This window comes from Streptomyces sp. SudanB5_2050 (genome assembly GCF_964272335.1).
Taxonomy (GTDB): Bacteria; Actinomycetota; Actinomycetes; order Streptomycetales; family Streptomycetaceae; genus Streptomyces; species Streptomyces rochei.
Genome location: NZ_OZ186760.1, coordinates 626,941 through 682,608, shown reverse-complemented (window position 1 = coordinate 682,608; position 55,668 = coordinate 626,941). Strand labels below are relative to the sequence as shown.

Here is a 55,668-nt window from a genome sequence, read left to right as displayed (position 1 = left end):
AGACGAACCCGGCCGTCAAGGAAGCGTGGAACCTCGCCGCGGACGCCGGTGAGGACGGACTGACCGCCAAGCTGCGTCAGTTCCAGCCGGGTTGGGACCCCGGCCTGGCCAACGGCACGTTCGCCAGGGCCGTGTGCCCGGCCTGGATGCTCAGCCACATCAGTGAGAAGGCCGGCCCCGCGAACAAGGGCAAGTGGGACGTCGCCCGCGCCCCCAAGGGCGCCAACTGGGGCGGATCCTTCCTCGGCGTGGTGGAACAGAGCCCGGTCAAGGAGGAGGCGAAGAAGCTCGTCGCGTGGCTGACCGCGCCCGAGCAGCAGGCCCACATCTTCAAGGAGATCGGCAACATCCCCTCCTCCGAGCAGGCGTTGCAGTCCGCCGACGTCAAGAACGCCCAGTCGGAGTACTTCGACAACGCCCCGATCGGCCAGATCTTCGGAGCCGCCGCCCAGGAGATCCCGGACAAGCAGGTGCTCGGGCGCAAGGACGGCACGATCAAGGACACCTTCTCCCAGGGCCTGACGCTGATCGAGCAGCAGGGCACCCCGCGCGAGGAGGCGTGGAACACCACCGCGGAGCGCATCGAGAAGGCGGTCGGCTGACCGTCGCCCCTCCCTGGGCCGGCCGGGCCCGCCCGCGCTCCGCGGGCGGGCCCCGGGCCCGGCCCACCCGTCCGCTCTCAGGAAGGAAGTCCGGTGGCCACCTCCACCACCAAGGTCCCGGCCGGCGGGACGCCGCCCGCCCCGCCCGGTGAGCCGAGTGCCCGGGGCACCGCGCGGCGGCGCGGCGCGCTGCTGCACCGGCTCGACATCAAGGGCGCCCCGTACGCCTTCGTCGCGCCGTTCTTCGTCGTCTTCGCCGCCTTCAGCTTCTACCCCCTCGTCTACACCTCGTGGATCTCCCTGCACGACGTGGAACTGGCCACCCTCGACGTGATGGAGTGGGTGGCCCTCGACAACTACGTCGACCTCTGGGGCGACTCACGGTTCTGGAACGCACTGCGGAACACCGTCACCATCGGCGTCATCTCCACCGTGCCGCAGCTGCTGATGGCCCTGGGCCTCGCGCACCTGCTCAACTACCGCATGCGCGCCTCGCTGTTCTTCCGGGTCGCCTCGCTCGTTCCGTACGCCACCTCGGTCGCCGCCGCCGCGCTGGTCTTCACCATGATCTTCGAACGCGACTTCGGCATGATCAACTGGGCGCTCGGCACCGTCGGCATCGACCCGGTGGACTGGGAGGCCGACAAATGGCCCGCCCAGGTCGCCATCTCCACGATCGTCATCTGGCGCTGGACCGGCTACAACGCCCTGCTGTACCTAGCCGCCATGCAGGCCATCCCCGCCGACCGGTACGAGGCGGCCTCCCTCGACGGGGCCTCCCGGTGGCAGCAGTTCACCCACGTCACCGTCCCCGGCATCCGCTCCACCATCGTGTTCACCATCGTGCTGTCCACGATCGGCGCCACCCAGCTGTTCGGCGAGCCTCTGATCTTCGGCCAGGGACCCAACGGCGTCACCGGCGGCGCCGACAACCAGTACCAGACGCTGGGCCTGCTGCTGTACGAGGAGGGCTGGAAGAACTACCAGATGGGCCGCTCGGCGACCGTCGCCTGGGCGATGTTCCTGCTGCTGATCCTCGTCTTCGTCGTGCAGCGCCTGATCAAGCGCCTGCGCTCCCGTACGTCCTGACCTGGAGCCGTCATGACCACTCAAAGCCTCCCGGCCCGGACGGACGTCCGGGGCGGGACCGCCGCCGAGAAGCCGCCCGGGCGCGGGGGCCGCCGGCTGCTGCGCCAGCGCGCCGGCCGCCAGCACCACGCGGGTCCGCTCGCCTACGTCCTGCTCGGCATCATGGCCCTGCTGTCCATCTTCCCGCTCTACTGGACGATGGTGGCCGCCTCGACCGACAACACCCGGGTCAGTCAGACCCCGCCGCCGTTCCTGCCCGGTCCGAACCTGTTCAGCAATCTCGCCCGGGCCTGGGACGAGGCCGCCATGGGCAAGGCCATGGTCAACAGTCTGATCGTGGCCGGCGTGATCGCCCTGTCCACGGTGATGTTCGCGACGCTCGCCGGCTTCGCTTTCGCCAAGCTGCGGTTCAAGGGCCGCAACGCCCTGCTGATGCTGGTGATCGGCACCATGATGGTGCCGCCGCAGCTCGGCGTGGTGCCGCTCTTCATGATGATGTCCGAGCTGGGCTGGTCCCAGCAGCTGCCCGCGGTCATCTTCCCGACCCTGGTCAGCGCGGTCGGCGTCTTCTTCATGCGCCAGTACCTGTCGGAGGCGCTGCCGGACGAACTCGTCGAGGCCGGCCGCGTGGACGGGGCGCACTCGCTGCGCATCTTCTGGAGCATCGTGCTGCCCGTCGCACGGCCGGCGATGGCGGTGCTGTTCATGATCACGTTCGTGCACGCGTGGAACGACTTCTTCTGGCCGTTCGTGGTGCTCGACATGACCAACCCGACCGTTCCCGTCGCCCTCACCCAGCTCAGCGCGGGCTATGTCCGCGACCAGTCGCTGATCATGGCGGGCGCGCTGCTCGGCACGCTGCCCCTGCTGGTGATGTTCGTCGTCTTCGGCCGGCAGATCGTCAGCGGCATCATGGCGGGCGCCGTCAAGGGCTGACCGGCCGTCCTCCCGCTCCTCCACCGTCCCCGCACGGCACGACGAGCCTGCGAACCCTCCCTTCCGAAAGGACTTACGTGGTCACCGCAGCACAGCAGACCGCGTCCGCCCCGGACGCCCCCCGGACCTTCCCCAAGGGTTTCCTCTGGGGCTCCGCGACCGCCTCCTACCAGATCGAGGGGGCCGCGACCGAGGACGGACGCACACCGTCCATCTGGGACACCTACGCCCGCACCCCCGGCCGGGTCCGCAACGGCGACACCGGGGACACCGCCACCGACCACTACCACCGCTGGCGCGAGGACGTCGCCCTGATGGCCGAACTCGGCCTCGGCGCCTACCGCTTCTCCCTCGCCTGGACCCGTATCCAGCCCACCGGCCGGGGGCCCGCCGTGCAGAAGGGCCTGGACTTCTACCGGCGCCTGGTGGACGAGCTGCTGGAGAAGGGCATCCAGCCCGTCGCCACCCTGTACCACTGGGACCTCCCGCAGGAACTGGAGGACGCCGGAGGCTGGCCCGAGCGCGCCACGGCCGAGCGGTTCGCCGAGTACACGGCCCTCGCGGCGGACGCCCTCGGTGACCGGGTGAAGACCTGGACCACCCTCAACGAGCCCTGGTGCAGCGCCTTCCTCGGCTACGGCTCGGGCGTGCACGCCCCGGGGCGCACCGACCCGGTCGCCGCCCTGCGCGCCGCCCACCACCTGAACCTGGCGCACGGCCTGGCCGTCCAGGCGCTGCGGGACCGGGTCCGGGCCGACGCCCAGTGCTCGGTCACCCTCAACATCCACCATGTGCGCCCGCTGACCGGCGGTGACGCCGACGCGGACGCGGCCCGCCGGATCGACGCGCTCGCCAACCGGGTGTTCACCGGCCCGATGCTGCGGGGCGCCTACCCGGAGGACCTGCTCAAGGACACCGCGCACCTCACCGACTGGTCCTTCGTGCGGGACGGCGACCTGGAGCAGGCCCGGCAGCCCCTGGACTTCCTCGGCGTCAACTACTACACGCCCACCGTCGTCTCGCAGGCCGACGGCAGCGGCGTCCACACCTCGGACGGACACGGCAACAGCCCGTACAGCCCCTGGCCGGGAGCCGACCGGGTCGCCTTCCACCAGCCGCCGGGCGAGACCACGGCGATGGGCTGGGCGGTCGACCCCACCGGCCTGTACGACCTGCTGCGCCGGCTGTCCTCCGACTTCCCCCGGCTCCCACTGGTCATCACGGAGAACGGCGCGGCCTTCGACGACTACGCCGACCCGGAGGGCCGGGTCAACGACCCCGCCCGGATCGCCTATGTGCGCGATCACCTGGCCGCCGTCCACCGGGCCATCGTGGACGGCGCGGACGTGCGGGGCTACTTCCTGTGGTCGCTGCTGGACAACTTCGAGTGGGCCCACGGCTACGGCAAGCGCTTCGGCGCCGTCTACGTGGACTACCCCACCGGCACCCGCATCCCCAAGGCGAGCGCCCGCTGGTACTCCGAGGTCGCCCGTACCGGCGTCCTGCCCGGCGCCTGACCGGACCCGGTGCGGCACCGCCGTCCACCGCCCCGCGCGGTGCCGCACCAAGAGCCCGGCCCCCGGTCCCGCGCCGATGCGCGGGACCGGGGGCCGGGCACCCCCTGGACCGGGTCAGTCGAGAGGGTCGAGCGTCAGCCGCGCCTCGACCGGATCGCCGTCGTGCACCAGTGACTCGTGGTGGCCGACGTCGTCGAAGGCGAAGGCGTACGCCTTCCCGTCGGCCATGTTGCCGTGGATGATCCGCGCGTAGTGGTTGGTCACGGAGTCCTGGTAGAAGCCGGCCGCCGAGGGGTCGGGCTGGTTCGGGTTGCTGAGCAGCGTCGAGCGGTTGAGACCGGCGCACAGGGTGCGGGAGATCGGCCCGCGCACCTGGTCGTTCGGGGCGTCCAGAAGCCTGTGGCAACCGAAGACACTGGAGGCGTCGGGCTTCTGGAAGCTCGTCACGACCGCACCGGAACCGTCGGTGAAGTGCATGACGCCGCCCGAGACGCGTCCGTAGTACTTCGTCCCGGGCCGGTCCGCGAACGGGGTGACGGTGAGGGTGCTCGTCGTGTACTTCTGCCACACCCGGTTGATGTAGTCGTCCATGACCGACGCGGGCAGGGCCCCGGTCTCCACGCCGTACAGCGGCGCCAGCGCCCGCAGCACGGTGCCGTCGGACCGGGTCTGGACCAGCCCGCCCCAGCCGGGCTGCGCCCGCAGCGCGTCGAACACGCCCCGGTAGCCGCCGGCCTTCAGCCGGCCCGCGCTGCTCACACCGCCGTCGGCACGCTGCACGCCGACGGTGTAGGGCGCGGAGAACATGTCGACCTGGGTGCTGTTCAGCCACAGCCCGGAGTCGTTGAGGGTGTACTCGGACCAGTTGAACAGGATGTCGCGGTTGGGGTCGTTCGGGTTCTGCACGGCCGGCTGCACCAGTCCGCCCGTGGTGAGCCGGAAGTCGAGCTTTCGGCCGTACGAGAAGTAGATGCGCCCCGACAGCTTGGGGATGCGGATCGTCTTGGTCTGTCCGGCGGCGGGGCCGGGGATGGACGCGTCCGGTGCGGGGGTGGGGGGATTGCCGCCGGCGGGCCAGGCGTGGAAGGTGCCGTCCGCGTCGGCCCAGCCCTGCTGTCCGGTCGTCAGCGAGGTGCCGAGGTTGTAGATGTGGACGGGCTCGCCACGGCTGGAGTTGTTGGTGATCTTCAAGGGGATGGTGGCGGGAACCGCCGCGTCCGCAGGTGGCGAGGCCCCGAGGGTGAGCAGGGCGCCGGCCAGGCCCGCGGCCGAGACCACGGCGAGCAGACGGTGTTTGAGGCTGGAGAGCACTCTCGACCTCCGTGCGGGGTGGGGGGAGTTGGTCCGTACCGATTTCTGAGAGCGCTCTCAGCGTCGCGCCGAGGCGCGTTCATGTCAATGTACGGGGCGTCGATTGCTCGGTGGTGCGGGCGAGTGGAGGGAGTGCCGCGGTGACGGACGGCGGAACGGACACCGGATGCCTGGCGTGCGACCTGAGCGCCGGGAGGGCTCCGCTGCCGGGCGGAACGGTGCTGCGCACCGGGGGATGGGTGGTGGAGCACTGCGTCGGGCCGTTCGGTGCGGGCACCCTCGTGGTCAAGCCCGTCCGGCACGTGGTGCACGTCGCCGGCCTGACGGCGGGCGAGTCGGGCGCACTGGGGCCGCTGCTGCAGAGGGTCAGCGCCGCCGTCACCGAGGTGACGAGCCCGGAGCAGGTCTATGTGTGCCTGTGGTCGCACGCCGGGGGAGTGCCCGGGCACATCCACTTCGTCGTGCAGCCCGTCGGCGCCGCGGACATGACCCGCTTCGACGCCTTCGGCCCGGCGTTGCAGGTGGCGATGGGGCGGGCCGGGTGCTTCCCGGACGCGGTGGAGGTGGAGCGGGTGTGCGACCGGCTGAGGGAAGCGCTCGGCCCGACCGGCCCGGCGGACCCGACGCGCTGAGCGGTTCGGTTCAGCCGGTCTGCGGGGCCGCGCCGCCGAGCGCGGTTCGGTTCAGCCGGTCCGGGGGGCCGCGCCGCCGAGCACCCCGTAGTGCCGGACTCCGGCGGGTCCTCGTGGCGTCGCCTCGGGCCACAGGCAGTCCAGTACGCAGGCGGAGGGCGGGAAGAGCGCGGAGGGCACCGCCGGGCGGGCGAACCACTCCCAGCGCACGATCTTGTCCGGCTCGGTGACCCGGGGCGTCCCCGCCGCCCCCTCGGTGACCGCCGCCGCCGTGACCCGGGTCAGCCCGGCCAGTCCGTCGAGGAGGACCGCCAGCAGCCGTATGTCCGCCGGGGCCACCACCAGCCCGGTCTCCTCCGCCAGTTCACGGGCGGCCGCCCCCTCGAAGTCCTCACCGGTGTCGACCTTGCCGCCCGGCAGTTCCCACCGCCCGTCGTGACCGAGGCCGAGCAGGACCCGGCCCGCGGGATCGAGGACGGCGAGGCCGACACCGGTGAGGCTGTGGGAGGCGGGGCGGGCACGTTCGGGGCGCTCGGCGCCGGGGATACGAGAGTTCACCCGGCCATTCCACACCGTCGCGGCCGCCCCGGACCACCGTCCCTACAGCAGGTCGCGCGGCACCGTCTCGTTCCAGGTGCGGGAGAACACCCGCCGGCCGCCCTCGTAGCCGTCCAGCGTGGCGTCGACGAAGAACCGCTCCTCGTCGCAGGTGAGACGGGTGTGCGTGACCACCCGCACGTCCCATGCGTCGCGCCGGAAGTTCATCGTCCACGTGGACTCACCGCTCACGGAGGTGAAGTCGTCGGCGACGGACGCGTAGCGTTCGTACGCGCGGCGGCCGACATCGAGGCCGATCTGGTCGAAGCGGACCGTGCCCCGGTCCTTCACCGTCTCCAGTTCGGCGTGGTAACCGACCAGGTCCCGCTTCACGTCCCACCGCTCCTCCGGCGGTGTGAGCGTCGTGGTGGCGAGGGGCGGGGTTCCCTCGGGCTCGCCGAACGGCACCGCCGGGCTGTCGTCGGCCGTCTCCGGGGGGCGGACCGGGAGGGTGAGCGTGCTGGAGCCCTCGCGGAGGCTGAGCATCGCCGGTTTCGGCGGAGGCCAGGCGAGCGGCCAGTAGGAGGTGGACAGGGAGAGCCTTATGCGGTGGCCGGGCGGGAAGCTCTGCGCCACGCCGTTGAGGTGGACCCTGGCCCGGTAGCGGTGGCCGGGCACCAGCGGCTCGGGGTGTTCGGCGCTGTCCAGCCGGGTGAGGTTGAGCAGGCCGTAGGTGACCCGGGTGGCGGCTCCGTCCGGGTGGACGTCCGACAGGCGCGCGGCCACCATGGCGACCGGCTGGTCGACCGTCAGGTCGAGGTCGACGGCCGGCGAACCGAGGATCTCCACCCGTTCGGTCAGCGGCTCGGTCTCGAAGACGAGGGAACCGCCGTCCTCCTCCCGCTGGTCGTACGGCAGGTCGGGCGGCGCGTTGTAGGAGGCCCACTTGCCCGCGAACTGTCCGACGGACAACGGGGACCGCACGGTCAGGACCTCCCCGTCGTCCCCGTCCTCCGCGTCGTCCCCGGGGGCCGTCTCGGCGCCCGCTTCGAGGGCGGGCCCGATCCGCCGCCCGGTGAGCGGGTGCGTGACCGCACGGACGTGCGGGGACGGCCAGGAGGGTTCCGCCACCCAGCGTCCCGGCCGCTCCTCGTAGGAGGTGGACGGCGGGACGCTGTCCTGCATCCAGGTCTGCAGCATCGGTCCGTCCATGACGCCGTTGTCGACGCCCTTGAGCCAGTGGTCCCACCAGCGCACCACCTCCTGGAGGTAGCCGATGGCGGGCCCCGGTTCGCCGAGGTGGGGGAACTTGTGCGACCAGGGGCCGATGAGCCCCTTGCGCGGTACGTCCAGGTGGGCGAGGAGCCGGGTCACGGCGTTGGAGTAGCCGTCCGCCCAGCCGCTGGAGGCGAGTACCGGGCAGCGTACGTCCGCGTAGTTCTCGGCGACCGAGGCGTGCCGCCAGTAGTCGTCGAGGCGCTGGTGGCGCAGCCACTCCAGGACCCAGGGGCGGGCGTGCTCGAGCCGTTCGTGCCACATGTCGCGCCAGCTGTCGCCGACCACGGCCGGGTCGGGGGGACAGGTGGCGTAGGCGAACATGGTGCCCGCCTCGGCCAGGTTGTCCGACAGCATGGCGCCGCCCATGTAGTGCATGTCGTCGGCGTGCCGGTCGTCGGTGAAGGAGGCGATGACGATGGCCTTGAGGCTCGGGGGCCGCCGGGCCGCGACCTGGAGGGCCGCGAACGCCCCCCACGACAGGCCCATCATCCCGGTCGTGCCGTCGCACCAGGGCTGGTCGGCGAGCCAGGCCAGCACCTCCTCGGCGTCCCGCTGCTCGATCTCCAGGTACTCGTCGCGCAGCACCCCCTCCGACTCACCGGTGCCCCGCAGGTCGACGCGGACACAGGCGTAGCCGTGCCCGGCGATGTAGGGGTGGTGGACGGAGTCGCGTTCGGCGGTGAGGTCCCGCTTGCGGTACGGGATGTACTCCAGCACCGCGGGCACGGGTTCGTGGTCCGACGACGTGGGCCGCCAGATCCGTGCCGACAGGCGGACGCCGTCCGACATGGGGATGACGACGTGTTCCTCTTCCTTCGTCGTGTACGGCAGGTGGGTCACATGTCGCATGGTCGGCGCTCCTTAACCCCGCGCTCCTTCCGGCGGCTCGTCGAAGGTGAGGCCCAGGGCGGCGACGCACTGGTCGTACTTCCTGCGCAGGTCCGCCTCGTCGTCGCCGCCGGTGAAGATGTGCGCGAGTTCGTAGCTGTAACTGTCCTGCTGGGAAAGGTCCGAGAGCCGTTGGCCCGGCTCGGGCAGGACCTCGATCCGCACGCCCGGGATGTCCCGCTCGATGCGGGCGATGTCCTCGGGGGACGGGACGTGCCGCACCACTCCGTCCGTGAACCAGCGGTGGTACCACTTCGCCGCCATGGCGTACGGCCCCTGCCGGTGCGGCATGCTCGGGTCCTCGCCGAGGGCGAGGGCGATCATGGCGTGGTGGTTGGGGACGCCGTCCACGTACTGGAACAGTTCGGCGTGGGACTGCGAGTGGCGCGGGTTGATCTCCAGCAGGCTGATGTCCTGGCTGCCCGGGTCGTAGAAGTACTCCACGCTGAACGTCGCGTTGTCGAAGCCGATCCGGCGCATCACCCGCTCGGTGACCTCGTGCAGCCGGGCGACGACCTGCGGGGGCAGCATCGAGGGGTACTGGTGCCGCAGGAAGCACGGCGTGTCCGGGTAGTCGATGGAGTCCAGCGTGCCGTAGACGGTCACCTCCCCCTGGTGCACATAACCCTCCACCGCGACCTGCACCCCCGACAGCGCCTCCTCGGCGAGACACACCCGGCCGCCGACGCCGTCCATCTCCGGCGGCAGGTCGACTCGGCCGAGGATGTGCTCGAAGGGGCGGCCGATGCGGGAGATGCCCTCGCGTATCTCCGCGACGGCCTTGCGGAACTCCTCCTCGTCCTCGACCCCGAAGGCGAGTTCGGAGGAGTAGGACAGAGCCGGCTTGAGCCACATCGGGAACCGCAGCCCGTCCGGGGGACGCGGCGGGTCCGCCGTCAGGTCGACGCGGCCGAAGCGCGGGTGCCGGTCCGTCACCTCCCGCTGTTCCAGCCGGCTCCAGTACTTGTGCTCGCACTTGACCACGGACTCCAGGCTCGCGGTCCGGGTGCCGTACCTCTCGCCGAGGATCGGGACCAGCGTGCTGACCGGGAAGTCCCAGTAGCCGACGATCGCGTCGATGCTTCCGTCGAAGGCGTCCAGCTCCGACTGCGCCTTCTCCAGCACCTCCGGCAGCCGCACCTCGCCGCCCTGCAGCTCGTCGACGGTCAACAGGCCGTGGAACCGCAGCGATTCCGCCCCCGGCACGGCCTGGAGCGTCGGCAGGTTGGCCTCGTCGAGACCGACCACGAAGACGTTCTTGACGTTGTCCTCAGACACGACTCTCCTCTCTCGCTCAAGATCGCCTGGGTACCCGAGCACGCCGGGGGCAACCACACGCGACGCCGGTCACGACAGGGACGTACCGGAAAGGCGTCCGACTCGGGTGGCGCCGGGGTCAGATGACGCGGAAGAGGTCGGCGGCGGCGTGCACGTCGGTCAGGTCCTCCACGGCGCGGAGGTTGTCGCACAGGGCGTCCAGGACCGAGTCCGCCTCGGCGACCCGGGGCGTGCCGACGGCGATGCCGAAGACGCGGAACCCGAGGCGGTGCTTGGCGGCGTTCCAGCCGCGCATCCACTCCTCGGTGACACCGCAGTCGTCGTCGGTCAGCATCACGATGTCGCCCCGGGCCCGTGCGGTGTCGTCGAACTCCTCCTCCAGCAGCTCGGCGGCGGCCGACAGCGGCCGCTGGTAGCTGGTGCCGCCGCCGAGGAAGGACTCCGCGAAGTCGAGCACCTCGGTGATGCCGGCGGGCCGGCCGGCCGGGAAGCGGAAGACCTGGAGCTTGTCGGCGGCGGCGAAGAGGATGCCCACGAAGTCCCGGCCGGCCTCGCGGGCCTGGTCCAGCAGCGCCAGGGCGCACGCCTTGGCCCACGCCTCCCGGGTGATGCCACCGGGCCCGGCCTCGTACATGGAGTGCGAGGTGTCCACGCAGGCGATGACCGCCCCCTGACCGGTGGACTGCTCACCCTGGCTGTCGTACAGCATCAGCTCACCGGCGGCGTAGCGGGCGGCGAACACCGCGCGCAGTTCGGGCAGTCCGAGGGCCGCCAGTTCGGAGGGGATCACCCGGGACAGGTCGTCGCCGAGCGTCACGCCGATCAGCTCCCCGGTGGCGTTCTCCACCTTGCGGGCTCGCTCACCGTCCGCCATCTGCCGGAAGCGGCCGATCAGCTCGGCCCACTCGGCGAGCCGGCCGGTGCGCAGCCGCTCGGCGAGCCGGGCCCGCTGCTCGAAGGGCATCCGCTCCAGCTCTCCGGGGCCGACGCCCCACGCCCGCATCAGCGCGGCCTCCGTCCGCGCGGCCTCGGCGGCCCGCACCACCGCGCCCCGCGCGGCGGCACGGACACCGGGCAACGCCGCGCCCAGCGCCCGCGCGGCACTCCGTGCGTCCTCCCGCGCCGCGCCCTCGGCCGCCGTTCGTACGGCGTCGGTGACCGGGGCGGGTGTGGCGCGGTCCTCGGGGGCTTCGTGGGCGGCCTGCCGGAGCGCGTCGGCCACGGCGGCAGCGGCGTCCCGGGCGTCCCGCCCGCTCCGCTGCGCCCGCTCGGCCCGCTCCTGGGCGTCCGCGCAGTCCCGCAGCATCCTGCGCAGCGCGGCGCCCTGCGCCAGTACGGCCATGGCGGCGGCGTAAGGGTCGCCCGCCGTCTCCCGGTGCAGCGCGGCGAACTCCGGGGACTCCGTCAGGGACGTGACGATCTGGTGGTTGACCAGCCGGCACGGCTCCATCTCGGTCGGCCGCCGCAGCCGCGGGTGGGCCTTGTAGGCGGCCAGGAAGGTGTCGGCCAGGAGGTCGGTGGCGCCTTCGTGGCGCTCGCCGAGTTCGTGGGCGAGGTCGCGCAGTCCGGCCGACCGCTCGTACACCTCGCGCCAGGTCATGAGGTCGAACCGGTCCGCGACCACGGCGGCGGTGTGCCGCGCGGCGGTGGCGGTCGACAGACTCAGCCACTTGCCGGCGACGCCCGCCGCCCCGCCGTACTCCTCCGGCGTCCCGTCCGCGTCCCCGACCGTCCCGGTGCTCAGAGCTGGGCCTCCACCATGCTCGCGTCCACGCCGAGGGCCTCGGTCAGGACCCGGGCGCGCACCGCCCGTTGGCGGCGGGCGACCCGGTCGATGGCGGCGGTGGAGCGTCCCGCGCCCGCCGCCTCCTCGCGCAGCCTCTCCAGCCGCTTCCCCGCCGTGGCGAGCTGATGGTGCGCCTTCTTGATGACCCACTCGCTCAGCGCCTCGCGGGACTGCCCGGCCATGGCGTCGAGCTGGGCCTCCAGTTCCGCGACGGTGTCGGCCAGGTCGAGGGCCTCCTTGGCGTCGGGGTTGACCAGGTGCAGCACCTCCCGCTCGACGACCGGCCGCTGGGCGGGGGAGTCCCACAGCACGTGCGTCAGCACCGACAGGTCGGTGTCGGCGACCGCCGGACGGCCGTCGAGGTACGCGGAGGCCTGGAGCAGGCGGACGGCCTGGCGCCAGCGGCGGTCCGAGGCGACGAGTTCCTTGCGGCGCAGCGCTGCCCGCAGCGTGCACACCGCGTCGACCACGGCGTCGGGGACCTCGACGGTCGGGACCGCCTCGGACACCGCGTGCTGCAGCGCGGCCAGGTCGACCGTGGTGCGGGGCGGTGCCTCGGTGCGGCCGACGGCGGAGCGGACGAGCGCGGCGAAGTTGGAGGGGTCCGTCAGGTAGCCGACCTCGACGCGGACCAGCAGACGGTCGTAGATCGCGGCCGAGTCCTCCCCGGTGGGCAGTTCGTTGCTCGCCGTGATCGCTCCGATCAGCGGGCAGCGGATCGGCTCACCACCGTTCTCCGGGTGGTAGATCCGCTCGTTGAGGAAGCCGAGCGTCTCGTTGAGCGCCGCCGTCGAGCACTTGAAGATCTCGTCGATGAAGGCGACGTGCGCGGTCGTGGCACGACCGTCGTAGACCTGGCGGTACTCGCCCCGGGCCAGCGCGGCGACGTCGATGGGACCGAACATCCTCGTCGGCGCGGTGAACTTGGACAGCAGGATCTCCCAGTAGGAGGCGCCGTCGATCCGGCCCGTCAGCTCGCGGGCCATCTCCGACTTGGCCGTTCCGGGAGGCCCGAGCACCAAGGAGTGCTGCCCGGCGAGCAGTGTCACCACCAGTGTCCGCACGACGTCGGCCCGCTCGTAGAAACGGTCGGACAGCTCGTCACCGATGGCCCGCAACCGCCGGGCCGTGTCCCGCGCGTCCTGTGCGCCCATAGCCAACTCCTCGCCTCGGCGCTCCGATGCGCCGGGACACGCAGCCTATCCCGCACGCGAACGTCCCCCGGCGGGTGCTCCGGCCGGGGGACGAGACGTCGCACGGTGTCACGGCGGCACGGATTCCTCGGCACCGCGCGTGACGGACGCGGTCGCGGTCAGCCCCCGACGTTGACGTCGATGCAGGCGTAGAAGGCGTTGTCGGTGTCGGCCACGTTCCAGACGGCGAGCACCTTCTGGGGGCCGGACAGACCCCCGAAGTCGACCTGGTGGTTCACCACCGCGTCGGGCTTGGCGCCGCCGTCGTCGAACACGGCGATCCGCTGCCCGCCCACGTAGTACTCCCAGGTACTGGTGGCGTGCTGCGCGGTGAGCCGCCACGAGAACGTGGCGTTCCTCGGCACCGGGGTGACGGCCCAGCCCTTGCCGTCGTCGTCCAGCTCGGCGAAGCGGCTGTTGCCGCCGCTGCAGCTGGTCAGGCCCTTGGGGCCCTCGACGCTCTGGGGTTCGTACGTGATGTCCCCGCAGGACACCGTGCCGGCCGCGCACTGGGCCTGGCGGCTGGGCGGGTCGGAGATGTAGCCGTGCGCGCTGGCCGGCGAGGCGGGCAGGGCGACGGCGACGACGGGGGCGAGGGCCGCGCCGATCAGGGCGGCGGTCTTCCTGCTGGCGTGCATGGGCAACTCCTTCACCTCGGGCCGTCCCGAGGCGCGCGCGGTCGGGTGTGGGGGTGACCGCACGTCGGGGACGGCCTCTCGTGAGTGGGGGTCGAGAGACGGGAAGGTGACGCGCACCCGCCGTCCGGCCGGGGAGTCACGGGCCCGTGCGGGGCTCAACTCCATGAACGGAACGGCGAGTTCTGTTGGACTAGACCATACAAGTGGGCGACATGAGCGTGTCAAGGGTGGGGCGGCGCGCGCGGGTCGACTTGATAGGCAAGTGTTCACTTGCCTATGGTGGGGGCGTGGCCGACGACCTCTTCAAAGCGCTGGCCGACCCCACGCGCCGCATCATCCTCGACGAGCTGGTGGAGAAGTCCGGGCAGACCCTGTTCGAGATCTGCTCGCGACTGAGCATGAGGCATCGCCTCGGCATCTCCCGCCAGGCGGTCTCCCAGCACCTCGCCGTGCTGGAGGGTGCCGGTCTGGTCGAGACCAGGCGGGAGGGGCGGTACAAGTTCCACGACCTGAACACGGCCCCGCTCAGGCACATAGCCGAGCGCTGGCCCACGGACGACCCCGACCCGTCCCCACCGAAAGAGAGCACCCCGTGAAAATCCATCTGACCAGCATCTTCGTCGACGACCAGGCAGCCGCGCTGCGCTTCTACACCGAGGTCCTCGGATTCGTGAAGAAGCACGACGTCCCCGTGGGGGAGACGGACCGGTGGCTGACCGTCGTCTCGCCCGAGGACCCCGACGGTCCGGAGCTGCTCCTGGAGCCCCTCGGGCACCCGGCCGCCCGGACCTACCGGGACGCCCTCGTCGCGGACGGCATCCCGCTCGCCCAGTTCGCCGTCGGCGACGTCAAGGCGGAGTACGAGCGCCTGCGGGGCCACGGCGTCCGCTTCACCCAGGAGCCTCTGGAAATGGGCCCCGTCACCACCGCGGTCCTCGACGACACCTGCGGCAACCTGATCCAGATCGCGACCCAGGCGTAGGGGTCGGCGGCCGGGAGGGCGGGAACCGTCATTGACGCGGAAAGCTAATCGGGATAGCTTTTAGCTAAGTCGATTAGCCAACCGCTCTCCCGGAGGCGTCCATGACCGAGTACCTGCCCGTAGACGGCGGGACCATCGCGTACGAGGTGGCGGGCTCCGGCCCTCTGGTGGTGCTCGCCCACGGCATGGGCGACAGCCGTGCCGCCTTCCGTCACGTCGCGCCCCGGCTGGTGGCGGCGGGGTACCGGGTGGCCTCGGTCGACCTGCGCGGCTGCGGTGAGTCCAGCGTGGACTGGCCGTCCTGGAGCCGCACCGACATCGCCGGTGACCTGCTCGCCGTCATCCGCCACCTGGGCGGCCCGGCCGTGCTCGTCGGCCACTCGGTCTCCGGTGGCGCCGCCACCGTCGCCGCCGCGGCGGAACCCTCGCTGATCACCGCGGTCGTGGAGCTGGCGCCGTTCACCCGCAAGCAGTCGCTCCGCCTCGGTGATCTGCGGGTGACGCGCTTCCGGCGCGGCATGCTGCGGCTGCTCGGCACCGGGGTCCTCGGCAGTCTGCCGCTGTGGCGCTCGTACCTCGACGTCGCCTACCCGGGCGTGAAGCCGGACGACTGGACCGAGCGGCTCGGCCGCATCGATTCCCTGCTGCGCGAGCCGGGCCGGATGAAGGCCATGCAGAGCATGGGGCGCAGTGCCCCGACGGACGCCGGCGCCCGGCTCGGCAACGTCCGCTGCCCGGTCCTGGTGGTGATGGGCACGGAAGATCCCGACTGGGCCGACCCGCGCGCCGAGGGCTCGGCGGTCGTCGAGGCCCTGCCGTCCGGCCTCGGCCGTCTCGAGATGATCGAGGGGGCCGGCCACTATCCGCACGACCAGTATCCCGACCGGGTCGTCGCCCTCGTGCTCGACTTCCTCCGTACGGAGGCCGCCCGTGCCTAGGGCCGGCCTGGACCCGGCGGCCGTGGTCGCGGCCGGTGCCGCCCTGGCCGACGAGGTGGGCCTGGCCAACCTGACGATGGGGGCGCTGGCGGAGCGGCTCGGCGTGCGGACCCCGTCCCTCTACAAGCACGTGGGCGGTCAGGACGACCTCAACCGGCGGATCGCCGTTCTGGCGATGAGTCAGGCCGCGGACGCCGTCGGCGGCGCGGTCCAGGGCTACGCGGGCCGGGACGCCCTGGCGGCGGCCGCCCGCGCCTTCCGCGCCTTCGTCCTGGAGCACCCCGGACGGTACGCGGCCACCATCGGACTGGAGCCGTCGGGCCCCGACGACCCGTTGGCCGCCGCCGGGCGGCGCCTGCTCGACGCGTTCACGGCGGTCCTGCGCGGTTACGAGGTGGATCCGGCCGAGGTGGACCACGCCCTGCGGATGCTCCGCAGCCTGTGCCACGGCTTCGCCACGCTGCAGGCCGCGAACGGCTTCCAGTGGAGCGCCGACATCGACGAGAGCTTCGAGTGGCTGATCGCCTTCGCCGACCGGGGCTTGCGCTCCCGGTGATGCCGATCCCGGCCGATCCCGGATCGCATTGCAACGAGTCCGGTGTCGGCCTGTTGCGTTAACGGGTATCCATTGCAACGATATGAAGCCTCTGAACTGCTGAGATGATCGATAAGTGCAATAAATTGGTTGCTCAGACAGTGAAGGCAACGTAGCGTTTCCCTTGTTGGAAAGCGACGAGGGGGGATCATGGACGCAGTGCGGAGCCGGAGCGGGACCACGCCCGGCGCCTTGAACGCCTTTGCCCGCTTCGTGCTCTGCGGCGGCGGCGTGGGCCTCGCGTCGAGCTTCGCCGTGACGGCACTCGCCTCGTGGGTGCCCTGGGTCCTGGCCAACGCCGTGATCACCGCGCTGTCCACCCTGCTCGCCACCGAACTGCACGCACGCTTCACCTTCGGTGCCGGCGGGCGCGCCACCCGGCGCCAGCACGCGCAGTCGGCCGGATCCGCCGCTGCCGCCTACGCGGTGACCAGTGTCGCGGTGCTCGCCCTGCACCAGCTGGTGGTCACCCCCGGCCCGGTGCTCGAACAGGTCGTGTACCTGGCCGCCTCGGCGCTCGCCGGTGTGGCGCGGTTCGCGGTGCTGCGCCTGGTCGTCTTCGCGCGGACCCGGCCGCAGCGGGGCGGTGCCGGCCGCGCCGCGCTTCCCCTCGCCCGCGCCTCGGCTCCGGCCGCTCCCGCGGGGCTCTGCCGCGCGGCCTGACAGCCGCCTTATGGTGGTTCGATGCGTTTCGTCCCCAAGTGGGTGCTGCTCTCCTCGGGAGGTGCGCCCGCCCTGCTGGTCGGAGGCTGGTCGGGCGCGGCCCTGTTCGAGGGGTCCGCCTACGACCCCGCCACCCAGACGATCAGCGTCCTCGGGGCCTACGGCGCGGCGGGGTACTGGGTGATGACGACGGCCTTCCTCGCCCTGGGCGTCTGTCACCTGCTGACCGCCTGGGGGTTGCGGGCGGCCGCGACCGCCGGGCGCGTGGCGCTGGGCGGCGGTGGTGTGGCGGCGTTCGCGGTGGCGCTGCTCCCCGCCCCGAGCAGCGGAGGGTCCCTGCGGCACGGCGCGGTGGCCGTGGTCGGCTTCACGCTCCTCGCGGTGTGGCCGCTGCTGGCCGTCGACGGCGGGGCGGCGGCTCCCTGGGCTCTGCGGCCCGCGCCGGCGGTCGCGGTGTGCGTGCTGATGGCCGCCGGTGGAGCGTGGTTCCTGTTCGAGATGCAGCGACACGGCAACGCGGGCGTGGCGGAACGCGTCGTGACGTTCTTCCAGTCGGCGTGGCCCTTCGTGGTCGCCGTCTCCTGCCTCCGGCACGTACGCCGCCCGGCCCCGCCACCCCTGCCGGACTAGCGCGCCGGCCGTCCAGGACCGGTCCGCCCGGCCCGCGGCCCGTTCAGCCGGCGGCGGAGCCGTGCCGGTCCACGATGGCCTCGACGATCCGCATCAACCGGTCGCCCGCCCGGTCGATGCTGCCGTTCTGCGTGCTGACCTGCGCGCCCTCCAGTACGAAGGTGATCTCGGCCGCGGCCTGCTCGGGGTCGGGCAGCCCGGCGGCGGCGCACAGGGCGACCATCCGGCGGGTCTGATCGGCCTTGTGCCGCTCGATGACCTCCCGCGCCGGGTGGGTGCGGTCGGGCAGCTCGGCGAGGGAGTTGATGAAGGGGCAGCCCCGGTGCGAGATCGCGGGCAGCCCCTCGGCGATGAAGCGGGCCACGCCCAGGATCTGCTCCCTGGGGCGGCCGGGATGCTCGGCCTCCACCCGGTCGAAGGCGGCCCGGTACTCGGCGGCGACGATGCGCAGCCACTCCGCGACGAGTGCGTCCTTCGTGTCGAAGTGCCGGTAGATCGCCATCTTGGTGGTCTCCGCCTTCTCGGCGATCGCCTGGACGCCCACCCGCCGGATCCCCTCGCTCTGGAAGAGCTCCTCCGCCGCATCGAGGATGCGCTCGCGCGGCGGCAGCTTCGCCACCCTGTCCGGCCTTGCGGCGGTCGATGCCATGACTGCTCCGTGACGTCGGGACCCGTGGCGGGGCGTAGGGCCCCGCGGCGCCTGCTACGGTACCAGTCCGTTCCATTCGATACCGCTGGGTATCGTCCGAGACTCATCGGTATCCGAGTTCGGGTGATGCCCGTTCTTCCTGGAGTGACAGTGAGAATTGCCGAGTACGTGAGCTTCGACGCGGTCGGCCTCGCCGAACTGGTGGCGAAGGGGGACGTCGCCCCCGCCGAGGTGGAGGCCGTCGCACGCCGGGCGGCGCGGGCGGTCGATCCGGAGATCAACGCCGTCGTCGAGACGTGGCCGACGGACGAGGTGCCGCGGCCGGGCAGCGCGCCACTGGCCGGGGTCCCCTTCCTGATCAAGGACATAGGAGTCGCCATGGCAGGGCGGCGCATGGAGATGGGCAGCCGCCTCGCGGCCGGCCACGTGTCCCGCTCCGACTCCACCCTGATGCGACGGTTCCGCAGCGCCGGCCTCATGACCTTCGGCCGCACCGCGACACCGGAGATGGCCTACAGCAACACCACGGAACCGGCGCTGTACGGCGCGACCCGCAACCCCTGGGACCCGACGCGGAGCGCGGGCGGATCCAGCGGCGGCGCCGGCGCCGCCGTGGCCGCCGGGGTGGTCCCGATGGCCCACGCGACCGACGCCGCCGGCTCGCTCCGCATCCCCGCCTCCTGCAACGGCCTCTTCGGACTGAAGCCGACCCGGGGCCGCGTCCCCGTGGGGCCTCAGGTCGACGAGATCTTCAGCGGCCTGGCCGTGCACGGCAGCGTCAGCCGGACGGTACGCGACAGCGCGGTCCTGCTCGATCAGGTCCGCGGCCCCGAACCGGGCGATCCCTACGTCGCCCCGGAGCCGTCCAGGCCGTACACCGAGGAGATCACCCGCGACCCGGGGCCCCTGCGGATCGGTGTCCTGACCCACGCCTGGGGCGGGCACCCCACCACCGCGCCGGTGGCCGACGCGCTCTCCCGCACCACACGTCTGCTCACCTCCCTCGGCCACGAGGTCGAGGAGGTCACGGTCGACCTGGGCGTCGAGTGGGAGGACTTCCTGCTGGCCAACGCCCGGCAGTGGACGGCGCATCTGACGGCGTCGATCGACGAGCTGGCCGCCGCCACGGGCCGGCCCGTCGGTCCGACCACCCTGGAGGAGCCCGTCCTCGCGAGCTACCGCTACGGACAGGAGGTCACCGCCGCCGACTTCGTCACCGCCCTCGGGATGCGCAACCGGGTCAGCCGGTCCCTGGCGCGCTACTTCGCCGGGCACGACATGCTGCTCACCCCGACGCTGCCGGACCTGCCCGTGCCCCTCGGCACCCATGCCGCGGGCGCCGAGGGACTGGACGGCCTCGGGTGGCTGCGGCGCCTCTTCGACCTCTCGCCGTTCACGGCCGTCTTCAACGTCGCGGGCACGCCCGCCATGTCCGTACCGGTGACGGCCGACGCCGCGTCCGGGCTGCCGGTCGGCATGCAGTTCGCCGCCGGTCACGGCCGGGAGGACGCGCTCTTCCGTCTCGCCGGACAACTCGAACAGGCAAGCCCCTGGTCGGACCGGACGCCCACGGTGTGGGCCGGCGACCGCGAGGAAGGCTGAGAACCGTCGGGACCGTCAGGAGCCGTCGGCCGCGCGGCGCACGGCGTCTTCGACCTCCCGGCGCGTGGCACCCGTCTCCTCGGCGTGGGCGGTGACGGCCTCGACCAGAGCGGCGGTCGCGTCGGACCAGACCGCGAGCGCGATCGTGGCGTTGTCACCGCGGTTGCCGCGGTACCGCTCCTCCGCCGCGTCGACGGCCCGCCGGAGCGCGATGAGACGTCTCGGGATGTCCATACCGGGTCAGCCTAGGCCACTGTTCCAGGGCGCCGGATGGCCCGCCGGGCGGAGTCTCGCCCGGCGGGGGCAGTGATCCGTGCCCTTCCCGCTGCCTCCGCCGGACGGCCGACGGCCGGTGTGCGGTCGCCGGTTGACCTCGACCAAGGTTGAGGAAACACACTGCTCCCATGAATGCTTCGGACAACGGGACCCTGCTCTTCCGGAACACCATGCGCATCACCGACGGCCACCTGGACGAATTCCGGGACGCCGTCGTCCGCGCCGTGACCTTCGTCGAGCGGCACGGACCGCAGATCATGGTGCAGACGTTCGTCGACGCGGAGCACCTGCGTGCGCACAGCTTCCAGCTGTACCGGGACTCCGACGCGGTCCGCGCGCACTGGAAGCTGGCCGACCCGTACATCCAGGAGGTGATGAAGCACTGCGAGGTGGAGCACTTCGAGGTGTTCGGCGAACCGGACGACGAGGTCGCGGCCGGGCTGCGCTCGGCGTTGGGGGAGCAGGTCGAGCTGACGTTCTCGCCGCGCGTCGCCGGGTTCGTCCGCCCCTGACCGGACCCCGGGCGGGTAAGGTGCGCAGCCGTACCGGACACCGCGGGGGAGGAGAGACGGTGGGCGTTCACCGAGCGGAGGCGACGGCCCGGGAGATGCGCGAGGCGGTGCGCGCGCTGCTCTCCGTACTGGACCCGGCGCAAGTGCGCGAGCTGCGCGCGGCACCCGACCGGCTCGACGCCCCCGAGCTGCGGGAGTGGACCTACCTGCCCGGCCCCCGCCCCGGTCTGTCGACCGAGGGCCTGGACGGCCGGCAGCGCGAGGCGGTCGACGCGCTGCTGGCCGCGGCGCACAGCGTGCCCGGAGCGGAACTGGCGCGCGGGGCCGTCGAGGTGGAGCGCCACCGCAGGGCCACGGTCGGTGCGACCGGCCCCGACCGCTACTGGATGCGGCTGCTGGGAGACCCGGACGGCGACGGCCCCTGGGGCTGGCGGCTCAACGGCCACCACCTCGCCGTGCACGTACTGGTCACCGCGGCCGGGATCCGGGTGACCCCCCACTTCGTCGGGGCGGAACCCGCCCTGATCACGGACGGTCCGCAGGCCGGTCGCCGCCTGCTGGGCCCGGAGGAGGACCTGGCCCGGGAACTGGTCACCGGCCTGGACGCCGGCCGGCGTGCGAGAGCGGTCTTCGCCGCCGCTCCACCCGACGACATCCTGACCCGCGCGGACCCGTTCGCCGACCCCGGCCTGCTGCCGGCCGGCCTGCCGCACGGCGACATGACCCCCGGCCAACAGCGGCTGCTCGTCCGTCTGGTGCGCCGCTACCTCGACCGGGCGCCCGCGGCGTACGCCGAGCAGTGCTGGGCCGAGACGGTGGCGCGCGGACTGGACACGCTGGCGTTCGCCTGGGCCGGCGGACGCGCACCCGGAGACCGGCACTACTACTGCGTCCGCGGCCCGGACCTGCTCATCGAGTACGACAACACCCAGGACGACGGCAACCACGCCCACTCCGTCTGGCGCCACGTCCGCCACGACTGGGGCGCCGACCTGCTCCGCGCGCACTACACGGAACGGCACGGGCCGCGGCACTGACCGCCACGGGCCCGAGCCGGCGTCAGATCCCCTCCACCTTGGCGTTCGCCGAGATCTCGTAGACCAGTTCCAGCGTGCGCCGGCCCCCGGGAGGCAGCGTGACGTCCCAGCGGACGATGCCGTCCTCGTCGACGTCGTCGGGCGGGGGAGCACAGGCCTCCCGGCGCAGGCTCACCGTCACCGCCGACGTCTCGGAGACGGGGACGCGTTCCCGGACGACGACCGTGTGCTCATGCCCCTCGGCGGGTCCCGAGAACCGCGAGAGGTGCAGCCGGACGGTCCGGGTGAGGACGGTCCGCTGGGCGAGCCCGGAGGTGTCGCGGGTCTCCTCGGTCCGCCGCACGACCCGGTGGTCGTCACGACTGCCGAAGGCGAGGGCCGCCCGGGCGCCCGGCGCGGTGAACTCCAGCGTCCCCCGGCCGAGAAAGCCCCCGCCGCCGATCAGGTCGACCGGTCCGGCCAGCAGCGCGTGTCCGGAGCGGTTGTCGAACCGGACCACTCGCCCGACCAGCGGGGACAGCTCGGGCGCGCAGGTGTGCTCCGTACGCGCGGGCGTGTCGAAGGAGGACAGCGGCACCCGGTGGGCCCGCCCGTCGGACGGTACCGAGACCGGGTTCGCGCAGCGCAGGACCCGCACCTCGCCGCCGTCGTCGACTCCCGGCAGGCCCTCGACGGGTGCCGGACCGAGGTCCGTGATCTCCTCCTCGCGCAACTCGACCTGGACGGTCCGGCGTTCGGCCGCGGAACGGTCGCGGAGCGTCAGCCGGTCCTCGGTGAGGCGCGGAGGCTCGGCGGCGAGCGTGCTGCGGGCCGTCGACAGCGTCAGCCGTACGCCGGACCAGTCCTCCCCGGTGCGCTGCCAGACCACCGCGTCGGTGTCCAGCGTGAGCGAGTCCCCGTCCAGCACGGCCCGGTACGCGGGCCGCCACAGCGCGCACGGGACGAGGTGAGCCACGCGCAGACCGGCCGGCCCGGCGCCGGCCGACCGGACGGTCAGCTCGATGTGAGCGACCAGTTCGGCGGGCTGTGTCTCGGTGTCCGACAGAACCTGCCGGGCCTCGGACAGCTCCGTGCCGAGCGCCGCCAGCCGGGCGTCCGCCTCGCGCAACTGCTCGCCGCGGGTGTCCTGTTCCCCGTCGATCCGGTCCAGTTCGCGGCCCCAGCGGGCGGTGTCGGCCTCCCCGAGGCCCGTGCCCTCTCCGATCTCCCGCAGCAGATCGGTGGCGAGCCGGCCGAGGAGGTCGACGCGGGCGAGCAGCCGCTCGCGACGCTGCCCCCACGCGTGCTGCTCCGCTTCCAGTTCCCTCACCCGCCGGCGCGGTTCCGAGTCGTCGTCGGCGGGGCCCGGCCCCCTCGGCACCCACGCGCGCACCACCCGGGCGTCGAGCACGGTGACCGGCCGCTCGGCGGTCAGTTCGGCGTGCAGGCTGTGATCGGCGACCAGGGCGCTGACCGGGCCCAGACGCAGGAGACGGGTGCCGTCGGCGAGGTCGAGCACGGCCGTCCGCTCGACGTAGGCCCGGTCCTCCAGGCAGGTGACGGCGGTGACGGGGAGGGCGATCGGGTCGGGGCTCACGGGCATGAGGGGGTCAGCTCCTGCGGTTTCCGCCGGTCAGGGCCTTGCCGGCCGGGATGCGGATGACATAGCCGCCGTCGAGGGCGGAGGTGGAGCGGGCCGGGATCTCGACCCGCCACAGACGGGTGCCGGGCGCGTGCCGCTCGGGGTCGGTGCCGGCCTCGGGGGCCCGCCAGTCCGCCCTCTCCTCGATCCTGACGTCCGCGTCGGAGGTCACCGGCACCCGTTCGCGCACCTCCACGGTGACGGGCACCGGCAGGCGGTTGGCCAGCTCCACGTGGACCCGGTGGTCGAGGACGGTCACGTTGTTGCGCAGCCCCGCGGTCGACTCGTGCAGGTTCGTCCGGCGGGTGACCCCGATGGCCTCCTCGGTGCCCAGCCCCACGCGGCACACGCCACCGGGGGCGAGGTTGGGCAGTGCCGTGGTCAGCAGGAACTCCCCGTCGGCCGTGACCTCCAGCGGGCCTGCCAACAGGGCCTGGTCGGTGGCGTTGGAGAGGACCAGCGTCGTGTAGACCGACTGCTCCACCGACGGGACGCACAGGTACTCGGTCCGCAGGCCGACCGCCACCTCGCCGACGGTGATCGTGTGCCACGTACCGTCCGAGGGGACGTCGGCGCGCGCGGCGGCGTCGTAGCGGTGGTCGAAGGAACCGGCCGACTCGCGGGGACGTACCGCGTGGCCCGGCAGCGGCAGCGCGGCCACCGCCTCGGCGCGCCGGCGGTGCTCGGCGGCCACCGGGTCGGCGGCCGACTCGGGGAACAGCCGTCCGCGGCGCTCCGGCGGTCCGTCGGGGCCGTGCAGGACCAGTGCGGCGTAGTCGAGTTCCGCACCGCTCGGCCGCGGGGGCCCGGTCGCCGGGGCCGGTGGTGGGGCGGGTGCGGCCCGTGGGGCGGACGCGGGTGCCGGTGCGGCCCGGCCGGGGGCCGCCGGAGCGGCCGGCCGGGGCCCACCGGCCTTTCGGAGGGCGGGGGGAGGGGTCCGGTCGGGCGCCGTACCGCCGGGCACGGCGGACTCGCCGCCCTCGGGCATGCCGCCCGGTGCGGGCAGCGCCCCCGCGGGCGCGCCGTACCCGTAGGCAGCCGCCGTCGGAGAAGGGGGCGGGGGAGGCGGCGGCGGGGGAAGCGGGGACGGCGGCACGGGGGCGCCTGCTCGGGCGGGCGTCGCGGTGCCGGACTTCGGCCGCGGACCCGCCGCGTCGTAGCCGCCGAACAGGTCGTCGAGCCCGCGCGGGGGCTGACGCCATCCCGACGAGGCCGGAGCGGGCTGCTCCCGTCCGATGCGGATCGAGCGGAGCCGGGGCACATCGGCACGCCTGCGCAGGTCGGCCGTGGCCAGGGAGACCCGGACGCCGGTCCAGTCCTCACCGGTGCGCTGCGCGACGGACGCCCGCAGCAACAGCCGTCCGTCGCTCCCGCCCCGCCGGTGGGCGAGCCGGTACGCCGGCACCCAGACGGCACCGGGCACCCCGTACTCCACCTCCACCTCGACCTCGACGTCCGCGTCCCCGTGCCCCGCGAGGGTCACGGCCGCGCACAGCGTGGTCCCCGAACGCGCGTCGGGCGTGTCGGTTGAGGCGCGGGAGAGCCGGTCCACGGCGACGTCCAGCTCGTGCCGGACGTGCGTCAACTCCTCCTCGATCTCGCGCAGACGGGCGTGCGAGGCCGTCAGCCGCGCGTCCACGAACTCGGCCAGGGCCAGCCAGGCGTCGACGGGTGTGCGGCGGTGCGGGGAGTCCTCCGCGCGGGGCGGCGGCACCGGGCGCAGCGCCGCCACCTCGTCGATCAGCCCACGCTGCCGGTCCCGGCGGGCGCGGAGGGCGTCGACGGCGTCGCGGAGCCGCTCCACCTCACGCCGCAGCTCCCCGGTGGGGCGGCTGTCGGGTGATTCCGCCTCCGCCACCGCTCTGGCCTCGGTGACACGCACCCCGCCGGCGCCGACGACCCGCACCCGCAGCGAACCGGGGTCCGCCGAACGGGGCAGGCCGGTCACCCGGACCCGTCCGTCCCGGGGCACCGTGCCGCGGGCGAGCCGGCGGCAGAGGGCGCCCTGTGCGTACACCACCACCGAGTCGAGCGTCGATGCCCACCTCGGGACCGCCTCAGCCTTCATGTGCTCCCCCACACGCGGTGTCACTCCCGGGGGAACTCTATGCCGGATGCCGCCCGAGCGGGCCCTCCCCTCCGACGCCGGACTCCGGCACTCACAGGGACTGGGCGGTGGAGCGGATGGCGGAGATGTCGAACTGGAGCCTGACCTTCTCGCTGACCATGCTGCCGCCCGCCTCGAGCCGCTGGTTGTAGACGAGCCCCCAGTCGCGGCGGTCGATGGTGGTGGTGCCGTCGAAGCCCGCACGCTCGTACCCGAAGGGGTCCATGACCGAGCCGAGGTAGTCCAGTTGGAGGTCGACGGACCGGGTGGTGCCACGGATCGTGAGGTCCCCCGTCATCCGGAAGCTCTCCCCGCCCTCGTGCACGGTCGAGGTGCTGCGGAACGTCATCTCCGGGTACCGGCGCGCGTCGAAGAAGTCCTTGCCGACGAGGTGCGCGTCGCGCTGTTCCACACCGGTGTCGACGCCGGCCACCCGGATGACGAGTTCGGCCCGCGACTCGGAGGGCCGCGCCCCGTCGAAGTAGAGCGCGCTGTCGTAGTCGGTGAAGGCCCCGCGGACGGTCGTCACCATGGCGTGGCGCACGGAGAAACCGATCCGGCTGTGCGGGCGGTCGATGGTCCAGTGCCCGGTCAGCGCGCGCAGCGCCGGGTCGAGCGAGGCGTCGGCCGCCGAGGCGCCCCCACCGGGCCGACCGGCGGCCACGGCCGACGGCGGTTCGATTACGGCGGTCTGGCGACGGCTGAAGATACCCATGAGACGTGGCCCTTTCGAGTCGGAACACTCGGTGTTACCACGTCGTCGGCCGATCGGACGGGGGGAGATGTGCCCTCTCGTCCGGGTTCCATGACGCCGACCGGAAAGCTGCACAAGATCAACGAATCGAGTGCGCGGACGCGTGTGGACCCGGCACCCCGTCCGTCCGGCGGACAGCGACCAGCGCGCCGGGGCAGCGGTACGCCCCGCGACCACGTCCCCGCCCGGGCTACTCGGCGGGGTCCTCCTCCGCCTGCCGGACGGCGCGTTTGACCGCCGTCTCGATCACTTCCGCCGGGCGGCCGCTGACCTTGGCGTGATCGGCGATCGCCGCTTGCGCGGCCCGGGCGGCCTCCTGCCAGGCCCGCTGCTGCGCTTCGAACTCTTCGCCGTCGAGCCCGGCGAGCCGGGCACGCTGCTCTTCCGCCGCCCGCTCGAGGCTGATCAGATCCTGGGGAACGTCCACGCCGCCGATCCTAGGCGCGGACCCGGCCGAGCACCGGCCCCGACCCGCGGACCGTGCGGGCGGCGCCGACGGTGTGCCCGCGGACTCGTGCCTCGGCGCGGAAAGCGGGCAGAGGAAGGGGGACACCGGCTACGTGCGGAGGAACGATGAGCGAGTACCCCCGGCTGCTGCAGACCGTGCTGGACACCACCGACCCGAGGCGACTGGCCGAGTTCTACAGGCGGTTGCTCGGGTTGGCGTACCGCCCGGGGGACGAGCCGCCGGCGGACGGCGCGCCCGAGGAGCCCGACTGGCTCGTGCTGCGTTCGCCCGACGGGACGAACCGCCTCGCCTTCCAGCTGGTGGACCGCCTGCCCCGGACGACATGGCCGTCGCACGACGTTCCCATGCAGGCGCACCTCGATCTCACCGTGCCCGACACCGGGGCACTCGCCCGCCAGCGCCGCAGGGCCGAGGAGCTGGGCGCGGAACTCCTGCTCGACCGTTCCGACGACCCGGAGGAGCCGCTCTTCGTCTTCGCGGACCCCTCCGGTCATCCGTTCTGCGTCTTCGTCTCCGCTGCGCCGTGAGCCACGGGGGTGACGGCGTGCGCCGGGGCGCGCCGGCGGCCCGGGAGGACGACGCGTCGGGTCAGTCCCCGACCGTCGCGGACCGTACGGCCGGGACCGACGCCCCGACGGAAGCCGAGAAGTTCTCCTCGACCTCGGCCTTCTCGGCCGCGTTCGGGTAGGGGTTGGTGCACGATACGCCCGCGCTGGAGCCCGACATCAAGCTGGAGCAGGGGCCGGGCTTGCGGTCGGGCAGGCCCAGGATGTGACCCAGCTCGTGGGAGGAGATGCGCACCGTGTCGTAGCCCTGGTTCACGGCCTGGCGGCCGATGTAGACGGTGCCGCTGCCCAGGGGACCGGGCAGGGCGCGGGGCCAGCCGTTGTCGGCGAGCACGCGGATGTCGGCGCGCCGGCCGGACGCGGCCGGGCGCAGTTCCACACCGTCGACGCTCTCGTTCCAGATGGCCGCGCCCCGGTCCACCGCGGACCTGAACTCCGCGGCGCCGCTCGCGTCGTAGGTGACGACCCGGGCCGCTGCCGGGGCGAGGGCGGTGGCACCGGTCGGGGTGGCGGCGACGGCCTGGCCGCCGAGCGTCGGCAGAGCCGCCAGCAGCACGGCGGCGGCGCCGGCGCTCAGGATGCGGACGTGCATGGTCGACCTCCTTGTGGGGGGAAGGTAGTCGTGGTCATGACACCACCTGGCTCCCTGCCCACCGCACCGGGACGCCAATCCGTCATTCCGGAGCCGGGAGGTCCATCGGTACCGGCCGGCCCGTCACTTCCCGAACCGGTCGCGCGCCTCCTCGATGTGGCCCAGGTACCGGTGGGTCCAGCCGCACATGGCGTCGACCGTGGTGCGCAGGGCCCGGCCCGGCTCGGTGAGCGTGTACTCCACCCGCGGCGGCACCGTGGGGTACACCGTCCGCTCCAGCAGACCGTTGCGCTCCAGCATGCGCAGGTTCTGGGTGAGCATCTTGTGGCTGACGCCCTCCACCTCGTCGCGCAGCTCGCTGAACCTCAGGGTGCCCTCGCCGAGCGCCTCGATGATCAGGAGCGCCCATTTGTTGGCGACGTCGGAGAAGATCTCCCGCGCCAGGGAGTCCGCCCGCCTCAGATCCGCGTCCTCGGGCAGGCCCTTGAGCAATTGTTTGGTCACCATCAGGTTCCTCAGTCACCGAAAAGTGCGTTCTTCCAGGTCGGCGCCCACTCTCCTACAGTCTCCCAGTAACCACAAGAGAGTGAAGCGAAGGGTGAACACCGTGAGCGTCATCGACGCCTTCCACCACCGGGTCCCGGCCGAGGACGAGTTCGGCTACTCGCAGGCGATCAGGTCCGGCGACCTGATCCACGTCTCCGGACAGCTCGCGCTCGACCCGGCGGGCGAGTTCGTCCACGCGGACGACTTCGCCGCCCAGCTCGAGCGGACGTACGCCAACGCCGACAAGGTCCTGGACCACTACGGCGCCACCCGGAACCAGGTCGTCTCACAGACCCTGTACGTGGTGGACCTGCGCCACAACGCCGAGGCGGCGGCCGCGGGCAATCGGGCCTACTTCGGTGAGCACCGCCCGGTCAGCACGGTCGTCGGCGTCACCGAACTGACCTTCCCCGGCCAGGTCGTCGAGATCGCCTTCGTCGTCGACCGGAGGCTGCCCGCCTGACCTCCGGCACCACCGGGCTCAGGACGACAGCACGCGGTCGAGCGCCGCCCGGCCGGCGGGGCCCCAGGCCGGTTTGCCGCCGGGCAGGCCCCGGTCGCCGTCGCGGCCCGTCCGCAGGAGGAAGAGTCCCTTCAGGGCGGCCAGGCCACGGGCGCGCCGGACGGTCCCCTCGTCGGCGCGCCCGTATGCCTCGAAGAAGCGCGGGGCGGCGCCACGGGGCAGCAGCACCCACGCGGCCGCGAGGTCCCACGCCGGGTCGCCGGCGAACATGTCGCCGAAGTCGAGCACACCGCTGAGGGCCCCGTCCGAGACGACCACGTTCGCGGGATGGAGGTCACCGTGCACCCACACCGGCGGTCTCTCCCAGCCGGGTGCCGCGACGGCGTCGTCCCAGACGGCCCGGAGACCGTCGGCGATGTCGCCGGGGGCGACGGCGTCGAAGAAGTGGTCGAAGCCGTCCGTGCAGTCCTTCGGGTGGGCGCCGCGGTCCGAGGCGGTCGGAGCGTCGGCGGGTGCCTCCACGTGCAGGGCCTTGAGGAAGTCCGCCAGGCGGTCGGCCGAGTCGTCACCGCGACCGATCGGGCTCCGGTCCAGCGGCTCGCCGGGGACCCAGGTCATGACGGTCCAGGGCCTCGGGAAGCGCGCGGACGGCTCGCCGATCCGGACGGGGCTGGGAACGGGCAGCGGCAGACGCGGGGCCAGGACGGGCAGCCACCGGCGCTCCTTGTACTGGAGACCCGGGGCACGCTCCGTGCGGGGCATGCGCACGGCCAGCCCGTCCCCCAGACGCCACTGCTGGTTGTCCCATCCACCGGCCACCTCACGCAGGGCCAGTCCCGCCAGATCGGGGTGCTGCTCCCGCAGCAGATCGCGTACGAGGGCCGCGGTGATCCCGGGTGTGGAGTCGGTCATGCCGGTCCACGGTACGGGGCGGGCAGCGGCCGGTCCCGCCGGGAGAGCCAAAAAAGTGTCGGCGGTGATGTCGAGAACCCGTGACCGGCTCCGTCCCTGCTATGAACGCGACCACAATGGGCCGCACGCACCGAGGAGACGACGATGGCCAAGTACCTGTTGCTGAAGCACTACCGGGGCGCACCGGCGGCGGTCAACGACGTGCCGATGGACCAGTGGACACCCGAGGAGATCTCGGCCCACATGCAGTACATGCGGGACTTCGCGGACCGGCTCGAGAAGACCGGCGAGTTCGTCGACGGTCAGGCACTCGCCCCCGAGGGGACATGGGTCCGGTACGACGGTGAGGGGCGCCCGCCGGTCACCGACGGTCCGTTCGCCGAGACCAAGGACCTCATCGCCGGCTGGATGGTGATCGACGTCGACAGCTACGAGCGGGCCGTGGAGCTGGCCGGGGAGCTGTCGGCGGCCCCCGGGGCGGGCGGCAGGCCGATCCACGAGTGGCTCGAACTGCGCCCGTTCTACGGAGTCTCGCCCACCGTCACGGAATGACCTCGGTCATGGACGAGGCCCTGCTCAGGAGCCTCACGCCGAGCGTCCTCACCGTCCTCGTCCGCCGCGGAGCCGACTTCGCGGCGGCCGAGGACGCCGTGCAGGAGGCGCTGGTCGAGGCGGTCCGCGTCTGGCCGGACGACCCGCCGCGCGATCCCAGGGGCTGGCTGATCACCGTCGCCTGGCGCCGGTTCCTCGACGCGACGAGGGCGGACACCGCCCGCCGCCGGCGGGAGGACCTGGCCGACCGGGAACCGGCCGCCGGACCCGCGCCCTCGACGGACGACACGCTCCAGCTCTACTTCCTGTGCGCCCATCCGTCACTGACACCGTCGTCCGCGGTCGCGCTCACCCTGCGCGCGGTAGGGGGCCTGACGACCCGGCAGATCGCGCGGGCGTACCTGGTGCCCGAGGCGACCATGGCGCAGCGCATCAGCCGGGCCAAGCGCACCGTCTCCGGCGTCCGCTTCGACCGGCCGGGCGACGTCGCCACCGTGCTGCGCGTCCTCTACCTGGTCTTCAACGAGGGCTACTCCGGCGACGTGGACCTGGCCGCCGAGGCCATCCGGCTCACCCGGCGGCTCGCGGCCGCCGTCGACCACCCCGAGGTCGCCGGGCTGCTCGCCCTCATGCTGCTCCACCACGCCCGGCGCGCCTCCCGGACCGCACCCGACGGCAGCCTGGTCCCGCTCGCCGAGCAGGACCGCGGCCGGTGGGACACCGCGTCGATCGCCGAGGGGATCGACATCCTCCAGGCCGCGCTCGCCCGCGACCGGCTCGGGGAGTTCCAGGCCCAGGCGGCCATCGCGGCGCTCCACGCCGACGCGCCCACCGCCGCCGAGACCGACTGGGTGCAGATCGTCGAGTGGTACGACGAACTGGTGCGCCTCACCGACAGCCCGGTCGTGCGGCTCAACCGGGCGGTCGCCGTCGGTGAGGCCGACGGACCGCGCGCCGGCCTGGCCGCGTTGGCCGAGCTGGACGACACCCTGCCCCGCCACGCCGCGGCGGCGGCCTACCTCCACGAGCGGGCCGGAGACCCCAGGACGGCGGCGCGGCTGTACGCCGAGGCGGCGCACCAGGCGTCCAGCCTCGCCGAACGCGATCACCTGACCCGGCAGGCCGCGAGACTCAACGCCCGCCGGCGTACGGGAGCGGGACCATGAGCCGGCCTTCCGCGGCTGCCGGGGCGGCGAGGGGAAACCGCTCGTACCGCGACGGTCAGGGGTCGTTCCACGGGCGGTGCGGGCACCCCTGCCGGGCGTTCGCCCCCCCGCGGGGTTGCCGGACGCGTTACGAACTGTTCCGATCATGGCCCCGGCGGGATGCCCGGGCCCACGGCCACGGGCACCCGTGGAAGTGACAGGGAAGGAGTCCCGGCATGACACCGAAGCACCCCAGGACGGAGCTCGACGCCCGCTACAGCGCCGCGCTCAACCCGCGCCCGGGCACCGAGGACGTCACCGCCACCGACTGGGCCGAGGCCGAGCGGCGACTGCGTGCCGCCGAGGTCTTCTGGATCACCACGGTCCGGCCGGACGGCCGCCTGCACGTCACGCCCCTCATCGCGGCCTGGCACGACGGGGCGCTGCACTTCAGCACCGGACCGGGGGAGCAGAAGGCCAAGAATCTGGCCGGCAACGCCCACTGCGTCCTCACCACCGGGAACGCCTCCCTCTCCGAGGGCCTCGACCTGGTGGTCGAGGGCACGGCGGAGCGGGTGACGGACCCGGCGCGTCAGGAGGAGGTGATCGCCGCGTTCGAGGAGCAGTACGGGGACCACGTCGTCTCGCCGGAGGGCACCTTCCACGGTCTCGGCGACAGCATCCGTCAGGGCGACGACCTGCTGTTCGCCGTGGCACCGGGCGCCGCGTACGCCTTCGGGCACGACGGCCGGGTGTTCAGCCACACCCGCTACACCTTCTCCTGAGACGCCGGTTCTCCCGAGACGCCGGGCGGTCCGTGCCGGTCCGCGCCGGTCTGCGCAGGCCCTTTCCGAGTCGACCGCCCCGGCCTCCACCGCCCCTCCGCACGGGCCGACGGGCGATTGTCAGTGGCGGGTGTCACGCTGGAATCACACAGGATCTGCGAAAGGGAATCGTTGTGATCACCACCGATTTCGCCTCCGGCTCGCCCTGTTGGCTCGACCTCGGGGTCCCGGACGTCCCGGCCGCCGCGGCGTTCTACCGCGCGGTCCTGGGCTGGGAGTACGAGCCCATGACCGGGGAGGAGGGTCCGGAAGGCGGGATGTTCCGCAAGGACGGCAAGATCGTCGCCGGGCTCGGCCAGCTCACCGAGGAGGGCGCCCGCCCGGCCTGGATGATCTACCACTCCGTGGCCGACGCGGACGCCACGACCCAGGCCGTCCAGCGCGCGGGCGGCACGGTGCGCGTGGCGCCGATGGCCCTCGACGACTGGGGCCGGATGGCCCAGTACAGCGATCCGCTGGGCGGCCAGTTCGCCGTGTGGCAGCCGGGGACGACCAAGGGCGTCGAGCTGGTGGACCAGCCGGGCTCCCTGTGCTGGACGGAGCTGTACACCAGTGACGCCGCGGCGGCCAAGGAGTTCTACGGCGGTGTGTTCGGCTGGCAGTTCGGTGACATGGAGATGCCGGGCGGAGGGGGCACGTACACGCTCATCACCCCCGCCGGACTCCCCGAGGACCGCATGCACGGCGGGCTCATGCAGCTCAGGGAGCAGGACCTGGCCCTGGCGGGCGGGCGCCCCTACTGGCACCCCGTCTTCGCCGTCACCGACTGCGACGCCGCGGTCGCCGCGGTCACCGGCAACGGCGGCAGCGTGCAGATGGGCCCCGAGGACGCGGAGGGCGTCGGCCGGCTGGCCGTCTGCCTCGACCCGGCCGGCGCGGACTTCGTGGTGCTCCAGCCGAGCGAGGGCTGACCGGCGTCCGCACGGGACGGTCGGCCGCCGCCCGCCGAACGCCGCCTCCACGGGCCGGCACGGAACCTGCCCGCACGTCCTAGTCGAACGGCAGGTCGAGCAGCGGACCGTCGCCCACGGGCGGCGCCGTCAGGGACTGCTCGGTCCACACCACCTTGCCGGTCGTGGTGTAACGCGTGCCCCAGCGCTGCGCGAGCTGGGCCACCAGGAACAGGCCGCGTCCGCCCTCGTCGGTCGTGGCCGCCCGGCGCAGATGCGGGGAGGTGCTGCTGCCGTCGGAGACTTCGCAGATCAGCGCCCGCTCGCGGAGCAATCGCACATGGATCGGGTCGGACCCGTGCCGGATGGCGTTCGTGAGCAGTTCGCTGAGCATCAGCTCCGTGGTGAACGCGATGTCGTCCAGGCCCCAGGCGGACAGTTGGCGGCTGCACGCGTTGCGGACCGTGCCGACGGCCGCCGGATCGCGCGGGACGTCCCAGTCGGCGACGTCGGAGCGGTCCAGCAGCCTGGTGCGGGCCACGAGCAGCGCGACGTCGTCGCTGCGGTGCTCGGGAAGCATGGCTTCGAAGACGGCCTCGCAGATCTCCTCCGGAGTGCGCCGCCACGTCCCGGCGAGCGTGTCGCGCAGCAGCTCCACCCCCGTGTCGATGTCGCGTTCGCGCCGCTCCACCAGCCCGTCGGTGTAGAGGACGAGGGTGCTGCCCGCGGGCAGCCGCAGTTCGGCGGACTCGAAGGGGAGGCCGCCCAGGCCCAGTGGCGGCGCGACCGGAACCGCCGGGGTCTCCACGGTGCCGTCGGGGTGGATCAGCATGGGGGCGAGATGCCCCGCGCTGGAGACGCCGCAGTGGCCGGAGACCGGGTCGTACACCGCGTAGAGGCAGGTGGCGCCGGTGACCGCCTCTCCGCTCAGGTCCTCGGGATCCTCCTGGTCGAGGCGGCTGACCAACTCGTCCAGGTGGGCCAGCAACTCGTCCGGGGGCACGTCGAGGGTCGAGAAGTTCTGCACGGCGGTGCGCAGCCGGCCCATGGTGGCCGCCGCGTGCAGCCCGTGCCCGACGACGTCGCCGACCACGAGCGCGACCCTGGCACCCGGCAGCGGGATGACGTCGAACCAGTCGCCGCCGACCCGGGCCTGCGCCGGCAGGTAGCGGTAGGCGATGTCGAGCGCGCTCTGGCCGGGCAGGGCGTGCGGCAGGAGGCTGCGCTGAAGGGTCTCCGCCATCGTGTGCTCACGGGTGAAGCGGCGGGCGTTGTCGATGGCGACGGCGGCCCGGGCGGTCAGCTCCTCGGCGAAGGTCAGGTCCTCCCCGTCGAAGGGATCAGAGCCCTCGGTGCGCCAGAAGTGGGCCACCCCCAGGGGGACGCCGCGTGCCCGCAACGGCACCGCGACCAGGGAGCGGACGCCGTACGCGCGCACCGCGCCGGCACTCTCCGGGTCCTGCGCCGGCCCTCGGTCGACGGTCGTCAGATCGGCTTCCAGCACCGCCCGGCCGCCGGCCAGCGCGGTGGCCGCGGGTGTCCCCGGGGCGTCGAGCGGGACGCGGCTGCCGACCGGCCGGAAGGGGTGGTCCGGCCGAATGCCGCGCAGGGCCGCGCGCCGCATCTCCGCCGGACTGCCGGGCGGCTCCTCGCCGCGCGCCACGGCGCCCAGCAGGTCCACGGTGACGAAGTCGGCGAACCGCGGCACGGCCACGTCCGCCAGCTCCTCGGCCGTGCGCACCACGTCCAGGGAGGTGCCGACGCGCACCCCCGCCTCGTGGAGGATGTGCAGCCGCTCACGCGCGGCCTCCGCCGTGCCGGCCAGCACGCGCAGCTCCGTGGTGTCCCGCAGGGTCGCCACGTTCCCGCGGGGGCCGCCGTACGGGGCGGTGTGCCTGGTGTTGACGGACACCAGCCGGTCCCCGGCCAGGTGCACCTGGTCCGTGACGGGCCGGTCGGAGCAGAGAAGCTCGACCGTGGCCGGGTTCAGGCCCAGGTCCGTGATCCGCCGCCCGTCGCAGTCCGCCGGCAGTTCCAGCAGCCGTCGCGCCTCGTCGTTGGCCAGTACCAGACGTCCGTCGCCGCCGGTGATGAGCACGCCCTCGCGTACGGCGTGCAGCACCGCGTCGTGGTGTTCGTACATCCGGGTCATCTCGCTCGGCCCGATGCCCCGGGTCTGGCGGCGCAGCCGCCTGCTGACCAGCGCGGCGCTGCCCACGGCGAGGAGCAGCGCGACACCCGCCGAGGCCATGATCACCGGAAGCTGGCCCCGCAGGGACTCCCCGACCGTCTCCAGGCGCACGCCGGCCGCGACCAGCCCCAGGACGGAGCCGCCGTCGCCGGTGACCGGGACGACCGCGCGCGCCGCGTCCGACGGATCACCCTCGTAGATGTCGGTGAACGCCTCGCCCCGGGCCGCCCGCTCGACGTCGTCCGCCCGCTCGCCGATCAGCCGCGGGACGGTGTCGGCGTAACGGGTGCCGTCCCTCGCCATGACGACGATGAAGTCCACCCCCGTGCCCTGGTGGGCAGCCGCCACGTGCGGCTGCAACCTGGCGGTGGGGTCGTCGGACCGCAGCGCCGCGGCGATGCCCGGTGAGTGCGCGAGGGTCTCCGCTACGGCACGTGAGCGTGCCTGCGCGTCCTGTTCGGCGTCGTTGCGCGCCTGGAGGGTGAGCCCCACGACGGCCGCGACGATGAGGATCACCGCGACGACGACCTGGAGGAGGAACACCTGTCCGGCGACACTGCGCCCACGCAGACCCCACGGTCGGCCCGGGCTCCTCTCCTCGCCGGGCAGGCCCGCCGAAGGCCTGCCTGCGCGGTTCCGTCGAGCGGGACGCCCCTGCATATACCCTTTCTAGCACTTTCCGCCTGAATGCCCCCTGCGTACGGTGCGGCGGCAGGTGGCCGGTGCGGCCGGTGCGTCGGGCCGTGCGGGGGTCAGGAGCGGCTGATGCCGGCGGTGGGCGGGCGGAAGCAGGCGATGACCGTCTTGCCGTCCGGGCACGGGCGGGTCTCCCACTCGTCGGCGAGCGCGTCGACGAGGAACATGCCGCGCCCTCCCGGCCGTTGGGCGCTGGGGGGACGCGTGGTCGGCAGTTCGCCGGACGCGTCGTGCACCGCGACGTGCAGGCAGCGACCGTCCCAGGTCATGACCAACTGGGCGGAGGTGCGGGCGTGGACGTGGGCGTTGGTGACCAGTTCGGAGACGGTGAGCAGTACCGCGTCCACGGTCGAGGGCGCGCCGTCGGTCCAGTCGAGCGTCCGCAGATGCTCGAGTGCCCAGTCGCGTGCCGTCTTCGGGGTGCTCCCCATGGGCAGCGACCGGGCCCAGCCCACTGCCCTCAGCGACGATTCATCCACTGCCGTTCCCCCAGCCGGGTGAGACTCCGTGGCCGTCGAGTACCCCCGACCGGGGGAATGAAGCGGGGGAGTCACGCGGAGTCGGCCCCCGGGGCCCGGTGGGTCTCGGCGAAGTCCAGGAGCAGTGCGGCGGTCCGCCGGGGCTCCTCCAGGATGGGCGTGTGCCCGGCGCCGGGCAGCAACTCCACCCTCGCTCCCGGGACCACGCGGTAGTCGGCCGCGGAAGTGGGGCGCCATCTGCGGTCCTGGTCGCCGAAGACGACCAGGAGCGGCTTGCCCAGCACCGCCAACCGGTCCGGCAGCGCCCGCTTCTTGAGGTAGTCGGTGGTCGCCCGCATCGAGGCCGTGACCGCGTGATGCGTCATGCCGCGCAGTTCGTCCACGAGTTCCTGGGGGACCGGGTGTCCCGCACGGAACCCGGTGCTCGCGAACCGGCGGATCTGATCGTCCGTCGGCGGCCACCGCGCGGGGTCCAGCGGCATGGGCTCAGCGGCGATGAAGGCGTCCAGGGCGGGGCCGGTGTTGACGAGCACCAGCGCGGTCACCAGGTCGGGGCGTTGCTCGGCGAGGGCGGTGACGGCGCAGCCGCCGCTGGAGTGGCCGACGGCCAGGACGTGCGCGACGCCGAGCCGGTCCAGGGCCGTGCCGAGGGTGCGCGCCTGTTCGGAGGTGTCGTACGCACGGCCGGCCGGTTCCGCCGAGCGGCCGTGTCCAGGCAGGTCGACACGGATGACGTGATGGGACGGGGTGAGGAACGGGACCAGCGCGTCCCACGACCGGCCGGAGGTGGCGGATCCGTGGACGAGCAGGAGCGCGGGAGCGTCGCGCGGGCCGTCCCGGCGGACCAGGAGGTCACCGGAATCCAGGCGGAGGACGGATTCCTCGGTGGTGCGGTCGTCGCCGGTCGCGGACGGGGTGACTTCGGAAGGGGTCATGGGCTCACGGTCCCCGACGGTGCGCTCCCGCGGCTTGGACGAATGTTCCCCGTGTCCGCGTAGCATGCGGGGATGGTTCCCCCCATGGGCGCGTGCGACGGCTCGGCCGGTTGGGGCGTGGCACGTCCACGGCGTCCCAGCCGAATCCCCGGTGTCGACATGGCCGGGTTCCGGGTGCCGGGTCCGCTCGTCGGCGACCTGCGCGTGGTGCCCCATCCGGCCGTGATGCTGATCCTCGAGTTCGGATCGGAGACCCCCACCGTGGGCGACGGTGCCGGGCGGTGCCTGCGGGGAAGTCTCGTGGCCGGCCCCGGATTCGGCTCCGGAGGCGGGGTGCGCGCCTGGGGGAAAGGGGTCGAGTGCGTGCAGGTGCGCCTGTCGCCGGTGGTCGCGGGCGCGGTCCTGGGCGTCTGCCCGGCCGAACTGGCCCATGGCGCGGCCACCCTCGACGACCTGTGGGGCGGCGAGGCGACATGGATCCGCGAGCGGCTGGGCGGTGCGGACTCGTGGCAGGACCGCTTCGACTTCGTGGACGCACTCCTCGCCCGGCGCCGCGCGACGCGTCCACCGGTGGACCCGGAGGTGGCCTGGGCATGGCGGCGCATCGTGGCCGGCGGGGGCCTGGTCCGGGTCGACCGTCTGGCGGCCGAAGTCGGGTGGAGCCGCAAGCGTCTGTGGTCCCGGTTCCGTTCCGGTGTGGGCGTGCCGCCGAAGCGTGCCGCGAAGCTGGTCCGCTTCGGCCGCGCTGTGCACCGGCTGGTCGCGGGCGAGGACGCCGCCCGGGTCGCGGCGGACGGCGGATACTGCGATCAGTCCCATCTCCACCGGGACGTCCTCGCGTTCACGGGCGCGACGCCGGGCGCGGTGGTGGGCGAACCCTTCCTGACCGTGGACGACCGGGCGTGGCCGACGTGAAGCCCGGCGGCGGTCCGGGCCACGGCCCTGCCGCGGCCGGCGGACCGCCGCCCGCGACCGGCCGGCACGGCATGGACGTCGTCGAACTCCTGGAGTCGGCCGGCCTCCTGGTGCCGGAAGAGGCCGCCACCGCGAACGACCTGTCCCTGCGGGACGTCTGGGACTGCCTGGCCCACGACGACTGGCAGGTCGCTCTGGACGTCCTGGAGGAGTTCGGCGACGGACGGCCCCTGTCCTCGGCGTTCTGGGACCGGCTCGCCGAGGCCGCCGAGCGGCTCGGTCTCGAACGGAGTGCCGCGTGGTGCCACTGGCGCTCCGCCGAGACGCGCAGCGGGATGATCCGGGCGGACCTGACCCTGCGTCCCGCCGCGGAGGCGAGACGCAGCACACCGATTCCCGGCCATGGTGTCCTGCGGCCCATGTGGGACATCGGCATCCCCGCGCCCACCGGGGGCCTCTCGGTGAGCGTCGCCGCGCTCTGGGTCGAGGACCTGCCCTGGCTGGAGCCGGGCGGCCGGGCCACCGTCCGGCTCGTTCCCCTCACACCGTCCCACTGGACGCACGTCGTCCCCGGCCGGCGGATCAACCTGCACGAGGACCGGACCGTGGCCGGTACGGCGCTGGTGCTGGAGACGCGCCCGCCGTCACCGTCTCACTGAGGCCGCCTGATGCTCTCGAAGACGCGGGCGAATCCCTCCCCTCCGTGACCGGCGTCGATCTGACGCCGGATGAGCCGCTGGACCATGGCGACCGCCTCCGTGCTGACGCCCTGGTCGGAGCTGGCCGCCAGGATGTCGCCGAGGTCGGAGAACTCGAGGCTCTGCTGCCCTTCCACGGTGTAGTCACCGCCGTCGATGACCGCGGCGAACCCCTCGAAGGCACCGGTCATGGCGGACAGCCAGGGCGCGGCCATGGCGGCGAACTCGCCCGCCCTCATACCGGACGGGGCGACCATCGCGGCGCCGTGCAGGAAGCCGGCGAACATGACGTACATCCCCGCGAGCAGCGCCAGGTCGTACAGCGACGCGAGCCCGGCGTCCTCACCGAAGTAGGTACTGGTTCCCCAGGTGTCGAGCAGCGGCTTGTACCGGTCGAAGGCGTCGGCGGACCCGCTGTAGAGGACCGAGGAGCCGGCCCTGCCGATCATGTCCGGTACGGCCATGATCCCGCCGTCCAGATAGGTGACTCCCGCGTCGGCGGCCCAGGCGGCCAGTTCCCGCGACTGAGCCGGTGACGTCGTGGTCACGTTGATCAGGGTGCGCCCGGCGAGTTCGCCGGCGAGCGGGTCGAGCACCTCGTGGACCGACGCGTGGTCCAGCAGACAGGCGATGACCAGTGGGCCGGCCCGTACCGCGTCGCGGGCCGTGGCGGCGCGTTCCGCGCCCTGGGCGACGAGGTCGTCGGCCTTCCCCGGCGAGCGGTTCCAGACCGTCGTCGTGTGTCCGTCCTTCACCAGGGCGCCCGCGAGGGCGCGTCCCATCTCTCCCAGCCCGAGGACACTCACCCGGACCTTGTCGTGGGTCGTCACAGTCGTCTTCCCTCTCGTCATTTCCCGGTGTTCACCGGTGAGTTGATCCTCTCCGTCGTCGGTAAGGTTGACCAGTACGGACTAATTAGTGGGGTACTCACCCGCGGGTGAGTACCTACGCCCGGGAGGGGCGAATGACGAAGTCGGCACGGCGCGGTCCCTACTTCTGCGGCATCGACGCGGCGATGGATGTGGTCGCCGGCAAGTGGAAGTCGCTGATCCTGTGGGAGCTCCACCACCACGGAACCCGACGGTTCGCCGAGTTGCGGCGCGGTCTGCCGGGAGTCAGCGAGAAGATGCTGATCCAGCATCTGCGGGAGATGGAAGAGGACGGGCTCGTGCACCGCGAGGTGTACCGCGAGGTGCCGCCCAAGGTGGAGTACTCCCTGACGGAGCAGGGCGTCTCGCTCAACGCCGCCCTGGCCTCACTGGGAGAGTGGGGCACCGAGCGCATGCGGCGGATCGGTGCCGAGAAGGTGTCGGTCGGGAGGGACGGGTCTCAGCCGATGGTGACGACCCGCGCCCAGGGCGGCGGTAGGTCGGGGACGTAGTCGGGGTCGTCGGTGTCGGCGTCGGCCGGGCGGGGGAACAGGCCGACCACGGTGCGACAGGGCGGCTGTGCGGAGGGCCACGGCGTCTGGCCGTCCGTCAGGGCGACGATGACGTCCGGTCGGGGCCGGGCGCGCAGGGCCCGCGCGAAACCGGCCCGCAGGTCGGTCCCGCCGCCGCCGAGGAGTTCGATGTTCTCGGCGCGGCAGACCGGGACCGCCGTGCGGGCCGCGGCGTCGCAGGAGACGAGCGTGACCAGGTCGCGCCGGCCGCCGACCGCGCGGGTGATGGCCGCGACCTCCAGCAGCGCGCTGCCGAGTTCGCCGTCGCTCACCGAGGCGGAGGTGTCGATCACGACGCAGACACGGGCCGGTGTGCGCCGAAGACCGGGCAGGAGCACACCGGGCAGGCTCGCCGAGCGGCGGGACGGGCGCCGGTAGCTGTGGTTGTCGCCGGCTCCCGGGGCGCCGATCGCGGAGCGGACCGCCGCTCCCAGCAGTTGCCGCCACGGCTGCGGCGGGTGGAACGCCTCGTCCGCCCAACGGCGCCAGCCCTCGGGCGCGTCACCGGGACGGCCCTTGATGCCCTGTGCCACCCGGAAGCGGACCGCGTCCCGCTGCCGGCGGGTCAGCCCGTGGGCACCCTCGGGCCCCAGCTCCCACGGCCGCGGCTGCCCGTCGGCGCCGCTGCCGCAGTCCAGCCAGGCCAGGTCGGCGGCGAGCGGCGACATCGACGTGGAGCGCAGGTACTCCTCCATCAGCAGCCCGGACGGCAGCCGCAGAAGGGAGGGCACCACCGCGCCCCGGGGGCGGGGCAGGCCGTCGCCGTAGATGTCGTCGTTGATCTCGAAGTCGGCGGCGATGTTGCGCCGCAGCCGCGGGCCGGGCCCGTGCTCCCCGTGCTGCCCGGCGTACCGCTCGCCCCGTGCGTGGTGATCGCGCAGGAGGTGGGAGACCTCGTGGACCCATACGCCCGCCAGTTCCTCCACCGGCATGCGCGCCACGAAGGCGGGGGACACGTAGCAGCGCCAGTGGGCGTCCACCGCCATCGTCGGCACCGACGGGTCCTCCACCACGTGCAGCGCGAACAGCGCTTCCGCGAGGTAGGGACGGACCTTCACCGCGTGCAGTCGCGCGGCGAGCAGTTTCCGGGTGTCCAGCCGGAGTTCCGGCCGCCCGGCGGGGCCACCGGCACCCGGAGGCTCCCACGGGGCGGCCTCCACCGGCCGCGGCGGCGCGGGCGGGCGCATGGGGTGCGGCAGCACCGGGCCCACCGGGCGGGACTTCGCCTGCGGGTGCGGGTGCGGGTGCGGGTGCGGGTGCGGATGCGGGTCCGGGTCCGGGTGCGGTTGCGGGTGCGGCTCGCGGCGCCGTGCGGTCCCCGTCATCGGCCCGCCCCGGAGGCCGGCCGGGTGCCGGCTCGTTCCGCGACCCGTGCCACCGACCGTTCCGCCTGCCGGGCGAGGCCGATGACCTCGGTCAGCCGCTCCACCGTCTCCGGCACCTCCCAGTCGTCGCGCCGCAGCCCGGCCAGCGCCGTCGCCGGACCGACCAGCAGGTCCGGGGCCCCGGTCTCCAGCGCCCCGGCCAGCACCGCCCAGCCCGCCTCCCACCGTTCCCGCCGCGGCCTCGCCCCGACGGCGGCGACGACCGCCTCCAGCGTCGCCTGCCGCAGGTCGCCCCGCTCGGGCAGGACGGCGGCGGCCGGGTCGGCGAGCAGGATCTCCGGGTCGGGCAGGTCCATCCGGTCCAGGTGGGCGAGGAGTTCGAGGCCCGCTCCGTCCCCCACCGCGCCCCGCACCAGCAGCGCCAGTACGTCCCGGGAGACGGAGGCCGCCGTGCCGAAGGCCAGCAGCGTCAGCGCGGCCTCCCAGCTGCGGGGCGAGGGCCAGGCGCCGCCGCGCCGTGCCTCGCTGTTCGGCAGCCGGTGGATCAGCGTGGGCCGGGCCTCGAGGAAGCCGCAGACCGCTCGCCGGGCCGACGCGACCGCCTCCGGCAGCCGTCGCGCGTCCAGCCGGGGCAGCTCCGCCCGGGGCCAGACCCCGCCCAGCCCGCGTACCACCACCTCCGGGTCGTGCGTCCAGTACAGGTGGACGAACCGGTTGGCCAGCGGCGGGCTCAGCTCCCACCCGTCCGCCGCGGACGCCCGTGGATTGGCGGCGGCCACGATCCGTACGCCGGGCGGCAGGTGCAGTGATCCCACCCGCCGTTCCAGGACGACCCGGAGAAGCGCCGCCTGGACGGCCGGGGTGGCCGTGGACAGCTCGTCCAGGAAGAGCAGGCCGCGCCCGGCCCGTACCAGCCGGACGGCCCACTGCGGCGGGGCCATCGGCACCCCCTGCGCGGCGGGATCGTCGCCCACGATCGGCAGTCCGGAGAAGTCGGACGGTTCGTGGACGCTGGCGATGACGGTGGTCAGCGGCAGGTCCAGCGACTCGGCGAGCTGCGTCAGCGCCGCGGTCTTGCCGATGCCGGGTTCACCCCACAGCAGGACCGGCAGGTCGGCGGCGACGGCCAGGGTGAGCGCCTCGAGCTGTTCGTCGGGCCGAGGCTCACTGGTGCTGGTCCGCAAGAGGGACAGGAGTGCTTCGGCGACGCCGAGTTCGGGGTCGTGGGGCGTCGCGGATCGGGACATGAGCGTGCTGGAGGTCATGGGCATCACCTGAGGTGTGAGGAGCGACGAAGGGCAGAAGTGCGTGGAACGGGGGAGGTCTGGGAGGTCAGCCGGTGAGGGCGGTGCGGGGCCGTTGCCGGCTGCCGCGCTTGGAGCGCAGGGCGCGGGGCGAACGACGGTCGGTCCGGGGGCGGTGCCCTTGTTCCGTGCGCTTCGCGCGGGCCGCCGGGTGTTCGGCGACCAGTCCGGAACGGAAGAGTCCGTCGTCGATGCGGCGGCTCGCGGCGGAGCGCAGCGCGTCCCGCAGCGGCCCGTCGCGCAGCAGCGCGCCCGGCCCGAGGAGGGACTCGACCACGGCCAGGGCCCCGGCGAAGTCGCCGTGCACGAGCCGTTCCCGCACCGCGGGCAGCGCCTCGGGGCTGCGGTGCGCGGTGTCGATGGCCCGCAGACAGGGCAACGGCGGGCCGCCCAGCGCCACCAGCAGTTCCTCCCGGCGCACCTGGTCGGGATGGTGATCGACCGCCGTCAGCACGCCGTCGCGCAGGGCGATCCGGTGGACCTCGCCCCGGCACTCCACCGTGTGCGGATCGCCTGCCCCGACCGCCGGGGCGCCTTCCGGGGCCGGGTGGGCGGCGGTCGCCGCGGGCGGCGCGCCGGGCGGCGACAGCGCCGCGGCCACCAGCGGATGCAGGTCCTCGGCCGTGATCAGGCCGGCCCGCAGCAGCTCCAGGTCCGGCGGTACGCGGACCGCCGCCTCCGGGAGCACCGGGAGAGCGGCGACTTCCTGCGGCGGCAGCGTGCCGTGCGGCGGACGCAGCGTGGGGGCGTGGCCGTCGTCCGGCGCGACCAGTTCGAACACGGTCCGGGTCCGGGCGTCGAGGCGCACCGTGAAAGCGCCGCGAGGGAGCCCGTCCGCCCGCAGCAGGTGCTCCGCTTCGGCGGCCCAGCACTCCACCGCCCAGGAGCTCCCGGGGTGTTCCCGGAGGCCGAGGCCGGTGGCCGCGCCGTGGTCCGGGCCGGCCGTCGGGCACCGCCGCGCCAGGTCGGCGCTGCGCACGGCGTCCCAGAGGTGTCGGTGCAGGTCGAGCCGGAAACGCCGGTGCGGGTGCGGGTGCGGGTGGTGCCCGGCCGGGCCGCGCCGGGAACCGTCCCACAGGGCCAGGGACATGCGCTGCCCGGCGTCCGCTTGGGCGGGCGGCGTCCGCACCACCAGGTGCACGGCCGAGGGGCCGGGGGCGCCGTAGCGGGCGAGGCTGAGCGTGAGGCCCGGGCGCAGCCGCCCGTCGGGTGCGATCCGGGGCATGTGCCAGCGCAGCAGATCCGGCGCCAGCCGACGCAGATCCGCCCGGAGGCGGGTGGCGAGTTCGGTGCCGTGGCGGTCGCGCACGGCGCGCAGATCGAGATCGACGTCGGTCCGGGCGGCGGCGCAGGCCCCCGCCCAGTCACCGACCGCACGACGGGCGGTCGCCTTCTCGATCATGGACGGTGGCACGGCGTACTCACGTACGCGTCGCCACATCAACAGGTGGGGCGGAATACCGTTCGCGAGGAGGTGAGCCATCAGCACTCACCTTGAGCGAACGATTCCCCCAATCCGTACGAGGAGAAGTTCATCATCGTGGGCAGCGTAGCCACCCGCGGATGATCTGTCACTCGAGAAGTATGCCGAGCCATTGCTCGGCACCGTAGGCCTCGAACCGCTCCACCTCGGTGAAGCCCAGCCTCGCCGCGAGGCGCATCGAGCGGACGTTGGCCGTCCGGGTGGTGAGCACCACCGGTTCGCCGGGGAGGACGGCGGCGCGCCAGGCGAGTGCCGCCGCGCACGCCTCGGCGGCGTAGCCGTGCCCCCACGCGTGCGGCAGGAACAGGCAGCCGAGGTCGAGCTTGCCCACGGCGGCGGGGCTTGGGTGCTCCACGGCCCGGGTGAGCGTGACCTGGCCGATCGTCGCCGAGCCGAGGGCGACCACGAACCGGCCGGGGCGCCGCTCGGGCGCACCGGGCATCGAGCGCTCGATCTCGGCGCGTGGCCGGGGACCACCGAGATGGGCGCCCACCTCGGGCGAGGCGAACAGCTCGACGAGCGCCGAGCGGTCCCGGGCCTCGGGTGCGCGCAGCACGAGCCGGTCGGTCTCGATCGGGGCGGGCGGCCAGGCGCCCTTCGCGAGGTCGATCATCCGGCCACCCAACCAGCCCACCCGGCGGCGTTCAAGAGCCGGCCCGCACGGTCGGCGCGAGGCCCCGGACGCGGCGAGGGCCCGGTCTGCCGGTGCGGACGGTTCCGGAGCGGTGTAGAGAGGAGTCATGTCGCAAGGACTCGACGGAACCCGCCGACCGGAGCGAACGGGGCGCGCGTGGATCCTCGTTCCGATCGCCTGGATCGTCGCGGTGTCCGTGGTCGACGTCCTCGCGCCGCCCCACATCCACCTGGGTCCGCTGCTCGTCGCGGCGCCGGCGATCACCCCGTCGTTCGGGGGACCGCGCACGGTGGGGCTGGTGGCCGCGCTGGCGGTGTGCGCGCAGACGGCCATCGGCGTGCTGCGCGATCCCGACGAACTGCTCTCGGCCAACCACGAGGCACAGATCATCGCCCTGGTGCTGGTCGGGGTGAGCCTCGTCGTCTTCTGCGTCTTCCGAGAGCGTCGTGCCCGGGAACTGGTGCAGGTGCGGTACGTGTCCGAGGCCGCTCAGCGCGTGGTCCTGCCGCCCCTGCCCCAGCAGCTCGGACCGCTGCGCACCGCCAGTCTCTACCTCGCCGCGGAGGCCGAGGCGCGGATCGGCGGGGACCTCTACGCGGCGGTGCGCACCGCGTCCGGCACCCGGCTGATCGTCGGCGACGTGCGGGGCAAGGGGATGACCGCGGTCGAGGACGCGGCCCTGCTGCTCGGGGCGTTCCGCGTCGCGGCGCACCGGCAGGCGAGCCTGGACGAGTTGGTGGCCTACCTCGACCGCAGTGTGTGCTGGGAACTCATGGAGCCGGGCGAGACGGGGCGCTACGGAGAGACCTTCATCACCGCCGTCGTCGTGGACATCCCCGACCGGGACGAGCGGGTGCGCATGGTCTCCTGCGGCCACCCGCCGCCGGTCGTCCTCCGCGGCGGCCGGCCGCTCACCAGGGAAGCACGCCGTCCCGCGCCGCCGCTGGGACTCGGCGGGATGGCGACGGCGCGGTACGACGTGGAGAGTTTCGACTTCGAGCCCGGCGACCTCCTGCTGCTGTACACGGACGGCATCACCGAGGCCCGCGACGCGGACGGCGCCTTCTACCCGCTCACCCGGCGCATCGCCGGGTGGGACGAGACCGACTGCGACGCCTTCCTCCGCCGCTTCCGGTCCGACCTGCTGCGGTACGTGGGCGGACGCCTGGACGACGACGCCGCCATGGTCGTCGTGGAGCGTCCCACGGGGAGCCGGAGCCGGGCGTGAGCGGCCGGCCCCGCCGCCGCGCGGGACGCCGAGGTCCCGGAGCCGGTGGCGCACCCGTCTGCCGAGGCCCGGCCCCCGGCAGCGTGTCCTCCGCGACGGCGCGGGCCCCGCGCCTGGCCTTCGCCGGCGTGGACAGTTGACGCGGAGCCGTCAGACGCCGGTGGTGGTGGCGGGGGCGCTGTCGACGGGTGTGCCGCCGGGGGCGGCGGCCGCACAGGAGAGAAGGGCCGTCGGCCGAGGCTCGTGGGGGCGGCCCGCGTCGATGTCCGTGACGAGGACCCGCAGGGCCTGGGCGCCGAGCGGTTCGGGAACGGTGCTGTCCAGCAGGGCGAGCGCGCGGTGCGCACGGCTCCTGGCGCGACCGCCGCGCCCGTGGCAGTGGTCCACGTACGCCTGGACGTACCGGGCGGTGAGTACGGCCCACGCGTCGTCGCGGAAGTCGGGGTGTGCCAGCACCCGGTGGGCGGTGCGGGCGGCCGTGGTGTGCGCGAAGGCGGCCTCGCACAGCGCCTGAGCGGCCAGACTCACCGCCGGGGAGGGGCCCGACGGTGTGCCGGGCGGTACGAGGCAGGCGGCCTCGGCGAAGTGCCCGGCGGCGGCCCGCGGGTCTCCCGCGTACAGTGCGAGCAGCCCTTGGACGTGGGCGATGTGGCCGGCCGTCGCGTCGTCCCCGGACAGCACGGCCTGCGGCCAGGACCGGGCCAGGAGGTCGGCAGCCGTGCCCGGGTCCGTCTCCGCCACCAGCCACGCGGCGAGCCACCGTCCCTTCGCGGCCGTTTCGTCGTCGGCCGGGACCGAGGACAGCAACTGCACCAGCCGGTCCCGTGCCTGACCCGCCCGGCCGTGGACGACCCACCAGAACCACAGGCTCACCACGATGTCCCAGGCCGATTCCGCGAGGTCGGCGTCGTCCTGCGCCTGGTGGAGGAGCGCGGTGAGTTCCTCCTGCTCCTCGGCCACCAGACGGGCGGCCTGGTTCTGGCAGCCCGCCGCCCACAGGCTCTCCGCGACCTTGCCCACCTGACGGCAGTGGGCCGTCCGGCGCTCCAGCGCGGGTTCCCACTCGCCCGCCGCGCGCAGGCGTGCGGCGCCGAACTCCCGGGCCGCGCGGGTGAAACGGTAGCGGGGCCGGCGCAGACCTCCCGGCTCACGCACCGGCTCCAGCACCTTCATGGCGACCAACTGCGCCAGTGACGACGGCACCTGTTCCGGTTCGACACTGCCGCCCGCGCACAGGAACACGGCCGCGGACTCGTCGAAGGCGCCGGCGAACGCGCTGGCCCTGGCCCAGACGATGCGCGTCGCGCGCTCGCACAGCAGGTAGCTGGCGCCGACGCTGTCCCGCAGCGAGCGATGCCGGCTCAGCCGCGCGCGGTCGCTGTGCAGCCAGCACTGCTGTCGCTCCAGTGCGACCGCCAACTCGTGCGGTGACTGCCGGGACAGCTGCTCGGCGGCGAGTTCGACGGCGTGCGGGACGCCTTCGAGGGACCGGCAGATCCGTTCCACCTCCCGGACGTCGGTGTGACCCGCCGGGAATCCCGCCCCCACGGCCCGCGCGCGGTGCAGGAACAGTTCGACCGCCGCGGCGGGACGCGTGGCGCCGGACGGGCTGCTGGTCGCCAGTGGCCGCAGCGCCAGCACATGCTCCTCGCCGAGACCGAGGACCTGCCGCGAGGTCACCAGCACCCGCAGGTCCGACAGCGCGACCAGCAGACGCTGCACCAGCCCGGTGCACTCCTGGTGCACGGGGTCGACGTCGTCCAGGAACAGCAGCGTGCCGGGCGCGGCCAACCGCCTGACCAGATCGCCGGGGTCGAGCCGGTGCCGGCCGCCCAGGGCCAGGGACACGGCCGACGCCAGCGAACCGGGCTCCCCGGGGCCGCGGCCCTGCCAGCGGACCCCGACCACGCGCTGCCGCGACGCCCCACCGGCCGCCGCGGCGGCGAGGCGGCTCTTGCCGACCCCTGCCCGCCCGGTCACCGTCACCAGCCGGTGACCGGCCAACGCCCGCCGCAACAGGTCCAGTTCCTCGTCCCGCCCGATGAGGTCCCCGATCACATCGTCGTCCGCGCCGGGGAGCACCGCCGGACTGCCGACACATCTCCACACCGTCATGACCTCCCAGTCGCCGCGGCCACGACAGCGGAGCGGCCCTGGTCCCAGGGGCGGCCGGCCCCGCTGCAGAACCGTCACTGCAACGGCGCCACAGCCACTTCAACGCGCGAACGGCCGTGAGGTCGCGACGTGCCGGCCAGAACACACACGGCGACGACAAGTCGAACAGGGGAGCGTTCCGTTGTCCGTGACCGTGACTGTGTCCGTACCCGAGGGGCCCGCAGTCTTGAACAATCCTCACCTTTTCTGGTGTGCTCTGCGGCACAGCCGACCGAACGTGCCGGAGGTCCCGTGTACCGCCGTCTGCTCACCGCACTCGTCTGCGCCGTCCTGCTGTCCACCGGAACCGCCCACGGTCAGCCGGCCGTCGGCGACCGAGCGGCCCAAGCGCCCGGCATACCCCGGCTCACGGACGACCGGGGACGCGTCCTGACCCTGCGCGGCTGGAACGTCGAGGACAAGACGCACCGCGGCGAGGCCGCACTGTCCGCGATCGGCGAGCGCCACTTCCGTGACCTGAGGTCCCAGGGCTTCAACTTCGCCCGGCTCCTCGTCTTCTGGGACGACCTCGAACCCCGGCGGGGCCATTACAGCCGGCTGTACCTCCGCAAGATCGAACGCATCCTCGACTGGGCGCACAAGCACCGCGTCCACGTCCTGATCGACGCGCACCAGGACGTCTTCGGGCCCGCGTTCGGTCACCGGGGCATCCCCGAGTGGGCCACCAGGACCGACGGACTGCCGTTCACCCCGCACCCCGACGACTGGTTCGCCGAGTACTTCGAACCGGCCGTGCAGCGGGCGTTCACCCACCTCTACGAGGACCCCGACCTGCGGCGCGCCCAGGCGGACATGTGGCGGGTGCTGGCCGACCGCCTCGGGGACCACCCGGCCGTCCTCGGCTACGACCTGATCAACGAGCCCATGGGGGAGATCGCGCCGGGCGAGGACCTGCCCACGGCCGCCCGCCGCATCGAGCGCGCACAGCTCACGCCCCTCTACAACCGCCTGGCCGACGCGATCCGTTCCGTGGACGACGACTCCTGGATCTTCTTCGAACCGACCCCCATCGTGGGTGAGGGCGTCCCCACCGGACTCGGCCGGATCGACGACCCGAAGGCCGTCTACGCGCCCCACTTCTACAACACGGCCATGGAGGCGGGCGCCGACTACGACCCTTCGGCCGGCTGGATCGAGGCGTACGAGGCCGCGGTGACCGCCTACCCGAGCCGCCACCGGGTCCCCGTCGTGGTGGGGGAGTGGGGCCCGCTCAACAACTCCTTGCCGCACATGGGCCGCTTCTATCGTGACGCCCTGACGTCCCTGAACCGCTACACCTCCGGGTGGGCGGGGTACGTCTGGTGCTACGGCGGCGGGTACTGCGCCGTGGACGCCGAGGGGCGCTTCCGGACCAACAAGGAGCAGACCGCGGCGCCGTACGCCCCGGCGGTCGCCGGGCGGATCACCGCCGAGGCGTACGAACCGGACGGCGCCACGTACCGGCTGTCGTACCGGGCCGGGCACGGCGTCACCGAGGTCTCGCTGCCGCCCCGGCCGGGCGGCTGGCGCGTCGAGGCGACCGGGGCCGCCCGCACCGGCCCCGGGCCGCTGCCGGAGGACCGCGCGGCGACCGTGCGGCTGGCCGCGCGTCCGGGCGCGCGTGTCACCGTCGTCGTCACCCCGCGTCCGCCGCGGTGATCCGGGGGGCGACGGACACCGTCGCCGTCACTCGGGAGACCGGGGTTCCTGGCGGCGGGCGGAGCGGCGGCGCAGCCACAGCGGCAGGGCGTACCACGCCAGGGCGAACCACACCATCACGCCGCCGACCAGCAGCTTCGCCATGAAGCCGGGAACGACCACGTGCAGGATCAGCAGGAGAGTGCAGCCGATGGTCACGGCCATCAGGAGCATGCCGCACATCATCAGGCGGTGGGCCACCTCCACCATCTCGTCCTTCATCCGCTGTCCCGACAGGAAGCGGTGGATGGAGACGGGGGCGATCAGGCAGGCGGTGGCCGTGGCGCCCGAGATCACGGTGACGACGTAGACGGCGTGGTCGAACGTGCCCAGGTCGTGGAAGAGGGGGGTGAAGGCGACGCTGAGCAGGAAGCCGAAGAGGATCTGCACCCCCGTCTGGGCGACCCGCGTCTCCTGCATCATCTCGTTCCAGCGGCGGTTGACCCGCTCACGCGGCGTCTCCGGCGCCTCGTCCTCCGGCGACTCGGCGTCGTGGCCCGCGCACGCGTCGCACCCGCCGGGCTTCGTCCCGGACCACTCGATCTGCGTCGTCATGCTCGTCTTTCCCCTCCCGTCGTGGACCGTTCATGTGCCCGTTGAATCCGTTCACATGCCGGGGACGGCCCTCGTCGGCTCCGCGACGGGAGGAGCGGCGCCCCTCAGGCCCCGGGCGCGGCCTCGCCGGCCGGACCGCTGTCCGCGGGGAAGTCCCCTTCCGGACCGAGCGGCCTGCCCTCCCACACGAGGGCCCGCCAGCCCCGGTCGGGCGAGCCGGAGAGCACGACGACGCCGGTGTTGCCCAGCGGGTGGTCGGCGGCGTACTCCACGTCGACGTTGTCCGCCCTGGCGGCCACCCACGTACGGATCATCGCGCCGTGGCTGACCATGGCCACCGTGTCCGCCCCCGTCCGGGCCGCCTCGGCGACCACGGCGTCGAAGCGGCCCAGGGCCTCCAGTCCGTTCTCACCGCCGGGCATCCGGCGGCCGGTGTCGCCGGCGGACCAGGCGAAGGCGGTGGACATGTAGACGGCGGCCGCGTCCTCGTCGCCGCGCATCTCCAGATCCCCGGCGGCCACCTCCCTGAGCCCGTCCCGGACACGGACCTCCAGCCCCGTCGCGGCCGCCAGCGGGGCGGCGGTCAGCTGGGTCCGCACCAGTGTGGAGGCGAACAGCGCGCCGATCCGCTCCGTCGCCAGTGCCTCGGGCAGCGCGGCGGCCTGCTCCTGTCCCAGAGGCGTCAGACCCGGCCCCGGCGCGCCGGTGTCCAGCAGATGCTTGAGATTGGACGGGGTCTGGCCATGACGTACGAGCAGCAGACGCATGCGGGACTACCTCCACAGAGCGGAAAACTCCCTCCACTCTGCCACCGGCGCCGTCGGTTCCGGAAAAGACGCGGGTCCCGGACGGCCGGTGCCCGACACCGTCGGGTGCCGCGGCGCCCACCGTCCGGGCCCGGTCCGGGGGATCAGATGCCGCAGGTGGGAGCCGACCAGTACGGCGACGGGTCGAAGGCCACGTGGGTGTGGTCGTTGTGGCCGGGGTAGCCCGGGCCGAGGATCTCGGAGAAGCCGTGCGTGCGGGACTGCTGGGCCAGGCGGCACAGGGACGGCGAGCCCACCAGATCGGCCGCGTCGCCGTAGAGGTGGCGGCTGGTGGCGGAGCCGCCGACCGCGTTGTTGCACGCGTAGGACCGGAAGCCGCTGGAGACGGTGATGGGGACGTCGCCGAGGGCGTGCCGCATCGCCTCCAGCTTCCACATGGTCTTGAGCGCGTTCGACTTGGCGGTGGCCGCGGAGACGGCGCCGCCGGACCAGTCCGAGTTGCACTTGTTGAGTTCGGCGTAGGTGAAGTGGACGGGCGTGCAGTCGGCGTCCTGGAGGGCGTAGATCTTGCTGAAGGTCGCCGGGCCGGCGACCCCGTCCGCGCTCAGCCCGTAGGCGGCCTGGAACTTCTTGACCGCGGCGGCGGTCCGCGCGCCGTACTGGCCGTCGTAGGAGAGCCGTTCACCGGACGTCACCCAGCCGGCGACCCGGATCTGCAGCTGGGTCACGTCGCTGCCCGAGGATCCCTGGGACAGGGTGCGGTTCCAGGTGTAGCAGGAGTCGGCGTGCGCCGTGCCGGCGGTGGCGCCCATACCGACCACCGCACCAGCCATGAGCATGACAAATGAGAGAAGCAGACGTGACACGCGTCTGAACATCCCGGCCTCCCGACCGTCGAGTCGACAACAACCGAAGCCCAGCGTGCGGGAGCGGGCTACGCGCGTCAATGGCGCCGGGCACCGCCGGGCGGCTCCACCCGGCGCAGGGCCAGGAGCGTGGCGTCGTCCGCACGGTGCGGGCCGTCCAGGCGTGCGACCAGGTTCTCGGCGTAGGCGTGCAGCCCCTCCCGGTCCGCGCCGGGGTCCGAGCCCCGCAAGGCGGACTCGGCGGCCTCCAGGAAGCGCCGGGTGTCCAGGTCCGGGTCGCTGTCCCGGCGCTCGGTGAGGCCGTCCGAGTACATGAGGACGATGTCGCCGATCCGCAGCGAGGTCTCGGCGGCGGTGTAGCGGGTGCCGGGCAGCACACCGAGAGGGAGCCCCGGTCCGCCCTCGGGGAAGGGCAGGGACGTGGCGCGCCCGTCGCGGACCAGCGCCGGGCAGGGGTGCCCGGCGCACACCCAGCGCAGCAGCTGCCGCTCGGGGTGGTAGCGGGCGATGACGGCGGTGGCGGTGGACTCGATGCCGTCGGCGCAGGCCGTCTCGTTGAGCCAGTACGCCAGCTGCTCGACCGGCTGCTCCGTGTAGGCGAGCCCCGCCAGGGCGTAGCGCAGCTTGGCCATCAGGGTGACCGCGGAGAGCCCGTGTCCCCGGGCGTCGCCGAGCGCGATGAGGAGCCGGTCGTCGGGCAGCTTGCGGGCCTTGTACCAGTCGCCGCCCACGCCGGCCTCGCGTGCGTCCGGCCGGTACACAGCCGTGGCCTGGAGACCGTAGGCGGCCAGCTCGTCGTGGAAGTGCGGGAGCACCGCCTCCCGCAGGGCCTCCGCGACTTCCCGGAGCGTCCTCGCCTGCCGGCGCTGGCGGAGGACTTCCCGCTCCGCGCGTCGCGCCGACTCACGGCGCCGCTGCTCGGCGGTGACGTCGGTGAGCACGGCGCGGACGCCCCAGACCAGGCTGCCGGGAGCGATCCGCACGGGCTCGGCGGTCAGCCGGGTGATCCGGTCGATCCTGCCGGGCATGCGCAGGGTGCAGTCCGCGGTCCGCTTGCGCAGGATGACGTCGTACAGCATCTGGTAGAAGCCGGGCAGGCTGTCGGCGGTGACGGCGTCCGCCACGTCGGACAGGGTCGGCAGTGGGGCGTCGTCCGCCAGTCCGAGGACCTGGCGGAACCCGAGGGAGGGCTCCACACCGTCGTCCCCGAGGTTCCACTCCGCCCAGCACGTGCGCACCAGTCGCTGGGCGGCGGTGGCCATGCGATGCAGGTTGCCCGGCTGCCAGTCGAGCAGCAGCTGGTCGCCGCAAGGGCTGACACGGACCTCGGCGACGAGCCGCACCGGACCCGGCGCGTCGCCGGCCACCCACTCGACGGCCTCCGGGCCCTGGCTCGCGCGCTCACGGTACGCGCGGTCGATCATCCCGGCGACCGGCGTCCGGCGCAGGGAGGGAAACCGCGCGTACAGCGACGCGGTCCCCCACCACCGGGAGAGCGCGCTTTCAGGGAGCCGCTCCGACACATAGGCGACGGCCGCCGTGTTGTGACTCGCGCAGAGGGCGTCGACGATCTCGCCGTCGTCGCCGAGGACGGGTGTCAGCAGCAGGGCCGGTACCGGAAGGGCGTCGAGGACCTGCTGCCCCGTCGGGGACACGGACGGGGACGCGACCGGTGCGGGGGAGGGCGCGTCGGGAGCCGCCTCGAGGTCGGGGCGGTGGTCGCGGGTGTAGGACCGGATGCGTCGGCGCTGGGCCTGCAGCAACCCCTTGATCGCCCCCAACTCCAGGCGGGCACGTGCGTCGGGCACCGGGGGAAGATGATCCATGGGGGCTCGGGCCTCCAGCGGCGCACAGCGGGAGCAGTGACGAACAGTCTCCGCCGCGCACCGGTGATCGGCCACCGGTGATGCGCCGTGTCGGGCAGCCCGCCCCGCACGAGGCGGTCGGGCTCGGCGACGGCTCCGGGGACGGGGGGACACGATCGGGCGGGCCCCTCGGTCAGCCGATCGGACGACACGGGGATCAGCCGCTCGGCCCGCCGTGTCCACCCGGTCCGTTGAGGCGGTGGGGGCGGTCCGGGGCGCAGGATCGATACCGATACCGATACCGATACCGATACCGGAGCCGGCTCCGGCTCCGGGGCCGGAGTCGGACGCCGCGCCAGTCGGCCGGCCGGTGGACGAGCCCGCCTTCCCGGGCTGTCCGGCGACCGGCCGGTCGCACCCCACCCCCTGGGAGACCGACCACGGACGAAGCACGTGAGGAAGGACGTCAGGAGGTGACGGAGCGCAGCCGCGCCGGTGCGAACACCCCGACCGAACCGTGCGGGCATCCGGTGGCCCGCCCCGACGGCGGGCCACCGCCCCGGAACCGGACACCGTCACCCAGGAGGATGAACAGCATGTCCCTGCCGCCCGCCGTCGAAGTCGCGGTCACCCGGATGCACGCGACCGGCGTCCGCCTCGCCACGGCGACCGCGGCCGGCCTGTCCAGGACCCGATCGACCCTGGCCGCACTGCCTCTGCCGGGGGCGTCCACGGCCACCAGGAGAGCCGCCATGAACCCACCCGACCGCGCCCTGCTCGAAGCGGCCGTCGCGGGCGACGCCGCCGCCGCACGGCTCGCCCTCGCCGCGGGCGCCCGCACCGAGGTCCGCGACCCGCACCGGCGGACACCGCTGCTGCTCGCCGCCCTCCACGACCACGTGGCCACCGCCGAGGTACTGGTCGCGGCGGGCGCCGACCCGAATGCCCAGGACGACCGGGACGACAGCCCGTGGCTGGTCACCGGAGTCACCGGCAGCGTCGCGATGATGCGGGCGCTGCTGCCCGCGCGGCCGGACCTGACGGTCACCAACCGCTTCGGCGGCACCTCGCTCATCCCCGCCGCCGAACGCGGACACGTCGACTACGTCCGGGCGCTGCTGCGCGAGACCGACATCGACGTCGACCACGTCAACCGGCTGGGCTGGACCGCCCTGCTCGAAGCCGTGATCCTCGGCGACGCCGGCCGCGCCCACCAGGAGATCGTGGAACTGCTTCTCACCGCCGGCGCCACCGCGGACCTGCCCGACGCCGACGGCACCACGGCCCTGGAACACGCCGAGCGCCGCGGCCTCGAGGGGATCGCGGCGCTGTTGAGGGCCGTCCGTTGAGGCGCCCCACGGCACCCGGCCGTACCACGAGGGGGCGCGTCGTCCGCGGCGCCGCCCTGGGGCTCGCCTCCGTGGCCCTGGTCGCCGGCTGCACCACCGCCGGCACCGGGGACG

At 73.5% G+C, this 55,668-nt stretch carries 56 protein-coding genes (2 of these 56 cut by a window edge); 27 read left to right on the top strand and 29 right to left on the bottom strand.

What is annotated here, in order from left to right:
- The 4 genes from ACFZP7_RS02700 to ACFZP7_RS02685 all read left to right on the top strand — a co-directional run.
- Positions 1-602 carry the 3' end of an ABC transporter substrate-binding protein gene (locus tag ACFZP7_RS02700; protein WP_385633758.1) on the top strand. It extends 709 nt beyond the left edge of the window, so only the last 602 of its 1,311 coding nucleotides appear in the window; its start codon lies beyond the left edge, outside the window; its stop codon occupies positions 600-602.
- Between the two features lie 93 nt (positions 603-695).
- Positions 696-1,691 carry a carbohydrate ABC transporter permease gene (locus tag ACFZP7_RS02695; RefSeq protein ID WP_385633757.1) on the top strand — a complete coding sequence of 332 codons (996 nt, stop codon included), beginning with the start codon at positions 696-698 and terminating at the stop codon, positions 1,689-1,691.
- A gap of 12 nt (positions 1,692-1,703) precedes the next feature.
- Positions 1,704-2,627, top strand: a complete 924-nt coding sequence (locus tag ACFZP7_RS02690) for a carbohydrate ABC transporter permease (protein ID WP_019324290.1) — start codon at positions 1,704-1,706, stop codon at positions 2,625-2,627.
- 77 nt (positions 2,628-2,704) lie between these two features.
- The gene (locus ACFZP7_RS02685; protein ID WP_019324291.1) at positions 2,705-4,144 is read left to right on the top strand and encodes a GH1 family beta-glucosidase; all 1,440 of its coding nucleotides are present in this window, start codon (positions 2,705-2,707) and stop codon (positions 4,142-4,144) included.
- A 114-nt stretch (positions 4,145-4,258) separates the two neighbouring features.
- Here the strand turns inward: ACFZP7_RS02685 and ACFZP7_RS02680 are convergent, their stop codons facing one another.
- Positions 4,259-5,455 (bottom strand): glycoside hydrolase family 64 protein, encoded by a 1,197-nt coding sequence (locus tag ACFZP7_RS02680; RefSeq protein WP_385633756.1) that lies wholly within the window; start codon positions 5,453-5,455, stop codon positions 4,259-4,261.
- Between the two features lie 140 nt (positions 5,456-5,595).
- On the opposite strand from ACFZP7_RS02680, the gene ACFZP7_RS02675 reads away from it, so the two are divergent.
- On the top strand, positions 5,596-6,087 hold the full coding sequence (locus ACFZP7_RS02675) for an HIT family protein (protein WP_385633755.1): 492 nt from the start codon (positions 5,596-5,598) through the stop codon (positions 6,085-6,087).
- Between the two features lie 51 nt (positions 6,088-6,138).
- Here the strand turns inward: ACFZP7_RS02675 and ACFZP7_RS02670 are convergent, their stop codons facing one another.
- The 6 genes from ACFZP7_RS02670 to ACFZP7_RS02645 form a co-directional block, all read right to left on the bottom strand.
- Entirely contained in the window at positions 6,139-6,645 is a 507-nt protein-coding gene (locus tag ACFZP7_RS02670; RefSeq protein ID WP_385633754.1) for an NUDIX hydrolase, read from the bottom strand.
- Between the two features lie 42 nt (positions 6,646-6,687).
- On the bottom strand, positions 6,688-8,751 hold the full coding sequence (locus ACFZP7_RS02665) for a CocE/NonD family hydrolase (protein ID WP_385633753.1): 2,064 nt from the start codon (positions 8,749-8,751) through the stop codon (positions 6,688-6,690).
- A 12-nt stretch (positions 8,752-8,763) separates the two neighbouring features.
- Positions 8,764-10,068, bottom strand: coding sequence for an acetyl-CoA carboxylase biotin carboxylase subunit family protein (locus tag ACFZP7_RS02660; protein ID WP_385633752.1), 1,305 nt, complete (start codon positions 10,066-10,068; stop codon positions 8,764-8,766).
- Between the two features lie 118 nt (positions 10,069-10,186).
- Positions 10,187-11,692 (bottom strand): VWA domain-containing protein, encoded by a 1,506-nt coding sequence (locus ACFZP7_RS02655; RefSeq protein WP_385633751.1) that lies wholly within the window; start codon positions 11,690-11,692, stop codon positions 10,187-10,189.
- Positions 11,693-11,808: 116 nt separating this feature from the next.
- Positions 11,809-13,008: an AAA family ATPase gene (locus ACFZP7_RS02650; RefSeq protein WP_385633750.1), complete on the bottom strand. Its 1,200-nt coding sequence runs from the start codon at positions 13,006-13,008 to the stop codon at positions 11,809-11,811.
- 158 nt (positions 13,009-13,166) lie between these two features.
- Entirely contained in the window at positions 13,167-13,685 is a 519-nt protein-coding gene (locus ACFZP7_RS02645; RefSeq protein ID WP_019324299.1) for a lytic polysaccharide monooxygenase auxiliary activity family 9 protein, read from the bottom strand.
- Between the two features lie 287 nt (positions 13,686-13,972).
- On the opposite strand from ACFZP7_RS02645, the gene ACFZP7_RS02640 reads away from it, so the two are divergent.
- From ACFZP7_RS02640 to ACFZP7_RS02615, 6 genes are all read left to right on the top strand, one after another.
- On the top strand, positions 13,973-14,281 hold the full coding sequence (locus ACFZP7_RS02640) for an ArsR/SmtB family transcription factor (RefSeq protein ID WP_385633749.1): 309 nt from the start codon (positions 13,973-13,975) through the stop codon (positions 14,279-14,281).
- Positions 14,278-14,667, top strand: coding sequence for a VOC family protein (locus ACFZP7_RS02635; protein WP_385633748.1), 390 nt, complete (start codon positions 14,278-14,280; stop codon positions 14,665-14,667). Before ACFZP7_RS02640 ends, ACFZP7_RS02635 begins: the two co-directional genes overlap by 4 nt.
- Positions 14,668-14,768: 101 nt before the next feature.
- Complete coding sequence (locus tag ACFZP7_RS02630) at positions 14,769-15,605, top strand: alpha/beta fold hydrolase (protein WP_385633747.1); 837 nt, start codon at positions 14,769-14,771, stop codon at positions 15,603-15,605.
- A gap of 22 nt (positions 15,606-15,627) precedes the next feature.
- Entirely contained in the window at positions 15,628-16,161 is a 534-nt protein-coding gene (locus ACFZP7_RS02625) for a TetR/AcrR family transcriptional regulator (protein WP_385638317.1), read from the top strand.
- Between the two features lie 189 nt (positions 16,162-16,350).
- Positions 16,351-16,863, top strand: a complete 513-nt coding sequence (locus ACFZP7_RS02620; protein WP_385633746.1) for a hypothetical protein — start codon at positions 16,351-16,353, stop codon at positions 16,861-16,863.
- Positions 16,864-16,884: 21 nt separating this feature from the next.
- Positions 16,885-17,493: a DUF998 domain-containing protein gene (locus ACFZP7_RS02615; protein ID WP_385633745.1), complete on the top strand. Its 609-nt coding sequence runs from the start codon at positions 16,885-16,887 to the stop codon at positions 17,491-17,493.
- A 43-nt stretch (positions 17,494-17,536) separates the two neighbouring features.
- On the opposite strand, the gene ACFZP7_RS02610 is transcribed toward ACFZP7_RS02615, so the two are convergent.
- The gene (locus tag ACFZP7_RS02610) at positions 17,537-18,142 is read right to left on the bottom strand and encodes a helix-turn-helix domain-containing protein (protein WP_030969696.1); all 606 of its coding nucleotides are present in this window, start codon (positions 18,140-18,142) and stop codon (positions 17,537-17,539) included.
- A gap of 150 nt (positions 18,143-18,292) precedes the next feature.
- On the opposite strand from ACFZP7_RS02610, the gene ACFZP7_RS02605 reads away from it, so the two are divergent.
- On the top strand, positions 18,293-19,744 hold the full coding sequence (locus ACFZP7_RS02605; RefSeq protein ID WP_385633744.1) for an amidase: 1,452 nt from the start codon (positions 18,293-18,295) through the stop codon (positions 19,742-19,744).
- A 15-nt stretch (positions 19,745-19,759) separates the two neighbouring features.
- Here ACFZP7_RS02605 and ACFZP7_RS02600 read toward each other — a convergent pair whose 3' ends face one another.
- A complete protein-coding gene (locus ACFZP7_RS02600; RefSeq protein WP_019324309.1) occupies positions 19,760-19,978 on the bottom strand; it encodes a hypothetical protein in 219 nt (72 codons plus the stop codon).
- Positions 19,979-20,148: 170 nt separating this feature from the next.
- Here ACFZP7_RS02600 and ACFZP7_RS02595 point away from each other — a divergent pair, with 170 nt between their 5' ends.
- Both ACFZP7_RS02595 and ACFZP7_RS02590 read left to right on the top strand, forming a co-directional pair.
- Complete coding sequence (locus ACFZP7_RS02595; protein ID WP_385633743.1) at positions 20,149-20,532, top strand: hypothetical protein; 384 nt, start codon at positions 20,149-20,151, stop codon at positions 20,530-20,532.
- Positions 20,533-20,591: 59 nt separating this feature from the next.
- Positions 20,592-21,569, top strand: a complete 978-nt coding sequence (locus tag ACFZP7_RS02590; protein ID WP_270890263.1) for a DUF3500 domain-containing protein — start codon at positions 20,592-20,594, stop codon at positions 21,567-21,569.
- Positions 21,570-21,591: 22 nt separating this feature from the next.
- Here ACFZP7_RS02590 and ACFZP7_RS02585 read toward each other — a convergent pair whose 3' ends face one another.
- The 4 genes from ACFZP7_RS02585 to ACFZP7_RS02570 all read right to left on the bottom strand — a co-directional run bounded on the left by ACFZP7_RS02585 (position 21,592) and on the right by ACFZP7_RS02570 (position 26,478).
- On the bottom strand, positions 21,592-23,151 hold the full coding sequence (locus ACFZP7_RS02585) for a mucoidy inhibitor MuiA family protein (RefSeq protein WP_385633742.1): 1,560 nt from the start codon (positions 23,149-23,151) through the stop codon (positions 21,592-21,594).
- Between the two features lie 7 nt (positions 23,152-23,158).
- Positions 23,159-25,258, bottom strand: a complete 2,100-nt coding sequence (locus tag ACFZP7_RS02580; RefSeq protein ID WP_385633741.1) for a DUF4139 domain-containing protein — start codon at positions 25,256-25,258, stop codon at positions 23,159-23,161.
- 91 nt (positions 25,259-25,349) lie between these two features.
- The gene (locus tag ACFZP7_RS02575; protein ID WP_385633740.1) at positions 25,350-26,012 is read right to left on the bottom strand and encodes a YceI family protein; all 663 of its coding nucleotides are present in this window, start codon (positions 26,010-26,012) and stop codon (positions 25,350-25,352) included.
- Between the two features lie 229 nt (positions 26,013-26,241).
- Complete coding sequence (locus ACFZP7_RS02570; protein WP_223779584.1) at positions 26,242-26,478, bottom strand: hypothetical protein; 237 nt, start codon at positions 26,476-26,478, stop codon at positions 26,242-26,244.
- Positions 26,479-26,624: 146 nt separating this feature from the next.
- On the opposite strand from ACFZP7_RS02570, the gene ACFZP7_RS02565 reads away from it, so the two are divergent.
- Positions 26,625-27,047, top strand: a complete 423-nt coding sequence (locus ACFZP7_RS02565; protein ID WP_385633739.1) for a VOC family protein — start codon at positions 26,625-26,627, stop codon at positions 27,045-27,047.
- Positions 27,048-27,108: 61 nt separating this feature from the next.
- Here ACFZP7_RS02565 and ACFZP7_RS02560 read toward each other — a convergent pair whose 3' ends face one another.
- Together ACFZP7_RS02560 and ACFZP7_RS02555 are read right to left on the bottom strand one after the other, a co-directional pair.
- Positions 27,109-27,678 (bottom strand): snapalysin family zinc-dependent metalloprotease, encoded by a 570-nt coding sequence (locus ACFZP7_RS02560; RefSeq protein ID WP_046249356.1) that lies wholly within the window; start codon positions 27,676-27,678, stop codon positions 27,109-27,111.
- Between the two features lie 123 nt (positions 27,679-27,801).
- Positions 27,802-28,185: a helix-turn-helix domain-containing protein gene (locus tag ACFZP7_RS02555; RefSeq protein ID WP_210951974.1), complete on the bottom strand. Its 384-nt coding sequence runs from the start codon at positions 28,183-28,185 to the stop codon at positions 27,802-27,804.
- Positions 28,186-28,285: 100 nt separating this feature from the next.
- Here ACFZP7_RS02555 and ACFZP7_RS02550 point away from each other — a divergent pair, with 100 nt between their 5' ends.
- The gene (locus tag ACFZP7_RS02550; RefSeq protein ID WP_030969723.1) at positions 28,286-28,687 is read left to right on the top strand and encodes a RidA family protein; all 402 of its coding nucleotides are present in this window, start codon (positions 28,286-28,288) and stop codon (positions 28,685-28,687) included.
- A gap of 18 nt (positions 28,688-28,705) precedes the next feature.
- On the opposite strand, the gene ACFZP7_RS02545 is transcribed toward ACFZP7_RS02550, so the two are convergent.
- Positions 28,706-29,599, bottom strand: coding sequence for an aminoglycoside phosphotransferase family protein (locus tag ACFZP7_RS02545; protein WP_385633738.1), 894 nt, complete (start codon positions 29,597-29,599; stop codon positions 28,706-28,708).
- Between the two features lie 144 nt (positions 29,600-29,743).
- On the opposite strand from ACFZP7_RS02545, the gene ACFZP7_RS02540 reads away from it, so the two are divergent.
- The 4 genes from ACFZP7_RS02540 (at position 29,744) to ACFZP7_RS02525 (ending at position 33,052) form a co-directional block, all read left to right on the top strand.
- Complete coding sequence (locus ACFZP7_RS02540) at positions 29,744-30,151, top strand: YciI family protein (protein WP_019324321.1); 408 nt, start codon at positions 29,744-29,746, stop codon at positions 30,149-30,151.
- Between the two features lie 8 nt (positions 30,152-30,159).
- Positions 30,160-31,317: an RNA polymerase sigma factor gene (locus ACFZP7_RS02535; protein WP_137962084.1), complete on the top strand. Its 1,158-nt coding sequence runs from the start codon at positions 30,160-30,162 to the stop codon at positions 31,315-31,317.
- A gap of 215 nt (positions 31,318-31,532) precedes the next feature.
- Positions 31,533-32,081 (top strand): pyridoxamine 5'-phosphate oxidase family protein, encoded by a 549-nt coding sequence (locus ACFZP7_RS02530; protein ID WP_019324323.1) that lies wholly within the window; start codon positions 31,533-31,535, stop codon positions 32,079-32,081.
- A gap of 173 nt (positions 32,082-32,254) precedes the next feature.
- Positions 32,255-33,052, top strand: coding sequence for a VOC family protein (locus ACFZP7_RS02525; protein WP_031018547.1), 798 nt, complete (start codon positions 32,255-32,257; stop codon positions 33,050-33,052).
- A 79-nt stretch (positions 33,053-33,131) separates the two neighbouring features.
- Here the strand turns inward: ACFZP7_RS02525 and ACFZP7_RS02520 are convergent, their stop codons facing one another.
- The 3 genes from ACFZP7_RS02520 to ACFZP7_RS02510 form a co-directional block, all read right to left on the bottom strand.
- Positions 33,132-35,765, bottom strand: a complete 2,634-nt coding sequence (locus ACFZP7_RS02520; protein WP_385633737.1) for a SpoIIE family protein phosphatase — start codon at positions 35,763-35,765, stop codon at positions 33,132-33,134.
- A gap of 209 nt (positions 35,766-35,974) precedes the next feature.
- Positions 35,975-36,349 (bottom strand): ATP-binding protein, encoded by a 375-nt coding sequence (locus ACFZP7_RS02515; RefSeq protein WP_385638314.1) that lies wholly within the window; start codon positions 36,347-36,349, stop codon positions 35,975-35,977.
- 119 nt (positions 36,350-36,468) lie between these two features.
- Complete coding sequence (locus ACFZP7_RS02510) at positions 36,469-37,332, bottom strand: alpha/beta fold hydrolase (protein ID WP_385633736.1); 864 nt, start codon at positions 37,330-37,332, stop codon at positions 36,469-36,471.
- Positions 37,333-37,491: 159 nt separating this feature from the next.
- Between ACFZP7_RS02510 and ACFZP7_RS02505 the strand changes: the two genes are divergently transcribed.
- Complete coding sequence (locus ACFZP7_RS02505; RefSeq protein WP_385633735.1) at positions 37,492-38,247, top strand: helix-turn-helix domain-containing protein; 756 nt, start codon at positions 37,492-37,494, stop codon at positions 38,245-38,247.
- 71 nt (positions 38,248-38,318) lie between these two features.
- A complete protein-coding gene (locus tag ACFZP7_RS02500) occupies positions 38,319-38,906 on the top strand; it encodes a hypothetical protein (protein WP_127442005.1) in 588 nt (195 codons plus the stop codon).
- On the opposite strand, the gene ACFZP7_RS02495 is transcribed toward ACFZP7_RS02500, so the two are convergent.
- Positions 38,900-39,775, bottom strand: a complete 876-nt coding sequence (locus ACFZP7_RS02495) for an NAD(P)-dependent oxidoreductase (RefSeq protein WP_046249363.1) — start codon at positions 39,773-39,775, stop codon at positions 38,900-38,902. The genes ACFZP7_RS02500 and ACFZP7_RS02495 overlap by 7 nt on opposite strands.
- Positions 39,776-39,909: 134 nt before the next feature.
- Here ACFZP7_RS02495 and ACFZP7_RS02490 point away from each other — a divergent pair, with 134 nt between their 5' ends.
- Positions 39,910-40,326 carry a helix-turn-helix domain-containing protein gene (locus tag ACFZP7_RS02490; protein WP_019324331.1) on the top strand — a complete coding sequence of 139 codons (417 nt, stop codon included), beginning with the start codon at positions 39,910-39,912 and terminating at the stop codon, positions 40,324-40,326.
- Here ACFZP7_RS02490 and ACFZP7_RS02485 read toward each other — a convergent pair.
- The 4 genes from ACFZP7_RS02485 to ACFZP7_RS02470 form a co-directional block, all read right to left on the bottom strand.
- Positions 40,275-41,573, bottom strand: a complete 1,299-nt coding sequence (locus tag ACFZP7_RS02485; protein ID WP_137962082.1) for a DUF2201 family putative metallopeptidase — start codon at positions 41,571-41,573, stop codon at positions 40,275-40,277. The two genes, ACFZP7_RS02490 and ACFZP7_RS02485, sit on opposite strands and share 52 nt — an antisense overlap.
- Before the next feature lie 134 nt (positions 41,574-41,707).
- Positions 41,708-42,976, bottom strand: a complete 1,269-nt coding sequence (locus ACFZP7_RS02480) for an AAA family ATPase (RefSeq protein ID WP_385633734.1) — start codon at positions 42,974-42,976, stop codon at positions 41,708-41,710.
- 67 nt (positions 42,977-43,043) lie between these two features.
- A complete protein-coding gene (locus tag ACFZP7_RS02475) occupies positions 43,044-44,498 on the bottom strand; it encodes a hypothetical protein (RefSeq protein ID WP_385633733.1) in 1,455 nt (484 codons plus the stop codon).
- A gap of 88 nt (positions 44,499-44,586) precedes the next feature.
- Complete coding sequence (locus tag ACFZP7_RS02470) at positions 44,587-45,111, bottom strand: GNAT family N-acetyltransferase (protein WP_127433033.1); 525 nt, start codon at positions 45,109-45,111, stop codon at positions 44,587-44,589.
- Between the two features lie 127 nt (positions 45,112-45,238).
- Here ACFZP7_RS02470 and ACFZP7_RS02465 point away from each other — a divergent pair, with 127 nt between their 5' ends.
- The gene (locus tag ACFZP7_RS02465; RefSeq protein WP_385633732.1) at positions 45,239-46,360 is read left to right on the top strand and encodes a PP2C family protein-serine/threonine phosphatase; all 1,122 of its coding nucleotides are present in this window, start codon (positions 45,239-45,241) and stop codon (positions 46,358-46,360) included.
- A 150-nt stretch (positions 46,361-46,510) separates the two neighbouring features.
- Here the strand turns inward: ACFZP7_RS02465 and ACFZP7_RS02460 are convergent, their stop codons facing one another.
- A complete protein-coding gene (locus ACFZP7_RS02460) occupies positions 46,511-48,475 on the bottom strand; it encodes an ATP-binding protein (RefSeq protein WP_385633731.1) in 1,965 nt (654 codons plus the stop codon).
- A 291-nt stretch (positions 48,476-48,766) separates the two neighbouring features.
- On the opposite strand from ACFZP7_RS02460, the gene ACFZP7_RS02455 reads away from it, so the two are divergent.
- A complete protein-coding gene (locus ACFZP7_RS02455) occupies positions 48,767-50,173 on the top strand; it encodes a cellulase family glycosylhydrolase (protein ID WP_385633730.1) in 1,407 nt (468 codons plus the stop codon).
- Positions 50,174-50,200: 27 nt separating this feature from the next.
- Here the strand turns inward: ACFZP7_RS02455 and ACFZP7_RS02450 are convergent, their stop codons facing one another.
- The 4 genes from ACFZP7_RS02450 to ACFZP7_RS02435 form a co-directional block, all read right to left on the bottom strand.
- A complete protein-coding gene (locus ACFZP7_RS02450; protein WP_086875274.1) occupies positions 50,201-50,767 on the bottom strand; it encodes a DUF6328 family protein in 567 nt (188 codons plus the stop codon).
- Positions 50,768-50,871: 104 nt separating this feature from the next.
- Positions 50,872-51,534 carry a histidine phosphatase family protein gene (locus ACFZP7_RS02445; protein ID WP_193449645.1) on the bottom strand — a complete coding sequence of 221 codons (663 nt, stop codon included), beginning with the start codon at positions 51,532-51,534 and terminating at the stop codon, positions 50,872-50,874.
- 143 nt (positions 51,535-51,677) lie between these two features.
- Positions 51,678-52,412 (bottom strand): D-Ala-D-Ala carboxypeptidase family metallohydrolase, encoded by a 735-nt coding sequence (locus tag ACFZP7_RS02440; RefSeq protein ID WP_385633729.1) that lies wholly within the window; start codon positions 52,410-52,412, stop codon positions 51,678-51,680.
- A 65-nt stretch (positions 52,413-52,477) separates the two neighbouring features.
- Positions 52,478-54,208, bottom strand: a complete 1,731-nt coding sequence (locus ACFZP7_RS02435) for a PP2C family protein-serine/threonine phosphatase (RefSeq protein ID WP_385633728.1) — start codon at positions 54,206-54,208, stop codon at positions 52,478-52,480.
- A 749-nt stretch (positions 54,209-54,957) separates the two neighbouring features.
- Between ACFZP7_RS02435 and ACFZP7_RS02430 the strand changes: the two genes are divergently transcribed.
- A complete protein-coding gene (locus ACFZP7_RS02430; protein WP_385638310.1) occupies positions 54,958-55,554 on the top strand; it encodes an ankyrin repeat domain-containing protein in 597 nt (198 codons plus the stop codon).
- Positions 55,551-55,668: the beginning of a YncE family protein gene (locus ACFZP7_RS02425; RefSeq protein WP_385633727.1), read on the top strand. 1,082 nt of this gene lie beyond the right edge of the window; the window shows 118 of its 1,200 coding nt (coding positions 1-118); it begins with the start codon at positions 55,551-55,553; the stop codon falls past the right edge of the window. Before ACFZP7_RS02430 ends, ACFZP7_RS02425 begins: the two co-directional genes overlap by 4 nt.

Bases quoted from the DNA above. Each gene is read 5' to 3' on its own strand.
- ACFZP7_RS02690 (WP_019324290.1), top strand. From the start codon at position 1,704: ATGACCACTCAAAGCCTCCCGGCCCGGACGGACGTCCGGGGCGGGACC.
- ACFZP7_RS02665 (WP_385633753.1), bottom strand. From the start codon at position 8,751: ATGCGACATGTGACCCACCTGCCGTACACGACGAAGGAAGAGGAACAC.
- ACFZP7_RS02650 (WP_385633750.1), bottom strand. From the start codon at position 13,008: ATGGGCGCACAGGACGCGCGGGACACGGCCCGGCGGTTGCGGGCCATC.
- ACFZP7_RS02645 (WP_019324299.1), bottom strand. From the start codon at position 13,685: ATGCACGCCAGCAGGAAGACCGCCGCCCTGATCGGCGCGGCCCTCGCC.
- ACFZP7_RS02630 (WP_385633747.1), top strand. From the start codon at position 14,769: ATGACCGAGTACCTGCCCGTAGACGGCGGGACCATCGCGTACGAGGTG.
- ACFZP7_RS02620 (WP_385633746.1), top strand. From the start codon at position 16,351: ATGGACGCAGTGCGGAGCCGGAGCGGGACCACGCCCGGCGCCTTGAAC.
- ACFZP7_RS02615 (WP_385633745.1), top strand. From the start codon at position 16,885: ATGCGTTTCGTCCCCAAGTGGGTGCTGCTCTCCTCGGGAGGTGCGCCC.
- ACFZP7_RS02610 (WP_030969696.1), bottom strand. From the start codon at position 18,142: ATGGCATCGACCGCCGCAAGGCCGGACAGGGTGGCGAAGCTGCCGCCG.
- ACFZP7_RS02600 (WP_019324309.1), bottom strand. From the start codon at position 19,978: ATGGACATCCCGAGACGTCTCATCGCGCTCCGGCGGGCCGTCGACGCG.
- ACFZP7_RS02595 (WP_385633743.1), top strand. From the start codon at position 20,149: ATGAATGCTTCGGACAACGGGACCCTGCTCTTCCGGAACACCATGCGC.
- ACFZP7_RS02585 (WP_385633742.1), bottom strand. From the start codon at position 23,151: ATGCCCGTGAGCCCCGACCCGATCGCCCTCCCCGTCACCGCCGTCACC.
- ACFZP7_RS02580 (WP_385633741.1), bottom strand. From the start codon at position 25,258: ATGAAGGCTGAGGCGGTCCCGAGGTGGGCATCGACGCTCGACTCGGTG.
- ACFZP7_RS02575 (WP_385633740.1), bottom strand. From the start codon at position 26,012: ATGGGTATCTTCAGCCGTCGCCAGACCGCCGTAATCGAACCGCCGTCG.
- ACFZP7_RS02565 (WP_385633739.1), top strand. From the start codon at position 26,625: ATGAGCGAGTACCCCCGGCTGCTGCAGACCGTGCTGGACACCACCGAC.
- ACFZP7_RS02560 (WP_046249356.1), bottom strand. From the start codon at position 27,678: ATGCACGTCCGCATCCTGAGCGCCGGCGCCGCCGCCGTGCTGCTGGCG.
- ACFZP7_RS02555 (WP_210951974.1), bottom strand. From the start codon at position 28,185: ATGGTGACCAAACAATTGCTCAAGGGCCTGCCCGAGGACGCGGATCTG.
- ACFZP7_RS02545 (WP_385633738.1), bottom strand. From the start codon at position 29,599: ATGACCGACTCCACACCCGGGATCACCGCGGCCCTCGTACGCGATCTG.
- ACFZP7_RS02540 (WP_019324321.1), top strand. From the start codon at position 29,744: ATGGCCAAGTACCTGTTGCTGAAGCACTACCGGGGCGCACCGGCGGCG.
- ACFZP7_RS02535 (WP_137962084.1), top strand. From the start codon at position 30,160: ATGGACGAGGCCCTGCTCAGGAGCCTCACGCCGAGCGTCCTCACCGTC.
- ACFZP7_RS02530 (WP_019324323.1), top strand. From the start codon at position 31,533: ATGACACCGAAGCACCCCAGGACGGAGCTCGACGCCCGCTACAGCGCC.
- ACFZP7_RS02515 (WP_385638314.1), bottom strand. From the start codon at position 36,349: ATGGGGAGCACCCCGAAGACGGCACGCGACTGGGCACTCGAGCATCTG.
- ACFZP7_RS02510 (WP_385633736.1), bottom strand. From the start codon at position 37,332: ATGACCCCTTCCGAAGTCACCCCGTCCGCGACCGGCGACGACCGCACC.
- ACFZP7_RS02505 (WP_385633735.1), top strand. From the start codon at position 37,492: ATGGCCGGGTTCCGGGTGCCGGGTCCGCTCGTCGGCGACCTGCGCGTG.
- ACFZP7_RS02500 (WP_127442005.1), top strand. From the start codon at position 38,319: ATGGACGTCGTCGAACTCCTGGAGTCGGCCGGCCTCCTGGTGCCGGAA.
- ACFZP7_RS02490 (WP_019324331.1), top strand. From the start codon at position 39,910: ATGACGAAGTCGGCACGGCGCGGTCCCTACTTCTGCGGCATCGACGCG.
- ACFZP7_RS02485 (WP_137962082.1), bottom strand. From the start codon at position 41,573: ATGCGCCCGCCCGCGCCGCCGCGGCCGGTGGAGGCCGCCCCGTGGGAG.
- ACFZP7_RS02480 (WP_385633734.1), bottom strand. From the start codon at position 42,976: ATGACCTCCAGCACGCTCATGTCCCGATCCGCGACGCCCCACGACCCC.
- ACFZP7_RS02475 (WP_385633733.1), bottom strand. From the start codon at position 44,498: ATGGCTCACCTCCTCGCGAACGGTATTCCGCCCCACCTGTTGATGTGG.
- ACFZP7_RS02470 (WP_127433033.1), bottom strand. From the start codon at position 45,111: ATGATCGACCTCGCGAAGGGCGCCTGGCCGCCCGCCCCGATCGAGACC.
- ACFZP7_RS02465 (WP_385633732.1), top strand. From the start codon at position 45,239: ATGTCGCAAGGACTCGACGGAACCCGCCGACCGGAGCGAACGGGGCGC.
- ACFZP7_RS02460 (WP_385633731.1), bottom strand. From the start codon at position 48,475: ATGACGGTGTGGAGATGTGTCGGCAGTCCGGCGGTGCTCCCCGGCGCG.
- ACFZP7_RS02450 (WP_086875274.1), bottom strand. From the start codon at position 50,767: ATGACGACGCAGATCGAGTGGTCCGGGACGAAGCCCGGCGGGTGCGAC.
- ACFZP7_RS02445 (WP_193449645.1), bottom strand. From the start codon at position 51,534: ATGCGTCTGCTGCTCGTACGTCATGGCCAGACCCCGTCCAATCTCAAG.
- ACFZP7_RS02440 (WP_385633729.1), bottom strand. From the start codon at position 52,412: ATGTTCAGACGCGTGTCACGTCTGCTTCTCTCATTTGTCATGCTCATG.
- ACFZP7_RS02430 (WP_385638310.1), top strand. From the start codon at position 54,958: ATGAACCCACCCGACCGCGCCCTGCTCGAAGCGGCCGTCGCGGGCGAC.